This is a genomic window from Pseudidiomarina tainanensis (assembly GCF_004214835.1).
Lineage (GTDB): Bacteria > Pseudomonadota > Gammaproteobacteria > Enterobacterales > Alteromonadaceae > Pseudidiomarina > Pseudidiomarina tainanensis.
Window position 1 is genome coordinate 1 of sequence record NZ_PIQJ01000004.1, and the last position, 51821, is coordinate 51821.

The 51821-nt window shown below is 45.9% G+C and carries 64 protein-coding genes, 1 tRNA gene and 2 rRNA genes; 53 read left to right on the top strand and 14 right to left on the bottom strand.

The genetic code is table 11. From position 1 onward, the window contains the following. Positions 1 to 85 (top strand): 5S ribosomal RNA (gene rrf, locus CWI82_RS11600); the annotation flags it as partial. Positions 86 to 326: 241 nt separating this feature from the next. Here rrf and CWI82_RS11080 read toward each other — a convergent pair. Both CWI82_RS11080 and CWI82_RS11085 read right to left on the bottom strand, forming a co-directional pair. Beyond that, positions 327 to 3761 (bottom strand): translocation/assembly module TamB domain-containing protein, encoded by a 3435-nt coding sequence (locus CWI82_RS11080; protein WP_130203590.1) that lies wholly within the window; start codon positions 3759 to 3761, stop codon positions 327 to 329. Beyond that, complete coding sequence (locus CWI82_RS11085; RefSeq protein WP_130203591.1) at positions 3758 to 5533, bottom strand: autotransporter assembly complex protein TamA; 1776 nt, start codon at positions 5531 to 5533, stop codon at positions 3758 to 3760. The genes CWI82_RS11080 and CWI82_RS11085 overlap by 4 nt, the downstream gene beginning before the upstream one ends. Before the next feature lie 152 nt (positions 5534 to 5685). On the opposite strand from CWI82_RS11085, the gene CWI82_RS11090 reads away from it, so the two are divergent. The 3 genes from CWI82_RS11090 (at position 5686) to rimI (ending at position 6635) form a co-directional block, all read left to right on the top strand. Next, a tRNA-Trp gene (locus tag CWI82_RS11090) sits at positions 5686 to 5762 on the top strand. 55 nt (positions 5763 to 5817) lie between these two features. Then, positions 5818 to 6174, top strand: a complete 357-nt coding sequence (locus CWI82_RS11095) for a hypothetical protein (RefSeq protein ID WP_092858766.1) — start codon at positions 5818 to 5820, stop codon at positions 6172 to 6174. Further along, on the top strand, positions 6171 to 6635 hold the full coding sequence (rimI, locus tag CWI82_RS11100; protein ID WP_130203592.1) for a ribosomal protein S18-alanine N-acetyltransferase: 465 nt from the start codon (positions 6171 to 6173) through the stop codon (positions 6633 to 6635). The genes CWI82_RS11095 and rimI overlap by 4 nt, the downstream gene beginning before the upstream one ends. Here the strand turns inward: rimI and CWI82_RS11105 are convergent. Both CWI82_RS11105 and CWI82_RS11110 read right to left on the bottom strand, forming a co-directional pair. Beyond that, positions 6632 to 6949, bottom strand: coding sequence for an ArsR/SmtB family transcription factor (locus tag CWI82_RS11105; RefSeq protein WP_092858762.1), 318 nt, complete (start codon positions 6947 to 6949; stop codon positions 6632 to 6634). The two genes, rimI and CWI82_RS11105, sit on opposite strands and share 4 nt — an antisense overlap. A 10-nt stretch (positions 6950 to 6959) precedes the next feature. After that, on the bottom strand, positions 6960 to 7178 hold the full coding sequence (locus CWI82_RS11110) for a YgaP family membrane protein (protein WP_130203593.1): 219 nt from the start codon (positions 7176 to 7178) through the stop codon (positions 6960 to 6962). Between the two features lie 172 nt (positions 7179 to 7350). Between CWI82_RS11110 and CWI82_RS11115 the strand changes: the two genes are divergently transcribed. From CWI82_RS11115 to CWI82_RS11165, 11 genes are all read left to right on the top strand, one after another. Continuing rightward, complete coding sequence (locus CWI82_RS11115; protein WP_092858758.1) at positions 7351 to 7779, top strand: cytidine deaminase; 429 nt, start codon at positions 7351 to 7353, stop codon at positions 7777 to 7779. After that, the gene (deoC, locus tag CWI82_RS11120) at positions 7773 to 8543 is read left to right on the top strand and encodes a deoxyribose-phosphate aldolase (RefSeq protein WP_199286273.1); all 771 of its coding nucleotides are present in this window, start codon (positions 7773 to 7775) and stop codon (positions 8541 to 8543) included. The genes CWI82_RS11115 and deoC overlap by 7 nt, the downstream gene beginning before the upstream one ends. Further along, positions 8543 to 9865 (top strand): thymidine phosphorylase, encoded by a 1323-nt coding sequence (gene deoA / locus CWI82_RS11125; protein ID WP_130203595.1) that lies wholly within the window; start codon positions 8543 to 8545, stop codon positions 9863 to 9865. Before deoC ends, deoA begins: the two co-directional genes overlap by 1 nt. A gap of 23 nt (positions 9866 to 9888) precedes the next feature. Beyond that, a complete protein-coding gene (locus CWI82_RS11130) occupies positions 9889 to 11112 on the top strand; it encodes a phosphopentomutase (RefSeq protein WP_092858752.1) in 1224 nt (407 codons plus the stop codon). Between the two features lie 8 nt (positions 11113 to 11120). Beyond that, positions 11121 to 11825, top strand: coding sequence for a purine-nucleoside phosphorylase (deoD, locus tag CWI82_RS11135; protein ID WP_092858750.1), 705 nt, complete (start codon positions 11121 to 11123; stop codon positions 11823 to 11825). A gap of 182 nt (positions 11826 to 12007) precedes the next feature. Further along, on the top strand, positions 12008 to 12400 hold the full coding sequence (locus CWI82_RS11140; RefSeq protein ID WP_130203596.1) for a c-type cytochrome: 393 nt from the start codon (positions 12008 to 12010) through the stop codon (positions 12398 to 12400). A gap of 32 nt (positions 12401 to 12432) precedes the next feature. Beyond that, entirely contained in the window at positions 12433 to 13581 is a 1149-nt protein-coding gene (locus CWI82_RS11145) for a multicopper oxidase domain-containing protein (RefSeq protein WP_130203597.1), read from the top strand. 17 nt (positions 13582 to 13598) lie between these two features. Next, positions 13599 to 14342 carry a formylglycine-generating enzyme family protein gene (locus CWI82_RS11150; RefSeq protein ID WP_130203598.1) on the top strand — a complete coding sequence of 248 codons (744 nt, stop codon included), beginning with the start codon at positions 13599 to 13601 and terminating at the stop codon, positions 14340 to 14342. Between the two features lie 2 nt (positions 14343 to 14344). Further along, positions 14345 to 14986: an SCO family protein gene (locus CWI82_RS11155; protein ID WP_165383929.1), complete on the top strand. Its 642-nt coding sequence runs from the start codon at positions 14345 to 14347 to the stop codon at positions 14984 to 14986. A gap of 120 nt (positions 14987 to 15106) precedes the next feature. Further along, entirely contained in the window at positions 15107 to 16702 is a 1596-nt protein-coding gene (prfC, locus tag CWI82_RS11160; RefSeq protein WP_130203599.1) for a peptide chain release factor 3, read from the top strand. Positions 16703 to 16725: 23 nt separating this feature from the next. Then, the gene (locus CWI82_RS11165) at positions 16726 to 17514 is read left to right on the top strand and encodes a TatD family hydrolase (RefSeq protein WP_165383930.1); all 789 of its coding nucleotides are present in this window, start codon (positions 16726 to 16728) and stop codon (positions 17512 to 17514) included. Here the strand turns inward: CWI82_RS11165 and CWI82_RS11170 are convergent. After that, complete coding sequence (locus CWI82_RS11170) at positions 17495 to 17962, bottom strand: hypothetical protein (protein WP_092858736.1); 468 nt, start codon at positions 17960 to 17962, stop codon at positions 17495 to 17497. The genes CWI82_RS11165 and CWI82_RS11170 overlap by 20 nt on opposite strands. A gap of 178 nt (positions 17963 to 18140) precedes the next feature. Here CWI82_RS11170 and serB point away from each other — a divergent pair, with 178 nt between their 5' ends. From serB to CWI82_RS11195, 5 genes are read left to right on the top strand one after another with little or no spacing between them, the layout of a single operon-like run. Then, a complete protein-coding gene (gene serB, locus CWI82_RS11175) occupies positions 18141 to 18797 on the top strand; it encodes a phosphoserine phosphatase SerB (RefSeq protein WP_092858734.1) in 657 nt (218 codons plus the stop codon). 35 nt (positions 18798 to 18832) lie between these two features. Further along, a complete protein-coding gene (gene radA / locus CWI82_RS11180; RefSeq protein ID WP_092858732.1) occupies positions 18833 to 20194 on the top strand; it encodes a DNA repair protein RadA in 1362 nt (453 codons plus the stop codon). Between the two features lie 2 nt (positions 20195 to 20196). Continuing rightward, positions 20197 to 20952, top strand: coding sequence for a substrate-binding domain-containing protein (locus tag CWI82_RS11185; protein WP_130203601.1), 756 nt, complete (start codon positions 20197 to 20199; stop codon positions 20950 to 20952). Further along, positions 20949 to 21902 (top strand): FecCD family ABC transporter permease, encoded by a 954-nt coding sequence (locus CWI82_RS11190; protein ID WP_130203602.1) that lies wholly within the window; start codon positions 20949 to 20951, stop codon positions 21900 to 21902. The genes CWI82_RS11185 and CWI82_RS11190 overlap by 4 nt, the downstream gene beginning before the upstream one ends. Next, positions 21902 to 22642: an ABC transporter ATP-binding protein gene (locus CWI82_RS11195; RefSeq protein WP_092858726.1), complete on the top strand. Its 741-nt coding sequence runs from the start codon at positions 21902 to 21904 to the stop codon at positions 22640 to 22642. The genes CWI82_RS11190 and CWI82_RS11195 overlap by 1 nt, the downstream gene beginning before the upstream one ends. On the opposite strand, the gene CWI82_RS11200 is transcribed toward CWI82_RS11195, so the two are convergent. After that, positions 22639 to 23970, bottom strand: coding sequence for a S41 family peptidase (locus CWI82_RS11200; protein WP_165383931.1), 1332 nt, complete (start codon positions 23968 to 23970; stop codon positions 22639 to 22641). The two genes, CWI82_RS11195 and CWI82_RS11200, sit on opposite strands and share 4 nt — an antisense overlap. A gap of 136 nt (positions 23971 to 24106) precedes the next feature. Between CWI82_RS11200 and nagZ the strand changes: the two genes are divergently transcribed. Beyond that, positions 24107 to 25144 carry a beta-N-acetylhexosaminidase gene (nagZ, locus tag CWI82_RS11205; protein ID WP_130203604.1) on the top strand — a complete coding sequence of 346 codons (1038 nt, stop codon included), beginning with the start codon at positions 24107 to 24109 and terminating at the stop codon, positions 25142 to 25144. A 1-nt stretch (position 25145) separates the two neighbouring features. On the opposite strand, the gene queC is transcribed toward nagZ, so the two are convergent. Next, complete coding sequence (gene queC / locus CWI82_RS11210) at positions 25146 to 25802, bottom strand: 7-cyano-7-deazaguanine synthase QueC (protein WP_130203605.1); 657 nt, start codon at positions 25800 to 25802, stop codon at positions 25146 to 25148. Positions 25803 to 25871: 69 nt separating this feature from the next. On the opposite strand from queC, the gene queE reads away from it, so the two are divergent. The 14 genes from queE (at position 25872) to CWI82_RS11275 (ending at position 35653) form a co-directional block, all read left to right on the top strand. Beyond that, positions 25872 to 26564, top strand: coding sequence for a 7-carboxy-7-deazaguanine synthase QueE (queE, locus tag CWI82_RS11215; RefSeq protein ID WP_092858718.1), 693 nt, complete (start codon positions 25872 to 25874; stop codon positions 26562 to 26564). Positions 26565 to 26644: 80 nt separating this feature from the next. Continuing rightward, a complete protein-coding gene (locus tag CWI82_RS11220; RefSeq protein ID WP_092858716.1) occupies positions 26645 to 26941 on the top strand; it encodes a Flp family type IVb pilin in 297 nt (98 codons plus the stop codon). 1 nt (position 26942) lies between these two features. Next, complete coding sequence (locus CWI82_RS11225; RefSeq protein ID WP_130203606.1) at positions 26943 to 28130, top strand: flp pilus-assembly TadE/G-like family protein; 1188 nt, start codon at positions 26943 to 26945, stop codon at positions 28128 to 28130. Continuing rightward, positions 28127 to 28675: a hypothetical protein gene (locus CWI82_RS11230; protein WP_130203607.1), complete on the top strand. Its 549-nt coding sequence runs from the start codon at positions 28127 to 28129 to the stop codon at positions 28673 to 28675. The genes CWI82_RS11225 and CWI82_RS11230 overlap by 4 nt, the downstream gene beginning before the upstream one ends. Further along, complete coding sequence (locus CWI82_RS11235; protein ID WP_130203608.1) at positions 28666 to 29178, top strand: hypothetical protein; 513 nt, start codon at positions 28666 to 28668, stop codon at positions 29176 to 29178. Before CWI82_RS11230 ends, CWI82_RS11235 begins: the two co-directional genes overlap by 10 nt. A gap of 13 nt (positions 29179 to 29191) precedes the next feature. Further along, entirely contained in the window at positions 29192 to 29338 is a 147-nt protein-coding gene (locus CWI82_RS11440; RefSeq protein WP_165383932.1) for a hypothetical protein, read from the top strand. 6 nt (positions 29339 to 29344) lie between these two features. Further along, positions 29345 to 30100, top strand: a complete 756-nt coding sequence (gene cpaB / locus CWI82_RS11240; RefSeq protein WP_092858708.1) for a Flp pilus assembly protein CpaB — start codon at positions 29345 to 29347, stop codon at positions 30098 to 30100. After that, on the top strand, positions 30087 to 31283 hold the full coding sequence (locus CWI82_RS11245; protein WP_165383933.1) for a type II and III secretion system protein family protein: 1197 nt from the start codon (positions 30087 to 30089) through the stop codon (positions 31281 to 31283). The genes cpaB and CWI82_RS11245 overlap by 14 nt, the downstream gene beginning before the upstream one ends. Beyond that, positions 31273 to 32445, top strand: coding sequence for a CpaF family protein (locus CWI82_RS11250; protein ID WP_233340263.1), 1173 nt, complete (start codon positions 31273 to 31275; stop codon positions 32443 to 32445). Before CWI82_RS11245 ends, CWI82_RS11250 begins: the two co-directional genes overlap by 11 nt. Beyond that, positions 32436 to 33311, top strand: a complete 876-nt coding sequence (locus CWI82_RS11255; protein ID WP_130203609.1) for a type II secretion system F family protein — start codon at positions 32436 to 32438, stop codon at positions 33309 to 33311. The genes CWI82_RS11250 and CWI82_RS11255 overlap by 10 nt, the downstream gene beginning before the upstream one ends. Further along, positions 33301 to 34101, top strand: coding sequence for a type II secretion system F family protein (locus tag CWI82_RS11260; protein ID WP_165383934.1), 801 nt, complete (start codon positions 33301 to 33303; stop codon positions 34099 to 34101). The genes CWI82_RS11255 and CWI82_RS11260 overlap by 11 nt, the downstream gene beginning before the upstream one ends. Then, positions 34098 to 34466: a DUF192 domain-containing protein gene (locus tag CWI82_RS11265; RefSeq protein WP_092858700.1), complete on the top strand. Its 369-nt coding sequence runs from the start codon at positions 34098 to 34100 to the stop codon at positions 34464 to 34466. The genes CWI82_RS11260 and CWI82_RS11265 overlap by 4 nt, the downstream gene beginning before the upstream one ends. Continuing rightward, positions 34459 to 34944: a tetratricopeptide repeat protein gene (locus CWI82_RS11270; RefSeq protein ID WP_092858698.1), complete on the top strand. Its 486-nt coding sequence runs from the start codon at positions 34459 to 34461 to the stop codon at positions 34942 to 34944. The genes CWI82_RS11265 and CWI82_RS11270 overlap by 8 nt, the downstream gene beginning before the upstream one ends. After that, complete coding sequence (locus CWI82_RS11275) at positions 34934 to 35653, top strand: hypothetical protein (protein ID WP_130203611.1); 720 nt, start codon at positions 34934 to 34936, stop codon at positions 35651 to 35653. Before CWI82_RS11270 ends, CWI82_RS11275 begins: the two co-directional genes overlap by 11 nt. On the opposite strand, the gene CWI82_RS11280 is transcribed toward CWI82_RS11275, so the two are convergent. The 6 genes from CWI82_RS11280 to CWI82_RS11305 are packed head-to-tail and all read right to left on the bottom strand — an operon-like array spanning position 35650 to position 41421. Further along, positions 35650 to 36015, bottom strand: a complete 366-nt coding sequence (locus tag CWI82_RS11280; protein WP_092858694.1) for a Na+/H+ antiporter subunit G — start codon at positions 36013 to 36015, stop codon at positions 35650 to 35652. The genes CWI82_RS11275 and CWI82_RS11280 overlap by 4 nt on opposite strands. An 11-nt stretch (positions 36016 to 36026) precedes the next feature. Further along, on the bottom strand, positions 36027 to 36296 hold the full coding sequence (locus tag CWI82_RS11285) for a K+/H+ antiporter subunit F (RefSeq protein WP_092858692.1): 270 nt from the start codon (positions 36294 to 36296) through the stop codon (positions 36027 to 36029). Continuing rightward, the gene (locus CWI82_RS11290) at positions 36290 to 36778 is read right to left on the bottom strand and encodes a Na+/H+ antiporter subunit E (RefSeq protein ID WP_130203612.1); all 489 of its coding nucleotides are present in this window, start codon (positions 36776 to 36778) and stop codon (positions 36290 to 36292) included. The genes CWI82_RS11285 and CWI82_RS11290 overlap by 7 nt, the downstream gene beginning before the upstream one ends. Beyond that, on the bottom strand, positions 36771 to 38288 hold the full coding sequence (locus tag CWI82_RS11295; protein WP_130203613.1) for a monovalent cation/H+ antiporter subunit D: 1518 nt from the start codon (positions 38286 to 38288) through the stop codon (positions 36771 to 36773). Before CWI82_RS11295 ends, CWI82_RS11290 begins: the two co-directional genes overlap by 8 nt. After that, complete coding sequence (locus tag CWI82_RS11300; RefSeq protein ID WP_092858686.1) at positions 38288 to 38632, bottom strand: Na+/H+ antiporter subunit C; 345 nt, start codon at positions 38630 to 38632, stop codon at positions 38288 to 38290. The genes CWI82_RS11295 and CWI82_RS11300 overlap by 1 nt, the downstream gene beginning before the upstream one ends. Further along, entirely contained in the window at positions 38632 to 41421 is a 2790-nt protein-coding gene (locus CWI82_RS11305; RefSeq protein WP_130203614.1) for a monovalent cation/H+ antiporter subunit A, read from the bottom strand. Before CWI82_RS11305 ends, CWI82_RS11300 begins: the two co-directional genes overlap by 1 nt. A gap of 453 nt (positions 41422 to 41874) precedes the next feature. On the opposite strand from CWI82_RS11305, the gene rplN reads away from it, so the two are divergent. From rplN to rplQ, 17 genes are all read left to right on the top strand, one after another. Then, complete coding sequence (rplN, locus tag CWI82_RS11310) at positions 41875 to 42243, top strand: 50S ribosomal protein L14 (protein ID WP_092593899.1); 369 nt, start codon at positions 41875 to 41877, stop codon at positions 42241 to 42243. Positions 42244 to 42254: 11 nt separating this feature from the next. Next, positions 42255 to 42569, top strand: coding sequence for a 50S ribosomal protein L24 (gene rplX / locus CWI82_RS11315; protein ID WP_092858682.1), 315 nt, complete (start codon positions 42255 to 42257; stop codon positions 42567 to 42569). A 21-nt stretch (positions 42570 to 42590) separates the two neighbouring features. Continuing rightward, on the top strand, positions 42591 to 43130 hold the full coding sequence (gene rplE, locus CWI82_RS11320; RefSeq protein WP_092858680.1) for a 50S ribosomal protein L5: 540 nt from the start codon (positions 42591 to 42593) through the stop codon (positions 43128 to 43130). 11 nt (positions 43131 to 43141) lie between these two features. Continuing rightward, a complete protein-coding gene (rpsN, locus tag CWI82_RS11325) occupies positions 43142 to 43447 on the top strand; it encodes a 30S ribosomal protein S14 (RefSeq protein ID WP_092858678.1) in 306 nt (101 codons plus the stop codon). Positions 43448 to 43473: 26 nt separating this feature from the next. After that, the gene (gene rpsH / locus CWI82_RS11330; RefSeq protein ID WP_092858676.1) at positions 43474 to 43866 is read left to right on the top strand and encodes a 30S ribosomal protein S8; all 393 of its coding nucleotides are present in this window, start codon (positions 43474 to 43476) and stop codon (positions 43864 to 43866) included. Positions 43867 to 43880: 14 nt separating this feature from the next. Beyond that, entirely contained in the window at positions 43881 to 44414 is a 534-nt protein-coding gene (rplF, locus tag CWI82_RS11335) for a 50S ribosomal protein L6 (protein WP_092858674.1), read from the top strand. A 9-nt stretch (positions 44415 to 44423) separates the two neighbouring features. After that, positions 44424 to 44777, top strand: a complete 354-nt coding sequence (rplR, locus tag CWI82_RS11340; protein WP_092858672.1) for a 50S ribosomal protein L18 — start codon at positions 44424 to 44426, stop codon at positions 44775 to 44777. A 9-nt stretch (positions 44778 to 44786) separates the two neighbouring features. After that, a complete protein-coding gene (gene rpsE / locus CWI82_RS11345) occupies positions 44787 to 45293 on the top strand; it encodes a 30S ribosomal protein S5 (RefSeq protein ID WP_055439826.1) in 507 nt (168 codons plus the stop codon). Between the two features lie 6 nt (positions 45294 to 45299). Further along, a complete protein-coding gene (gene rpmD / locus CWI82_RS11350; RefSeq protein WP_055439827.1) occupies positions 45300 to 45482 on the top strand; it encodes a 50S ribosomal protein L30 in 183 nt (60 codons plus the stop codon). Positions 45483 to 45485: 3 nt separating this feature from the next. Next, entirely contained in the window at positions 45486 to 45920 is a 435-nt protein-coding gene (rplO, locus tag CWI82_RS11355; RefSeq protein WP_092858670.1) for a 50S ribosomal protein L15, read from the top strand. 5 nt (positions 45921 to 45925) lie between these two features. Continuing rightward, positions 45926 to 47254: a preprotein translocase subunit SecY gene (gene secY / locus CWI82_RS11360; protein WP_092858668.1), complete on the top strand. Its 1329-nt coding sequence runs from the start codon at positions 45926 to 45928 to the stop codon at positions 47252 to 47254. A gap of 25 nt (positions 47255 to 47279) precedes the next feature. Beyond that, complete coding sequence (gene rpmJ, locus CWI82_RS11365; protein WP_055439830.1) at positions 47280 to 47393, top strand: 50S ribosomal protein L36; 114 nt, start codon at positions 47280 to 47282, stop codon at positions 47391 to 47393. A gap of 131 nt (positions 47394 to 47524) precedes the next feature. Then, positions 47525 to 47881, top strand: a complete 357-nt coding sequence (gene rpsM, locus CWI82_RS11370) for a 30S ribosomal protein S13 (protein WP_055439831.1) — start codon at positions 47525 to 47527, stop codon at positions 47879 to 47881. Between the two features lie 11 nt (positions 47882 to 47892). Then, on the top strand, positions 47893 to 48282 hold the full coding sequence (rpsK, locus tag CWI82_RS11375; protein WP_034734070.1) for a 30S ribosomal protein S11: 390 nt from the start codon (positions 47893 to 47895) through the stop codon (positions 48280 to 48282). A 30-nt stretch (positions 48283 to 48312) separates the two neighbouring features. Continuing rightward, positions 48313 to 48933, top strand: coding sequence for a 30S ribosomal protein S4 (gene rpsD, locus CWI82_RS11380; RefSeq protein WP_092858666.1), 621 nt, complete (start codon positions 48313 to 48315; stop codon positions 48931 to 48933). A gap of 25 nt (positions 48934 to 48958) precedes the next feature. Further along, a complete protein-coding gene (locus CWI82_RS11385) occupies positions 48959 to 49948 on the top strand; it encodes a DNA-directed RNA polymerase subunit alpha (protein ID WP_092858664.1) in 990 nt (329 codons plus the stop codon). A gap of 38 nt (positions 49949 to 49986) precedes the next feature. After that, positions 49987 to 50388 carry a 50S ribosomal protein L17 gene (gene rplQ, locus CWI82_RS11390; protein WP_092858662.1) on the top strand — a complete coding sequence of 134 codons (402 nt, stop codon included), beginning with the start codon at positions 49987 to 49989 and terminating at the stop codon, positions 50386 to 50388. A 71-nt stretch (positions 50389 to 50459) separates the two neighbouring features. Here the strand turns inward: rplQ and CWI82_RS11395 are convergent, their stop codons facing one another. Beyond that, the gene (locus CWI82_RS11395; protein WP_092858660.1) at positions 50460 to 51257 is read right to left on the bottom strand and encodes a hypothetical protein; all 798 of its coding nucleotides are present in this window, start codon (positions 51255 to 51257) and stop codon (positions 50460 to 50462) included. Positions 51258 to 51734: 477 nt separating this feature from the next. Between CWI82_RS11395 and CWI82_RS11400 the strand changes: the two genes are divergently transcribed. After that, positions 51735 to 51821, top strand: a 16S ribosomal RNA gene (locus tag CWI82_RS11400); the annotation flags it as partial.

Genomic DNA, 51821 nt, shown 5'->3' on the forward strand with positions numbered 1-51821 from the left:
GATCCATTCCGAACTCAGTAGTGAAACGCTTCAGCGCCGATGGTAGTGTGGGGCTTCCCCATGTGAGAGTAGGACACCGCCAGGCTTCAAATACGACGAGACCCCGAGCTAACGCTCGGGGTTTTTTCGTTTACGGACCCAACAGCGTGATTCGTGATTCGTCCGCTGCGCTGTTCGTCCGTTCGGCTTCGCCTCTCTGTTCGGTTACGAATAGTGCGTAGCACGGACGAACAGTGAACGCACGAACAGCGTAGCGCACAAACAACGCCTTTCGTCTCTGCCTTCCACTAATATCTAATATCCAATAGCTAATATCGCTCTAGCTCTTATTTCTCGATTGTGTAGAAGATATCGCCACCTTGCGCCTCACTACTTGCCGTCGTTTCAATAATCAATTTATCTGAAAGCAAATAACGAACTAAAAACGTATTCGTATCCTCAAAAAGGCCGACGCCATACTTCACATAAAGTTTAGGCGAAAGATATTTACCGATGTAGAACGAGGTATCATTTGGGTTCATGGTTGAATCAATACCAAACTCATCGAAGCCAAATGTATCCTGTAGCGACTCTCCAAGCAGATCAGTACCTTTAGAGCCAAGTAGGATCAGAGCCTGTAATTGAAGGTTTTCATTGCCGGCTGTTGTTGTACCCGAACCGCGTCCTAGAATTAAATAGGAAAGAACTTCGCTATCAGGCATTGCAGGTGTTGAGTAAAGTCTAAAATCAGGCTCTTGTAAGGTACCACTTACTTGTGCACCGACTCGTACATCTTCCGTAGCGGTAATGTTTTCAGATGCCCGTTCCACTCGTAAGTTTAATCCTGGATTATCAATTGGCCCGCCGCTGTATATAAGTGAACCACGTTCGATTTCTAAGCGCTGACCATAAATTTCATAGTAACCGTCTTTGACTGAAATATTGCCAGTTGCTGTTAATGCACGGGTTGGCGCTTCGGTAAGACGCAGACTGCCGGCAAGTTCACCTTCAAAACCAAAACCTGAAACTTTAATATCATCGCCAAGGGTAACGCGTACGTCAGCATAAACCGGGTATAGTGAAGAACCGTTGCTGCGAACAGGTTCGCCATTATTATATATTTCAACATCATTGGATGCGGTAACACCAGTTTCAGCAAGTTCAGGCTGGTCAATATGAGCAAGCGGGACTCTCAGCTCGCCAGTAACGTCTATCCGTTTATTAAGTAATGTAATTTTTAAATCTGGGCTGATATCGACCGTCGCCGTTGGTACCTGAATTGCTCTAAACTGCTCGCCTTTGATAGTTAGCTCGAGTTCTGGTTTGAGCGGTTGCAATAAGCCGGCTATGCTAATCCAACCTTGTCCTGATTGGGCCTGTCCGTCTAGCGTTATGCCATCATCAACGTTAGGCGCATCAAAGGCCGCAATTTTGACATCGGTGAGTAATAGTCCGCTTTGAGCAAAACCAATTTCTTGTGCTGCTAGCTCTACCGAACCCGATATTTCAGGCGCTGCCGTTGTACCTTCAATATTGATTTGTGCCAATGCATGGGCTTGCTCGTAACGAAGGTCGGGGAGCACCCACTGCATAACGGTGAGATCACGTAACTCCATAAGCACCTCGCCGTCGAGTTTAGCTTCCTTATTTACGCTATCTATCACTAAGTCGCCAATGATCAAGCCTTTATCTTCCTCTAATTCTGCAGTAATAGAGGTGTTAATCGTTTCTAGATTACCTTGCCATTCGACCTGCCAATACTTGAATCTGGTCGAAACTTCTTCGTCTAAAGCAAATAAAATCGTACGCTCGCTGCGTAGTTCGCCGGTCAACTCAATAAGTGACCAAGTACTCGTGTCGTAATTAATCGTTGTACTTAAATTAGCAAGGCCCCAGATTCGCTCAGCCACATCAGATTCACGAAAGCGATTGAGCAATGAGAGAGGAAGGTTTCGCCCCTTAATTTGAGTGGTTTGGAGAGATTCGTTGGCTTGTGTATCAAGACATAGTTCGGCTGGTGTGCGTCTCGAGTTTGCAATTAAACACAAACCCTCAACTGATGACGCTAACGGTTGCGCCATAGGTGTCGAAATTTTGGCGGAATCCACATTAGCCCAGTTACCAAAATCTGGATGATTTAACGCAAATTGTTCAACGCTAATGTTCAATCTATCTGACAAACTTCCATAAATAGTCCCAACCAGATTAGCATCGCCCACCACATAGTCACTAGCGTATAAGTTAGATAAATCTGGAAGCTTCACTTCAACACGTAGAGGCTTAGTATCGGTCATAGCGCCGTTCAATGAGAGATGGTTGTCGCCAAACTCAATTGCGAAGTTATCTGCACTAATCTTATCGTTACTGTAGGTGAGGCCACCTTGTGCCAAGATTTCTAAATTTGTGATGAAGTTAACTTGTTTTGCGAGTTCTTCTGGCAATTGATTCGGCTCGGCTCGTAATGCGTTAATCTGCGCTTGAATTGTAAATTCCGGAGACCAAATAATAGTTGATGCGAAATCAGCCTGTAAAAAACGGGAATCAATTGATGCCTGCGCTAGATTGATATGAGTTGTACTCCCTTCACCCGTAATATCCATTGTCGCCGAAGTATTTTCTGCATAGGTTGCGGCGATTGTGAGGTTGTGCTGAAACGAATCGAGATTCCCCTCAATATTACCGGCAATACTATCAATGGCGAGCTCGATGCCCAAAACTTCAGCGGGTAGTACAATAGTCGAGGCAGACAGCAATCCGCGCACACGAACCTGCTCTGGTGTGTCATTAAAGGACAAATAATTGCTCAGCAATCCATCAAATTTTAATGCTCCATTTTTCTTACCAATCTGAGCTATATCCAAAGTTTGAATTGCGGCCTGTTGGTTATCTACGGTGGCGACAAGCGTTATTCTGGAATCGGCTAACCACTCATTCCAGGGAGACTCAGCGGGCACTAATAATGGTAATAGCGGTTGTGTTGGTAGATTCGTAATGGCGACGTCGGCTAACCAATATGGTTCTCTTTGCAGTAAACCTTTGAGTTGAACGTTAATACGATGCATTTCAGGACTCGCTGCAATACCAAACTCACTAACAGCACTAAGTTGGCTTAAGTCCCCTTGTAATATTGTCGTTCCCGTTATGGCATCAATCGCCAACTTTTCAAGAGGACTATTTACTTGCCAGCTCACATCCAAATTAATCGCGTAGTCATTTGCTGTGGTGATGTTGCCAGACATTGTGCTTGTGACTTGCTGGTATTCGACTTCAAGTCGTTTAATGGCAACCGTTGAGTCGTGCCATTCGAATCGACCGCGAACATCTGGTAATTTTTGCTTGGCACTATCGACAACGACATGATTTGTGATGGCGCTTAGATTTTCAATAACCAATTCAAAAGGCAGTTGAAGTTGTGGAAGCTTTATATTTTCAGATGCTTCTGCGGTTGGCGTCGTCGATAAGGTCTCGAACTCGAATGATTCACTTTTAATCTGCTTAAATACAAGTCGTTTATCAAGCAGATCGGTTGGTTGCCAAGCTATGGATAAATATTTTGCGCTGGCTTGCCAGTTCGTTTGCGCAACGCGCAAATTTTTTAAAGTCAGTTCGCTAACTAAATTACCTTCGAGTTGTTCGAATGTCAGCTCAATACCCGCGTATTCAGATGTCCGTTCAATTAAGAACTGGGAGCCAGTAGATGTCATGATAAGCGCGAGAAAGATACTCGGCACCAACACAAATAAACAAATAATTGTCCACGCGAGATACTTTATAAACTTCATAGATCTGGCCCCAGAGTGAGGTGGAGGCGCCAAGGTTTGCTTGGTTCGTCTAGCGCCATGGCCAAATCTAACCGCACTGGGCCAATCGGTGACACCCAGCGAAAGCCAAAGCCAACTGTTTGCTTGATTCGCTCATCCCAATTCATCATGCTGTTACCGATATCTGTGAAAAGCGCAACGCGCCAATTGGGTTTGAAAGCATAATCGATTTCAACAGAGCTGGCGGTCATATACTTGCCGCCAACCACCACGCCTTCACTATTTTCTGGCCCTAACTGTTGGTACGCGTAACCGCGAACACTATGATCACCGCCGGCGAAAAAACGCAAAGTCGGACCAAGCACTTCAAAGTCATCGGCACGTAATGCACCAACTTCACTTCTTAACAAAATACGCCACTGATCATTCAGGCGATGAATCCACTTGGCGCCAACCTTTATCGATGCAAAGGTGGTATCAGAGAGAGCGCCATCATGGCCACCTTGCAACATGATCGATAACCGGTACCCATCATCAATAATGTTACGATTTTCAGGTAAGTTTGAGCTTTCAATCAAACTCCATTCAACCGATGGAATTAAGAAATTAGAGGTTTCTGTCGGCTCCTCACCAAATGCGAAATCTTCTCGCTGGTAGGCTAGCTGGTAGGTGCGGTGCCAACGGTCGTAGTGACGTAAATCCTTAAACGATGTTTTATAAAGGGTTGACCGTTGCTCCTCAAATGATCTGTCGGTTATTTCCCCATTAAAGCTGTAGGAGTCACGAGCAGGATTGTTACCTGGAATAATGTAGCTTACGAAGCCTGTGTTCTGTACTTCAGAGAGTCGAATGACACTGCTGAGTCGATGCCCGCGATCATTTACCCAGCGCCGGTCGAAGCCCAGAGTGATACGGGCGCCGGTGTCAGTTCCGTAACCCAAGCCCACTTGATAACGGTCACGCTCATTGGGTGACAGTGTCACATCAATTGGAACACGATTTTCCGTGGTGTTTTGCCAAAGTGGCGCTACCTCGACGCGATTAAAGTAATCACTTCCTGCCAGATCAACCTGTAAATCCAGTAGTGCGCGGGTGGTAAATGGTTCACCGGGTTGATATTGAATGAAACGCTCCAATAAGCTGTTATTGAGAAATGCGCAACAAAAGCTTGTTTCACCGAACAGATAACGTTCACCAGAGTCGAACACTAATTCAACGTTAGCGACTTGTGTCGATGTCTCAACTTTAACGGATTGTTTAAGGAAAGCAGCGTCATAATAGCCGCGTTCAGCCGCAAGGTTTCGTAACGTTGCTTTGAATCGTTCATATGCTTGGTGATTGAAAACTTGACCTGAAACGGGGCGTAGTGAACGGATTACTTTTTGAAAAGCTTCGTCATTCTTTGCACCACCAGTTAGTTCAAAGTTAACCTGATCGTAAGTTGTTACCGGGCCCACGTCGACTTGATATCGAATCGTCCAAAGCTCATCGGTTTCAATGATTTCACTGGTCACTGTCACGTTATAAAAGCCAAAAGGCTCTAACGCCGAGCGAATTTCTTGTTCACCTTGTCGGGCTAAATAGCGTACGCGAAAAATTGACGGAACAGTTTCACCTTCGAGCGCGGTGATTCTGAGGTAGATGCGTGAATTAGCTAATAATTCGCCTTTTACGCCGTCTATCTCTATTGCCAACTTGGCATCAGGTGGTTGCCACGAAGTCTGACCAACAGCCGGTAGACTCATGATGACTAGAATTAAAAACAGCAGTCCTTGCAACCAGCGCACACTCATAAATTCGAAATACCTTTCAGTAAGTGTAGAGAAAAATTAAGTATAACACCGCGTTTTGCTATAAGTGGTGAAAAATCCCGCAATTGATAAAGGCGAGCGCATAAATCGCTTGCCAGTGTGAGTTTGGGCAGTATAATTCAGACCTTGATTGCAGGGGTGTAGTTCCAATTGGTAGAACAGCGGTCTCCAAAACCGACGGTTGGGGGTTCGAATCCCTCCACCCCTGCCATTTCCATTTCTTTTCAAAGCTTCCTAAAAGAAGGCGTTTGGGCTAGGCTAAGCGCATGACTAACCAAAACTTCAATACATCACAAAAAAATGCGCTTGCAGCATTGGGTTTACCTTTGTGGCAGCGACGTCAATCGCCGTCTACTAATGAAACTGTGACGAGTGTCGCGTATTGCTATCGTTTAGGCCAATGGCTGTTGCAGCTATCAGAACGATTGCCAGTCAAGCATCCGCAATGGCTTGTCGATTTATCCTTAACGCTAGGTCAACCATCGTCAGCGCTTGCCGAAATTCCTCAATCGAATCAGCAACAATGGGATCCTGCATTTACGCTTAATCTCGGCGTTGTGACCAACGTTGACGCAGCAACCAAAGCGAGGATTTGGCAGCAGATTCAGAATCATCTGTCATGAAGCCGATATCCATTTCTGAGTTACTTACTTGGGATCCTCAACTGATTGAGATTGAAAAAAGCGCCAATCAATTACCTTGGTCTGTCGAAAATTTGCGTTCATGTTTTGCTGAGGGTTACCAAAACTTTGTAGCGTATGATGAAGTAAATCATGAATTACTAGGTTTTATTCTGATACATCAACCCATCGCAGACGAGTGGACCATCATGAATGTGGTGGTTGCCGCCCAGTCACAACGACAGGGAGTAGGTCAGCAACTTGTGCAACATGTTTGTCATTTGGCACAACTTAACAACGCAGATTTATTTCTTGAAGTGCGTGCGTCGAATCAGCCGGCTATTGCGCTCTATGTAAAGTTGGGATTTAACACGCTCGGTAAACGAAAGGGATATTACCCGACCGCCTCAGGTGACCGAGAAGATGCGATTATTATGAAAAAGTCGCAAATCAAAACTGGCTAATCGATAAAGGTTGGACAGAATTTACGACGCAACAATTGCATGAATTGCATCGTATCTGGGTCGTTAATTGAGTAAAAAATCGTTTGCGCTTGCTTGCGGAACTTAACAAGGCCTTGCTCACGCAATACTGCTAAATGCTGAGAGAATGCCGATGGACTTAGCGGAAAATGCTTATTTAGCTCACCAACGCTTTTCTCACCGCCAGCAAGGTGACATAAAATTTGAAGGCGATGTTCATTCGCAATTGAACGTAAAAAAGCGGCAGCATCTTGTGCTTCGCCAGTTTGCATTTCAGCATCCATCAGCATGCTCATAGCTATCTCTCTATAATTTTTGCAGCGCAAGCTCGCGCTCAGTTTTTAGTTTAAATATTTTTTTCAAAAATATACTTGCAGGGCAAAATCCAGTATATGATTGCTGGAATAAATTAGCACCAACAAACACCGTTAACCAGACCCAATTGGGATGAACCCAAACAGTTAAGGCGACAGATAATAACACCATAAAGCCAGCAAAGGCAGTTAAAGCTTTTTCAACACTCATGAGAATCCCCTAATTTAGAAGTTACTAAACTAATATAGCTTTAAAAGTAAAATTCGCAAAGTGATCGTGATCATTAATTTAGTAAAACCTAAATTATCTCTCCCTTTTGGTGTACTTGGATTCCCAATCATATCGGGGTAAGCTTTACTGCCATACACAACAGTCATATTTTATGAGTATTGAACCATCAGAGCTTAATCCCATAAAGGCGCTAGCCAAAGCGGCTGCAAACCAGGCATATGCCCCGTATAGCCAGTTTAAAGTTGGCGCTGTGTTGCTGACTAAAAGCGGCGAAATCATCAGTGGATGTAATGTCGAAAATGTCTCATACGGGCTCTCTAATTGCGCTGAGCGCACCGCGATTTTTACTGCAATTGCGCAAGGTGTCGATCCGCAAAGCATTTCCAAAGTCGTCATTTATACACCGAGCGATCAAGTATACTCACCTTGCGGAGCCTGTCGGCAGGTATTAGCTGAGTTTTTAGCTCCCGATACTGACATCATTTCTACTTGTGAAACTGGTTTCGAAAGTTGGACGGTCGCATCGTTATTACCCCATGCCTTCCATTTCGACATTAACGAATATAGAAACAAATCATGATGATTAAACAAGCCGCCCTGCGCGCAATTCAATTAATGGATCTGACATCATTGAATAACAATGATTCGCCCGAGACGATTTCCGCTTTATGTGAAGCTGCCAATACCAAATACGGGACCCCTGCTGCCATTTGTGTGTTTCCTGAAATGGTAGTTTGGAGCAAGTTAGAGCTTGGGCGCTTAGGCTTAGGAGCAGTGAAAGTTGCGACTGTGACGAATTTCCCTGAGGGCAGCATCAATATTCAACGAGCTGAGGCCGAAACGGCAAGAGCCGTTGCAGCTGGTGCGGATGAAATAGATGTCGTGTTTCCATACCGCGCATTAATTGAGGGCGACGTTAGAGTGGGTCTGCAATTAGTCAAAGCGTGCAAGGTAGCATGTGCTGATAAGGCGTTGCTCAAAGTCATTATTGAAAGTGGTGAACTGCAAACGCCAGAGCTGATTCGTCAAGCTAGTGATATCGCTATTGCCGGCGGAGCCGACTTCATCAAGACATCTACCGGCAAAGTACCAGTAAATGCAACGTTAGAAGCGACAAGAATTATGTTGGAAGCAATTAAAGCAAGCGGTGCTAAGTGCGGGTTTAAAGCAGCTGGTGGCGTTCGCACAGCAGAAGATGCGTTGCAGTATATAGAGCTTGCGGAGTCCATGATGGGTGCTGATTGGGTTCATGCAGAAAACTTTCGTTTCGGGGCTAGCAGTCTGCTCGGTAACTTGCTCAATACCCTTAACGACGCTGACGTAGTAGAAAAGGACGACTATTAATGTATTTACCGCAAGAAATCATTCGTATAAAGCGCGATGGTGGGATTTTATCGGAGGAACAAATTCGTTTCTTTGTAAATGGATTAACGACTGGTGCAATTTCTGAAAGCCAAATTTCAGCCTTAGCGATGGCTATTTTCTTTCAAGGCATGAATGCTGACGAACGCGTAGCATTGACCTTGGCTATGCGCGATTCAGGAACAGTTTTAGACTGGCAATCAATGTCGCTTGACGGACCGGTATTGGATAAACACTCGACCGGTGGCGTGGGTGATGTGGTCAGCTTGATGCTCGGTCCGATTGTTGCTGCCTGTGGTGGATATGTGCCAATGATTTCAGGGCGAGGCCTTGGTCATACAGGTGGTACATTGGATAAAATGGATTCAATACCTGGTTATCAAACGGTACCGTCGTTGGATGAATTTCGTCGCGTGGTAAAATCAACCGGTGTCGCCATTATCGGGCAAACGGGAGACTTAGCGCCTGCGGATAAGCGCTTTTATGCAACGCGAGATATTACTGCGACAGTTGAGTCAGTTCCGCTCATTACAGCTTCGATTTTGTCGAAAAAACTAGCTGCCGGTCTCGAAGGTTTAGTGCTCGACGTTAAAGTTGGTAATGGCGCGGTCATGCAAGATATTGAGAAAGCGACCGAGCTTGCCAATAGTTTAGTTACGGTAGCGAATGGCGCTGGCTTACCAACGTCTGCTATTTTGACTGACATGAACGAAGTACTGGCGAAATCAGCAGGGAATGCCATCGAGGTGATTGAAGCGATTCGCTATTTAACGGGTGATTATCGCGCGCCACGGTTGCATGAAGTTACGATTGCACTGTGTGCTGAAATGTTGGTTTTAGGTGGTCTTGCGGAAACAGAAAAAGTTGCGCGCGAAAAGGTTCTCGGAGCTCTCGAGAGTGGTGCTGCAGCTGAGGTTTTTGCAAAAATGATCAAAGAACTCGGTGGTCCTAGCGACTTACTCACGAATTATTCAACGCATTTACCGTTGGCTCCAGTGGCGAAACCAGTCTTCGCACTGCAATCTGGTATCGTCACGCATATTGATACGCGCGCCGTTGGTATGGCTGTTGTCGCGCTTGGCGGTGGGCGTCAACGGAGCTCCGATAAACTCGATTTTGGTGTTGGTTTGGATGCGATTGTTGGTTTAGGTGACTCGGTTGACTCGCAATCTCCGCTCGCCATGGTGTATGCGCGCGATGAAGCTGCGTGGGAAACTGCTGCCGACCGATTGCAGCGCGCATTTACGGTTGGCCAACAGGTATCGACCAGTAATCCAATAATTCATCAATATATTCGTCCCTGAGCAACTCAATAGAGGGTGAGAAGATGTCTCGAGCCATTATCGTTGTACTTGATTCTTTCGGCATCGGTGCCGCTGCAGATGCCGATAAGTTTGGTGATGATGGCGCAGATACCTTCGGCCATATTGCCGCCGAAGCCGCTGCTGGAAGAGCAAATGACGGTCGTTCAGGCCCGTTAAAAATCCCTAACCTCCTGCGTTTGGGATTGGCCGAAGCCTATTACGGAGCAACTGGCGAACAGCCAGCAGGGCTTGAGCCGGCGCAAGAGATTATTGGACGATTTGGCTGGGCGCAAGAGCTTTCATCTGGCAAAGATACGCCGTCAGGGCACTGGGAAATGGCCGGTGTACCGGTGTTATTTGATTGGGGTTACTTCCTTGAACCGCAGGATTCATTTCCGCAAGAATTGCTAGATCAGATTGTCGCTGAAACCCAAATACCCGGCCACCTCGGTAACTGTCATGCTTCGGGCACGCAAATTATTGCTGAGCTCGGTGAAGAGCACATGCGTACCGGTAAACCGATTTTTTATACGTCCGCTGACTCGGTATTTCAAATTGCCTGTCATGAGCAAAGCTTTGGGTTAGAAAGGTTGTATGCGCTGTGTGAGTGTGTACGGCGACTCCTCGAGCCGTATAACGTTGGGCGGGTGATTGCGCGTCCATTTGTGGGTGATAATAGTGCAACCTTTAAACGCACAGGCAATCGTCGCGACTACGCTGTACCACCACCCGAACCAACTGTACTCGATAAGCTTGTCGCACAGGGCGGCGAGGTGATTAGTATTGGTAAAATTGCGGATATTTTTGCGCATCAAGGCATAACCCAAAAATATAAAGCGACAGGTATTCCAGATCTTGTTGCGACAACTATTGAGCAAATGCACAAGGCGCTATCACAGACTATAATTTTTACCAATTTAGTTGATTTTGATAGTGATTACGGGCATCGACGGGATGTCAGCGGTTACGCCGGCGCACTGGAACAATTTGATATGTTGTTACCTGGTATTCTTGCCGCCATGCAACCTGACGATATACTTATTTTGACAGCGGATCATGGCTGCGACCCAACTTGGCCTGGTACTGATCATACGCGTGAATATGTCCCCGTTCTTGCTGTGGGGGAAGGCATAGAGCCGGGTTCGATGGGGCGCCGTGAGAGCTTTGCTGATATCGGTCAAACCGTTGCGTCGTGGTTAGGCTTACCATCGACATCTTTTGGTCAATCCTTTATTGATGAGCGGTAACATAAACTATGACAACACCTCACATAAATGCCCCAGCAGATACCTTTGCTGAACTCTGTTTATTACCTGGTGATCCACTTCGTGCGAAATTTATCGCTGAAAGGTTTTTAGATAATGCGCAGTGTGTCACTGATGTACGGAACATGCTTGGGTATACAGGTACCTATAAAGGGCAACCGGTATCTGTTATGGGCACCGGAATGGGTATTCCATCGTGCTCCATTTATGCCACCGAACTGATTCGTCATTATGGGGTTTCTAAACTCGTTCGCCTCGGTAGTTGCGGTGCCGTATTACCTCATATTAATTTGCACGACATTATCTTAGCGCAAGGAGCCTGCACGGATTCTGGCGTGAATCGTCAACGCTTTAACAATTTTGACTTTGCGGCAATAGCAGATTTTCAACTGCTTCGAAAAGTTGCAGAGCACGCTGAGCGAAGCGCAGTAAATGTGCGTGTAGGTAATGTTTTCTCTGCCGATTTATTTTATCAGTCAGACCCCGCATTACGCTCCCGCCTTGCCCAAATGGGAATTTTGGGCGTGGAAATGGAGGCCGCTGGTTTATATGGCGTGGCTGCAGAACATGGAGTATCAGCATTGACGGTTCTCACTGTGTCAGACCACATCGAGCGTGGTGAAGCCATGAGCTCGCAAGAACGTCAACTCGGATTTTCTGCGATGGTTGAGCTGACCCTAGATGCCCTTATTTAATTGTTAAAAATTCATCTATTCCATAAGTATATCTAATCAATACTTCTCTTTCATACTAACAGTAATAGAGGGTTTAACCTAAAAGTGGTAGCCCTCGTTTACTCCTTCATTTCACTCGTAAAAGCCCGGTATTTCGCTAACCTATAGTCATCTGATAAAGACTTCGAACAAGGGGCATTACGATGACTAACGTTAATAAATTTAAATCAGGCATTTTCGCTGCGGTTTCCATTTTCGCGCTGTTTTCTGCTGGAGCACAAGCCGACGCCGGTGAGGCTGTTTACAAGAAAAATTGTATGGCATGCCACCAAGCCAATGGTCAGGGTATGGCAGCAGTTTTCCCGCCGTTGGTAGGCAACTCCAATATTACTGATAAACCAGCTTACATCGCTGAAACTATCGTCAAAGGCAAATCCGGTAAGGTCACTGTGAATGGTGCCGAATTCAACGGCATGATGCCGCCTATGGCGTACTTAAATGATGCTGATATTGCAGCCGTAGTGAGCTACGTCAATAAAAAATTTGCAAACGGAAGCAAAGAGATTTCAGCGGCTGAAGTAAAAGCAGTTCGCTAAGAATTTTAAATTAAACACATTGGAGAAGTACCATGAAAACCTTCATTAAAAGTGCAGTTGCAAGTGCCTTACTCGTTTCTTTTGCCGGCTTACCTGTTATTGCAGAAGCAAACGTACCGTTAAAACACGATAGCGAATATGTTATCGATGGTAAAATTTACGGTATGCCTAAAGCAAAAATTTATCGTGATGATTACAACGGCCCAGCGGTCGTCGGTGATTATGTGACCATGGTTCCGCACTTAGCTAAGCTCGACTACAAAGGTAACAAAGAACACGAAGTTCGGATGGATGTGTTTTCACAGAAAGTTGAAGTAGCGCCAGGTGTAAGCTACAACGCGTGGACTTTTGGTGGTAGCGTACCTGGTCCGGTACTTCACGTTCGTGAAGGTGACCGCGTAGTGTTCAAAATGAAGAATCGTTCAACTGAAGAAGTTGTGATTACCAAGCCTTTCAAAGGTGCTTCACCTTACTTTGATCAAATTGCTGCCAACCAATTGCAGAAGCATCAACCGGTTGTTGCGCCAATGCCACATTCGATGGATTTCCATAGCGGTACTGTCGCGGCGAATGATAAGTGGGCGACTATTGCCCCGGGCGAAACTATCGAATTTGAATGGATTGCGAATTATGCCGGTACTTATATGTATCACTGCGGTACTTCAAGCGTACTGATGCACACTGCAATGGGCCAATATGGTGCTGTTGTTGTGTCGCCAAAAGAAGGCTACCCAACTGATAAAGAAGTTGACCAAGAGTACGTGATTGTTCAATCAGAAATGTACCTTGAGCAAATGGGCGAAGACTATATTTACGATCATTCTGCAGCATTAGCGCGTGACCCAAGCCACGTTGTATTCAACGGTCATGTTTCAGCGCTTAGCGAAAACCCATTGAAATCAAATGCCGGTGATCGCGTGCGCATTCACTTCTTGAATGCTGGCCCGTCAGGAACTTCAAGCTTCCACGTTATCGGTGCAATTTTCGATAAGGTCTGGGCTGAAGGTGACCCTCGTAACACTTGGTACGGTATGCAAACTGTATTGCTTGGCGCAAGTAGCAGCGCAACTGTTGAGTTCATTGTACCAGAAGAAGGTGTCTACAAACTGGTCGATCATGAGTTTGCAGATGCTGAGCGCGGTGCTGCTGGTGCGTTATACGCAGGCCCTCGTAAGAAATAAGTCAACAGGAGTTGATCATGTATAAGTGGCTGAGTGTTTTGAGTATGGTGGTGGCTGTGCAAGCAGCCGCCGAGCCGGTCATCATTCCCGCTGGTGAATATAAACCTGCGGTGCTACTTGATGAAACCGTTGAGGTTGTGGTGATGCCGGCGTTTAAGTTAGACGCAGCACCAGTCACTTATGCGCAGTATCTGGATTTTGTGTTGGAAAACTCGAAATGGCGTCGCGATAACATTGCCGCTATTTTTCATGACGGTAATTATTTAAAGAGCTGGTCAGTAAATGATCAAGTGCCTGCTGGCTATGAGTCTAAGCCAGTCACAGAAGTGTCTTGGTTTGCAGCTCGCGCTTATTGTGATGCGCAAGGTGGAAGATTACCAACACTCGATGAATGGGAATATGCATCCAATTACTATCTTCAGCAACACGGTTTGAGTGATAAAGCGTACGCACAAATGTTGTTTGCGCGACACAGCAACCCAACTGCTTACAGTAAGCAGGAAGTCGATACAACTATTGGACAACTGGATTACATGCACAACCGCGTGAATGAATGGGTTGAAGATTATCAATTGTTGCTAACCAATGGCGACAATAATGATTTGCTTGCTGGATCTTGTGGCGATAGCGCGAGATTTATGGCTGATTTTGGTGATGCGAGCTACGCGACTTTCTTTCGTTATCAGTCTCGTAGCAATTATCGCCCACAAAGCACAACTAGCACTTTAGGCTTTCGTTGTGCTTACGATTTGGAGAAATGAGAATGAAAAATTTAATGTTAGCTTTATCGGTCGTACTGTTCAGCTCTGGTGTCGCCATAGCACAAGATCACAGCCAACATAATCATCATGATCATATGAATCACACAACGTTCAAGGCTGAGCCAGTAAATAAAGAACACTCGATTTATCATTTAGATGGGGAGTGGCAAGCCCATACTGGTGAATCATTGACGCTTGCGAACTTCCAAGGGCAGCCGATTGTTATTTCAATGATTTATGGTAGCTGTACCACTGCATGCCCAGTGTTAGTTAATGATGCGCGTCGTATCTTTGAAGCACTACCAGATGCGTACAAAGGTGAAGTGAAATTGGTCATGGTAAGTTTTGACCAAGACCGCGACACCCCAGCCGCGTTGGCTGAATATGCAGCAAAATACAATTTGGGTGACGACGTTTGGACATTCCTTCATGGCGATGACAATAACATTCGAGCTTTAGCAACATTGCTTGGCGTGCGCTACCGTAAGCGTGCTGACGGCGACTTTGATCATAGTAACCTAGTCACTGTGCTTGATGTCCATGGTCGTGTCGTTGAGCGTGTTGAGGGTTTGAATCGGCCAGTTGAAGAGGCCGTAAACGCATTAGTGAAGATTATCGACGAGAATCATTTATTGCACCGCTAAAGCGGCAAGCTGTCTTATTGAGTTAATCGTACAAAAGTGCCGCGAATTCGGTTAGAATTCGCGGCACTTTCGTATTTATTGTCTTTAAATTGACTTATCCATTAGGAAAAAGAGTTCAGCATGTCAGATCTGGCCAAAGCTATCGCCAAAGAAGTCGCCAAGCGGCGTACGTTCGCTATCATCTCGCACCCTGATGCGGGTAAAACGACCATTACTGAAAAAGTATTGTTACACGGTCAAAAGCTACAAAAAGCCGGAACTGTAAAGGGCAAGAAATCGGGTCAGCATGCGAAATCTGATTGGATGGAAATGGAAAAAGAACGGGGTATCTCGGTGACTACCTCGGTCATGCAGTTTCCGTATCGTAATGCTTTGGTTAACTTGCTGGATACGCCAGGACACGAAGATTTCTCGGAAGATACGTACCGTACCTTAACCGCAGTAGACTCTTGCCTTATGGTGATTGATGGTGCAAAGGGTGTTGAGGATCGCACCATCAAACTAATGGAAGTAACGCGTCTGCGTGATACCCCGATTATCACTTTCATGAACAAACTCGACCGCGATATTCGCGATCCGTTGGAATTGTTGGATGAAGTTGAGAGCGTTCTCAATATTATGTGTGCACCCATTACATGGCCAATAGGGTCAGGTAAAAATTTTAAAGGTGTTTATCATCTGCTCAATGATGAAGTGATTTTCTATAAAACCGGTCAAGGTCACCGTATTCAAGAGTTAGATGTCATTAAAGGTTTGGATAACCCAGAGTTGGATGCACGCATTGGCGATTACGCAGATGATCTGCGTGTACAAATTGAGCTGGTGAAAGGAGCATCAAATAGCTTTGACCTAGAGATGTTTCTCGCTGGTGAACTAACACCGGTCTACTTCGGTACTGCTTTAGGTAACTTTGGCGTTGACCACATGTTAGATGGTCTTGTTGATTGGGCACCGACCCCACTTTCTCGTGAAATTGATGATGGCACAGCTATTGCGGCGACGCACCCAGATTTCTCTGGATTCGTATTTAAGATTCAAGCAAACATGGATCCAAAACATCGCGACCGCGTTGCGTTCATGCGTATCGTTTCAGGTAAGTATGAGAAGGGCATGAAAATGCACCAAGTGCGAATTGGTAAAGACGTTCGAATTGCCGACGCGTTAACCTTTTTGGCAGGGGACCGTGAGCAAGTGGAAGAGGCTTATCCGGGAGATATTATCGGCTTGCACAACCACGGTACGATTCAAATCGGTGATACGTTTACCGGTGGCGAACAATTCAAGTTTAGCGGTATCCCGAACTTTGCGCCGGAGTTGTTCCGTCGTATTCGTTTAAAAGATCCGTTGAAACAAAAGCAATTACTTAAAGGCTTGGTGCAGTTGTCTGAGGAAGGTGCGGTGCAGGTATTCCGTCCGCTAAGCAACAATGATTTGATTGTAGGTGCAGTCGGTGTGCTACAGTTTGACGTTGTTGTGCACCGTTTAAAATCTGAATATAACGTCGATGCAGTATACGAGAGCATCAACGTTGCCACAGCGCGCTGGGTGAGCTGTGAAGATGCGAAGAAACTTGATGAGTTTCGCCGTAAAGCAGAATCAAATCTAGCTCTAGATGGCGGTGACAATTTAACGTATATCGCGCCAACTATGGTGAATCTGAGCTTGGCGACCGAGCGTTACCCCGATATCGTATTTAGTCACACTCGGGAGCACTAATAGCAAATCCAAAAGGAGGCGTCGTGAAATTGTTTGATAGTCACTGTCACATTAATTTTGACGCCTTTGATCAGGACCGAAAAGCCGTATTACAACGCGCGGCAAAGCAAGGTGTTAAGCGGCTTTTTGTTCCTGGTGTCGCGCGGCAATTGAGCTCTGATAAACATTGGCGAAACGATTGCGGGTCAATTAAAGTAATTGAAGGATTTGGTTTACACCCATATTTTATTGCACAACACCAAGTATCAGATCTTGAATGGCTGGCGCATCAACTGGAGCAATTTCCGCACGCTGTTGTGGGTGAAATTGGCTTGGACGCCGAAGTGAGTGATTACAAAAAGCAATACGAGCTTTTTACTGCCCAAGTTGACCTGGCTGTAGCATTCAACCGCAGCCTCGTATTACATCATCGAAAAACACAGCCTAAGCTGCTAAGAATTCTAAAGCCGCTACGAAGCAAGCTACCTGAGGTTGCTGGCGTGATTCATGCATTTTCGGGCAGTCCCGAGCAAGCAAATGAGTGGACTAAGCTAGGATTTATGTTAGGCGTCGGTGGTGTTATGACGTATTCAAGAGCCAATAAGACACGCCAAGCCATTCAACAAGCAGACATCCAACATTTAGTGATTGAGACGGATGCGCCTGATATGCCATTAAGTGGCTTTCAAGGCCAACGTAACGAACCCGCTCAATGCATCAAAGTATTGGAAGAACTGAGTCACCTTAGAGATGAACCGATCGAGCATCTGGCCAACATTATTTGGCATAATACGTGTCGACTATTTGGTGGAACTATTCAGTTGGATGATTAATTGCGACCCGCTTATAGCGCCAACGATTAAACGTTATCGCCATGAAAATACCTGCTAAAACAGCAAAGCCCAATAAAAATTGACCATAAAAGGTCAAGTACTCGTGAGTTCTAACGGGGGCTTCAAGCAACAATGACTCGTCAACCGTCAGCGTTAAGTAGCCAACCACTTTGCCGTCATCGATGACCTCCTCAACAAGAACTAAAGCTTGTTGGACTTGATCACTTTCGGTTTGTTGAAGCGAAGTAGCGATTGATTGTCCGTAGCGATTTTGAATTTGCGCTGCCGCAATAAACGGTTGTTGTTGTAATTGTGCCACTAATTGCTCGAGGTTATCTGTATCATCAGCCATGATCCAGTGGCGAGCTTCTGTTGCGGCTTGTTCTGCTGTTAAACTCATTAATTGGTGGCTGTGCGTTTGAAACTCCTGCAGACTCGTGGTGTGCATAGCACTCCAAAATTGCTCAATGAGTAAGATCAAAAGTATTGCAAGCCCAAACCGGCGTCCTCGCCGATAGACAAGTTTGAATAGACTGTTAACATGAGCAGGTATTTTTATCATGCGGCAAATATACGTTGAATTGCTTGTGCTTAGCAACCTACTTAACATTTAAGGCGAACCATTCATGCCCGATTTTTCAAAGCCTGGCCTGGTTATTTTTGATATGGATTCGACTCTAATCACTATCGAATGCATAGATGAAATTGCAGCGCTTGCTGGCTGTAAAGACAAAGTTAGCGCAATTACCGAACGAGCGATGCGAGGTGAGTTGGATTTTGCCGAAAGCTTGCGTGCGCGAGTTGCGGCTTTAGCTGGCGTGACAGCACAACAAATGAATGCGATATTTGAGCCTATTCCATTAACCCCAGGTGCTGAAAGACTGATAACTTGGCTGCAACAACATCAGTGGTATGTTGGTTTAGTCTCCGGCGGGTTTACGTGGTTCACCGAAAAAGTGCAACAGCGGTTAGGCTTGAATTTCTGTCACGCAAATACGCTAATATGGAACGCGGAGAAGTTAACCGGCACTGTCGCTGAACCGATTGTGGACGCACAAACGAAAGCTGATTGCTTGGTTCGCTGGGCGGCAGAACTTGGCATAGAGAGTGGACAAACCATTGCCATAGGCGATGGAGCTAATGATATTCCAATGCTAGAAGCTGCCAGTTTCGGTATCGCATTTTGCGCGAAGCCAGCGTTACGAAATGTCGCAACACTGTGTGTTGATGTTCCCGATCTATCTGCAGTTATCGACTATTTTGAGAAGCAAGAGCCGGTCTAAATTATAGATTAAGTACGCAAGGAAAGTTTCAAGCTATGGCAAAAACAAAAACGGCCTACGTCTGCAATGATTGCGGCGCTGACTTTGCTCGATGGTTAGGGCAATGCCCAGAATGTAAAGCGTGGAATACCATCACTGAAGTTCGCCTCGGTAGCGTCAAATCAAGTGGCGCAGAACGTCGTGGTTATGCTGGAGCCACGCGGGCGAAAGTACAAACACTAAACGAAGTGGATTTAGAGGAATTACCTCGCTTTAGTAGTAGCTTTACTGAATTTGACCGAGTTCTTGGCGGAGGCATTGTGCCTGGCTCAGCCATTCTCATTGGGGGGTCACCCGGCGCCGGTAAAAGTACACTACTGCTACAAACAATGTGTCGCTTGGCAGAACAAATGAATGTTTTGTATATAACCGGTGAAGAATCGTTACAGCAGGTTGCTCTGCGTGCTCAGCGGTTGTCATTACCGACCAATAAATTGCGAATGCTGGCTGAAACATCGGTAGAAACCATTTGCGATTTAGCGGATCAGGAACAACCTCGTGTGATGGTTATTGATTCCATTCAGGTGATGCACTTGGCTGATATTCAGTCGGCTCCAGGAAGTGTCTCGCAGGTGCGTGAATGTGCGGCATACCTGACGCGCTATGCCAAGCAAAAGGGTGTTGCAATCATCATGGTTGGCCATGTCACTAAAGATGGCTCGTTAGCGGGGCCAAAAGTATTAGAGCACTGTATTGATTGCTCAATATTGTTGGAGGGTGATGCCGATTCGCGTTTTCGGACTCTTCGAGGTCATAAAAATCGCTTCGGTCCAGCCAATGAACTGGGCGTTTTTGCAATGACCGGGCAAGGTCTCAAAGAGGTGACCAATCCATCGGCAATATTTCTACAGCGCGGCGAACAGCATGGCAGTGGTTCGGTGGTCATCGTGATTTGGGAAGGTACACGTCCGTTGTTGGTTGAACTTCAAGCCTTGGTGGATGTGAGCCAATTGGCCAATCCGAGACGTGTCGCTGTAGGAATGGAAACCACGCGGCTGGCGATGTTATTGGCGGTGTTGCATCGGCATGGTGGTTTACACATGTCCGATCAAGATGTATTCGTAAACGTTGTTGGCGGCGTTCGCGTGATGGAAACTGGAGCCGACCTCGCCTTATTACTTGCGATTGTATCCAGTTTTCGAGAAACCGAGCTGCCGCGTGATCTGATTGTGTTTGGCGAGGTGGGTCTATCTGGTGAAATTCGCCCAGTACCTAACGGTCAAGCTCGACTTCATGAAGCCGCGAAACACGGTTTTACCAAAGCGATTGTCCCAGTCGGCAACAAGCCGAAAGAGAAAATTGAAGGGATGGAAGTTATCGCTGTGAAAAGCTTGCAAGAAGCGCTTGAGGCGACTTAATTGTGAAAAGAAAGCTTGCCCGACTCAAAGTATTTGGCTGCGCAAGCTTGTTTTTGCTCGGCTTAACCACAGGCTCTTCTGCGGTTGCTCAACGTTTGGTATCGCTTAATCCTTGTTTCGATGAATGGGCGCCGCAGTGGTTGCCAGAAACTTGGGAATTTATACCGAGCACCGCGCACGGCAATCGATTAGAGCGCGTGCTTCGCACTAATCCTGATATCGTGCTGTATGGAACCTACACGAATCCACGTTTGGTATCACAATTATCTGCGGCGACGCGAACTGTATTAGTTAAAGAGCCAAATACTTGGGTGCAATGGCAGGAAACACTAACGCACGTTGGGGGCGAGCTCCAACTTGAGCAGTCTTTGCAAAGCTGGAAGCGTCAGCAACAACGCCAATTAGCTCAGTTACCCAAGTTAACTGAGTCTGTTTTGGTCATTATGCCTAATCAATACAGTTGGGGTGGTGGGAGTTTTATTGTAAATATGCTCAGAGCCAATGACATACCAGTACTTGTGGCTGATGAATCACAGCAACTTGTACAGATAAGCTTGGAGCAACTGATTCAATTAAAGCCCCTACGCGTGGTACTGGATGGCTTCTCAAGTGACTATGCGCGAGCAAATGAATGGCTTTGGCATAGTGCCCTAAAGCCATGGTTGACGGCGCGTCGGGTGGTGCAAATTAAACCGACGGTGAGTGGCTGTCCCGCTCAACGCGCAGTTGAATATATGCAGCAGGTAGTTAAGCAATGATCCTTCGTAGTTTGGTTATTTTGGCCTTCGCGCTCGTGCTAACACTGTGGCATCTCGGCAGTGGCGGTGACAGCTGGTCATTACTGCCGCAAAATGAATTAGATACCTTTATTTTTACTGAGATACGACTGCCGCGTGTCATTTTGGCGTTTTGCAACGGCGTTGCGTTGGGTCTAGCTGGAAGTGTATTACAACTATTACTGCGAAATCCGCTGGCCGAGCCGGGCATCACCGGCATTGCTGGCGGTGCTGCGCTTGCTACCGTCGCCACATTGTATCTGGGAGCAGTGGGCCCGGTTTCTTGGTGGTTGCCAGCGGTTGGATTGTTAGGCGGTATAGTTACGCTTGGCTTATTGTGGCTATTATCTGGCCGACAACCGCAGGGTATCCGAATCATTTTAGTTGGCGTTGCGCTTTCCGCTATCTCAGGCGCCCTCATTGCAGTGGTACTTAACTTGGCACCAAATCCGTTTGCATTCCAAGAGTGGGCGCTTTGGCTAATGGGCTCAGTGTCGAATCGCGGTTGGGCTTATGTGTGGTTAATCTTGCCATTGCTCATTGTAAGTCTCGTATTATTAATGACGCAACGTCACTACATTCAAGCCCAAATTTTCGATGAGCCAACCGTGCAAACGCTTGGCTTCAATGAAGCGTGGTCTAAATTTTTATTGTTACTGGTTACTGCGCTGTTAGTTTCGGCATCAGTCGTTACAGCTGGTATTATCGGATTTATCGGATTGGTAGCGCCTCATTTAGTGCGCTTGTTGGGGCTTCGACGGCCAAACCAGCTTATCTATTACAGTGGGGCGGTTGGTGGAATTTTATTGGTTGGAGTTGATGCTCTTGTGCAAACCATTGACACTCGGGTAGAACTTCAACTGGGTGTCGTCATCGCCTTAATAGGCGCACCTTGGCTACTGCTGTTACTTCATCGTTCCGGACGTACCTGATGCTTGAGCTCACCAATCTTTCTTATCCCAAAAGACTAAATAACGTCAATTACTGTGCGTCTGCAGGGCGTTTGGTGGGTGTTATCGGTGCCAATGGTTCCGGTAAATCGACACTCTTGTCGATAATAGCTGGCGCCTTGAAAAAGGCGAATGGCGAAGTGAAATGGCACAGTGACGATCTGCTGCATTGTTCGCCCTCGGAGCAGCGGCAACAACTTGCATATCTTGCGCAAAAAAATGAATTTCGCGAACCGGTTCGGGTGAGTGATTTGCTGCTAACCAGCCAAGTCAATATCAAAGAATCTTCTGCAACTTTATCTGCTTGGCGTGAACGAAGTATTGATGAGTTTCATCTGGGAAACTTGCTGAGCCGAGCAATCACAGAGCTATCCGGTGGTGAGCAACGACGCGTCATGCTTGCCTGTATTTATGCCATGAACCGATCACTTCTTTTAGCCGACGAACCAACGGCGAGTTTAGATCTGCACTATCAGTTGCTAGTTATGGATTGGCTTAAGGCCATGAGTAAAGAGGGGAAGTTAGTGTTAGTTGCATTACATGACCTTGCGCTTGCCGCACAATATTGTGATGAATTGTTACTTTTAAACGAGGGGCAATTAATTGCCAGCGGGGAACCTAATCAGGTGTTAACCGACACTAACCTTGCAGCGGCGTACAAAGTTAGTGTCGATTGGTTATGCAATAGCAACGGCGTCGCAATGCTTGCGCGTCGCCTTTAATGCTCTTGGCGCCACAAATCTGGTAGCTTGGTTGGGCGCTGTTTTGCATCTAACTGACGCTCGTTCAACGCCTTAACCGAGCCCTTATTCGATAAGCTGGTTGCAGTTGGCTGACATTGACCATAAGTCATGTGGTACGCGGCAGCTTGCAACATTGGGTCATTTTCGTCGCCCCAGTCGCCAACCAGAATATCTTCAGCGCTACAATTAGGTGCTAAACCGTCATAATAGCGACCTTCGTCAATCGCATTCACGGTCTCGAAGTTCACGACAAAAGCTCGTTTATCACATAGTAGTTCAGGTATTTGCCCAACAGGTTTACCGCAAGTTGGCTGACCAACAACGATGACATCGACAAACGGGTCTAACGAGTTAATGATGAGTTCTGAGGACGAGCAACTAGCTCCGGTTGTAAGAACATAAACACGATTTAAGTTGAGCTGCTCAATCCCATCGTACAATTGGAATTGCTCAATAAAGTTCGAATCCGAATTATTAGCATTAAATAAGTATTTGGTGAATACCTCACCAATGACTGTATCACCTGCAGCTTGAGTTGATGCTTGGTTGGCATAGCGAGTTAGACCGCCGCCGTTGTAGCGCAAATCAATCACCAACTCATCGACGCCAACGAGTTGATCATACGCACTGTTCAAGTCATCACCGGTGCGGTTAATAAAGCTGTTTAACACGTAATAACCAACTTCTTTGCCATCAATGAGAAAGCGCTCAGTAGCCAATACGGTATTCGTTTCAACGATTTCTTTGGTCAGAACATCTGTAAAACTTACGCCATCAACATCTTGCCAAGTTAATTCGACACTGACACCTGTTTCCGCACCACCCAATGCATCTTGGTAGCGACCCTGCTGAATCAGGGTTTGCACTGATTCGCCGTTGATGTGAGTCAATTCATCTGAACGCTTCATACCGGCAATTTCAGCCGGAGAATTAGCATAGACATAGTTGATAAACACGCGATCGTCGAGAGTTAACCTTGAACTGAAACCAAAGCCGGCGTATTCAGCGTCGACAAAACGACTTTGATATTCATCTTCGGTAAGAATGAAACTATAGCGATCTTCAGGAACGACAAGTGCTTCTAATAAATCATAAATGTTGTTGTAATTACCAGGATTCACATTGGTCGGCATATCCTCGTTCCACAAGTAATTCTCCTGCATGTACGCGTAGAAATTCTCGACCTGTCCGCGTGCACTGCATTGGTCAACAATCGGAGCTATCGTTTCGTCGCTGTCGCTTCCGCAACCAGCCAGTGCCAAGCAACTGATAAGACTCGATAAGACGAGTTTGGCAGATGTTTTCATAAGAATAATCTCTCTGTTGATGATCGACGTATTCATAAGATGACAGATTTTTAACTAAATCTCCAAGATTTGACTAGTGACGGATGATTTTTATTTTGGCACACTGCCTGCCGGCTCTAAGATAAGAGATATCGATATGACTGCAGTAATGATCGACCTTGAAGGCACCGAATTAACTAACGCGGACCGTGAGCTATTGGCTCATCCTGCAGTTGGTGGAGTGATCTTTTTTAGTCGGAATTATGAGAATCAAACACAATTATTAGAACTTGTTCGCCAAACACGTGCTGCGGCTCGCAATCCATTAATCTTGGCGGTCGATCATGAAGGTGGACGAGTCCAGCGCTTTCGTGATGGATTCAGTGCGATTCCAGCAATGGCGCAGATTGGCCGTTATGCCGAATCTGATGCGCAAGCACAGAACTGGGCGCAAGAACTCGGCTGGTTGATGGCTGCAGAAGTACTGGCAATGGATATTGATATCAGCTTTGCGCCGGTGCTTGACGTGAATGGGATTAGTGAAGTGATTGGTGACCGTGCATTTGCCGAAACAAGCGAGAAGCTGATTCCTATCGCGCGAGCGTTTATTCGCGGTTTACATCAGGCGGGCATGAAAGCAACGGGTAAGCATTTCCCAGGTCACGGCTCGGTACGTGCCGACTCTCATATTGAAATACCGGTAGATGAGCGTAGCTGGGAAGAAATTCTAGCCACTGATTTGCCACCATTTATAGAGCTCGCCAGTTGTCTTGATGCGGTGATGCCGGCGCATGTAATTTATCCTGCCGTGGATGATAAGCCGGCAGGTTTTTCGAGCTATTGGCTGCAAGATATTTTGCGCGCGCAGTTACAATTTAACGGTATCATTTTTAGTGATGATCTGGGTATGGCAGGTGCTACTGTGGCTGGTTCCATGAGTGAACGTGCGCATGCAGCGCTCGATGCTGGGTGCGACATGGTATTAGTCTGTAACGATCGAGCTGGCGCAATGGAAGTTATTCAGGCAGTCGAGCCGCGTCTTGAACAGTTGAAAAAGAATGCCGCTCGGTGTTACCAGCAGTTGAGCAAACCAGCGGGCATGACCATGAACGTGTTACAGAATCATCCTCGCTGGCACGGTGCGCAAGCAGTTTTAACTGAAATCGAGAACGCTGCGACCGCTAAACCGAACTAATTTAACTTTCATATGGCAGCGGGTCGGTCACCTGATTCGCTGCAAAGGCTTCTAATCTTTCCACACAAGCCCCGCATTTGCCGCAAGCCTTGTCACGACCGTTATAACAGGTCCAGGTTTGGCTGTAATCGAGGTTCATGCGCAACCCGTCTGCTAAAATTTCCGCTTTGTCGTTGCGCAAATATGGTACCTCAATTCGAATCGGCTCATAGTTGGCAATTAGACTCACAGCATTCATTTTTTCCACAAATTCAGGTCGGCAGTCTGGGTAAATCGCGTGATCACCAGAATGAGCACCGTAGTAAACAGCTTCAGCACCGATACTTACGGCATAGCCGATTGCTAATGAAAGCAAGATCATATTACGATTTGGCACGACCGTTGATTGCATTGACGCTTCAGCATAGTGTCCCTCGGGGATATCAATATCCGAGGTCAATGAGCTACCAGCAAGAAGACTATTAATTGCTGTAATATCGACAACTTTATGAGGAATATCGAGTTGAAGACAAACCGCAGCGGCGACATCGAGTTCACGCACATGGCGTTGACCGTAATTGAAACTAAGTGCATAAACTTCGTGTCCTTGCTGTACTGCATGATGCAACACAGTGAATGAATCCATGCCACCTGAATAGATAACGACAACTTTTGCCATGTTACGATCCTAATTTGCCTAAATTTACGCTAAAATTCGCCTCATATTGTAACCCATATTATTTTGCAGATGTTGGAGAATCCTATTAATACGCTCTATCCAATTAATGAAGTGTTCCAAACCATTCAAGGAGAGGGGATTTATACTGGAGTTCCAGCAATTTTTGTCCGATTGCAGGGTTGCCCAGTTGGATGCCCATGGTGCGATACCCAACATACATGGGAGCAACACGCAAAAGATGAGGTCGCTCTTTCTGAGATTACCGAAAAAACAGCGCCAACAGCGCAGTGGGCGAATGCCTCGGCGAACGAGTTAGTTATGCTTCTGAAGCGTAAAGGGTATACCGCAACACACATCGTCATCACGGGCGGTGAACCGGCGATGTATGATTTAACTGAGCTGGGTATAGCACTGGAACAGGCGGGCTTTAAACTGCAAATAGAGACCAGCGGGACGTTTCCATTAAGAGTGACTGATGGTACTTGGGTAACTGTTTCACCTAAATTGGATATGCCAGGTGGATACTTAGTGCGCCCAGATTGTATGAAAAGAGCCGACGAGATCAAGTACCCAGTCGCGATGCAAAAGCACATAGATCAGCTCGACAAGTTGCTAGCAAGTTGTCCGCCGCGAGATGGTGTCAGTATTGGGCTACAACCGATTAGCCAGCGTCCTCGTGCGACGGAATTAGCAATGAAAGTCTGCATTGAGCGAAACTGGCGTCTTTCCGTTCAACTACATAAGTACCTTAATATTGAGTAGGTTATCAACCACTCCTTACATTCTCCTCTAGCATCGACATTACACTGAGTTTCCTGACCAATCTTGATAAGGAAACTCAGATGCAAGTGACAATTAAGCTTTCCTATTCTCCTGGCTCAAAACGCCATGCCCTAGGGCAGGGCATGACTGAGTATATTATTATTGTTGCGTTAATTGCTGTTGCAGCCATCGGTGTGTATTCCCTGTTAGGGAAAACCGTTCGTGGTCAGGTGGCGGGTATCGCTAGCGAAATAACCGGTCAAAGTGCCACTAATCAACTGAATAGTGCTCGCAGTGCAGCGCGTCGCGCCAATACGTTGGGTCGCCAAGACGTCAGTTTAGGTAACTATGATGAAGTTACAGAATCTGGAAATTAACATGAGAAGTGAGCGTGGTTATGTCAGTGTGCTCGTATTGCCTGCCGTTGCTGGTTTGCTCGCCATGCTGCTTGTTGTGGTCTCGCAACAACAGCGATTACAGCAACGGTGGCACTTGCAAAGTGCTGCCGATAACATGGCGTTAAGTGCAGCCACGATTATCGCGCGCGAATTTAATTTAATTGCAGTTATTAATCGCGCGTTGATTGCTAACCAAGTGACGCAGGGGCAATTATTAGGTTTAGCTAGTTGGTTTAGTAGTATTCGTTCCGCTACTGAACGTCTAGCGTTGGTTACTAGTATTGTTCCATACCTGAATGTGGTGACAGGCCATCTTGCTAAGGCAGTCAAATATGCTGAAAGGCCACTCCATATCATCGTGAACAGTGCCTTAGTGTTGCAGCGCATATTGCTTTCAACACTGCAAACCGCTCAGTGGATGATTCGCGCTTCATTCGCAATGATGATCCCCAAAAGTCTTGCTGAAATCGCCAAGGTTCAAAACATATCGCAACATTCATGGACGCTGTTTCATAGTCCGGGTCTGATTGAGTTTCCGTGGTTGTGGTGGCGATATATGCCACTTCAACATGGGGCTCGAGATAATGATTTACTGCGGGAAATGACTCAAAGTAGTCGCGATGATTTTTCTTCCAAGCGCAGCTACAAGTGGTTCGATGCTGGCTTTGTGAAAGCTAGAAAAGCAGGTGGCAGTGACCTCGTTATGGTCAATCAGGGGCGTTGGGCATGGCAATCAATGGATACAGTTGCCTTGCATATCCGTTGGTTGTTTAAGCGCGAGGAAATTCCTTGGGGCGAAGGCGTAACTTATCAGAGTCGCAACATTACTAGCGTGACTGAGAATCAGTTTGGCGAAAGCCGTCAAATCAACCCACGAGCAACCCAGTTGGCATTGATTGATCAACAAAATATGGGCACCACAACAACACCTTATTACTTCAATAAAGAACAGCTTGAAGTAGATGACTGGCCGTCGGTGATCATTAAGTTTGATGATGTTTTTGCAAAAGCAGGCGTGCGATTTTCACGTCCTCAATCAGTACTTCCTAGAGCTACTAAAACAACCGAGCAGGCGAATTTATTTAATGCACTTTGGGAGTCTGAGCTGCAGTCACTCAATGCTCCAGAAAAGCTTATTTTAAGCCGCTTTGCACAAGGTGAACTATGAATAATTACTCGGCTTTTCGTCAACATGGGCAAGGTATGGTTGAACTCATTGTATTGTTGAGTCTGTTGTCAGTGACCTTGTCTATGAGTTTCACTAAATTAAATGATGCTTTGACTTCCCAGCATAACGAGCTGAATAAGTTGCGCGCTGAAATCTTGCAGCCAATACCGACCGGCTCCTGGCAACGCAAGCAAACAGATGAATTTAGTTCACAAGTGAAACCAATCTTAGCACCACTGAATGATTACACAGAGTTAAAAGTTAAGCTCGATAACCTGCATTTTGTCACCTCGGAAAACTCGCGCTACATATTAGCTCGACTCACGGATGATTGGCAGTTGGATAACAATATGGAGCTGATTTCATCTCCGCGTTCGCTGACGCTGAGTCACTATTTACATCAATCTGGTTTAAGCACCGTGCTTGATGTGATTGGTGGGTTACCGATAAGCCGCGAATTAAAACGTGAATCACTAGTACTCGGCAAGGTGGATAGTGACATTACGCCTTATGAATTGCGTTGTAAGGATCCGGCGTGTCGTTGATAAGTGCGTGGATGTTAGCTCATGCGCAGGTCGTGGCCGAAAACGATCAGGGTGTGTTATGGCAAATGAACGAACCTAATGCTGTGATTCAATTGGTTGAACGTTTTGGTTGCTCACCTATTGAGCCAGTTAATCAACAGTACTATTGCCGAGATGCGGCTAAACAAATTTGGCACATACAATCACTCAATGGGCGCGTTTATGCGCAATCATTTGCCCTAAACCAGCAGCAGGTTGTGGCTAAGCGAACCTGGCTTGGCAAACATCTCCTGACGCAAGTAGTTGAACATTATCAGATTGAAATTTTTGAGTCACAGCAGCGGGCACAAACTCTAGTCGACGGATTTAACTTTCGATATGGCGCGCGTCTTGCGTCATCAAGGGAAATAGAACATGGACGTTATCACATTACATTGGACAAGCCACAAACCTCTTTGTTGTTGGTTCAGCAGCCAACAAGTACCCACATCGTACAAATTACAACAAGGACAAAGTCTCATTGAGAGCCTAATTATTATGTTGTTTGCTAGCGCAATGTGGCTGATTCCAATAACTGCCGATGGGTATAACATTATTGAGATGACAAAGCACATTGTGCAATCGACAGCAGCGCACTTCGATTGGGTTTGGCAGTATTTCACACTTAATCCGTTGGTTTGGTAACGAGTTATGCTCAAGCCCAATCACAAAAGCAAACTTACGGCATTGGTCGTGCTGAGTTTAATTTTAAGCTTCGCCAGTTATCAGTTAGTTACGAGTTATGTTGCTGAGAAGGCTTCGCAAGAAGTTGCTGAACAACGGGAAATTGAACTGGGGATTTTAGTCAGTCAACGCGATATTTTGGTTGGCGAAATCATCAATTCTGACACTTTGGTTGTCCGTAACTTCCCGCAAAGTCTTGTGCAAGATAATTGGCTTCGCCCCGAGGATGCGCCGAGCATAATCGGCCTAGCTTCAAGTCGGTTTATTGACCGCGGTGAACCTTTAACAGCAAATGCGATAGAGCCATATAGAACGCCTCGCTTTTCCAGCAATTTAAAACCCGGCTTTTATGGCGTCACGAGTCTTGTCTCTGTTCAGCAGTTGCACAATGGCTTGGTGAAAATTGGAGACCATGTGACGTTGCGAGGAAGCGACTTTCAAGACAGCAGTAAGCCATTGGTTCTGGTTAATATTCCGGTTATTGCAATGGACAATTTCGACAATGAAGCGCAGCTTGATATTAGCCCATCGCATTACCTACCAAGCACGATGACCTTTGAGTTTACGCCGGTGCAGGCGGAGATTTTTGAGGTGATGAAACTACAAAATTTCGGGGTGTGGCTGCAACGTCCAGGTAGTGAGTACGTTGTATCAACACCACCAGTTCCCGTCAAAATCCACCGATTTTTCGCCAATGAGGTCAGTACTGATGCGATTTATTAATTTCGTTGTTGTTGCAGTTGTGGCGATGGTTGCTTTTCCCGTTGCAGCATCCAACGTTGTGAACCTGAACGTCGGAGAAACTCAGCTAGTATCGCTAAAAGGTGTTTCTGATGTTGTGGTGGGCAATGAAAGTATTATAAAGGTCGAGTTATTGCAGCCTAATGACCTTGTTATCAAAGCAATTACTGCAGGACACACCGAATTGCTTGTTCGATATCAAAATGGTGAAAACAATAAAATCAAAGTAGCAGTTAGTGAACTTGAAGATGCGAAGCAGCAGATTCATTTAAATTGGATAAAGCGCAAATATTCGCAATTGCAGTTTACCGAAATCGCAGGCGCTATGGTGATATCTGGCGAGCTCAATCAAGCCGATTTGAAACAATTAAATCAAGACACAAAAGATTATCCAACATGGCTGATACAGGTGGACCAAGCGCCAATTGCTATTGACCAAATGATTGAGCTTCAAGTGACCATTCTGGAGGTTAAACGTCAAAGCGCTAAACATTTAGGTGTTAATTGGCAAAATTCGATATCTGGGCCAACACTTAGCGATGTTAACTCTCAATGGGTGACATTTCCGATAACTTTACTCTCGACCGTTAATTTATTGATTCAAAATGGTCAGGCACGAATTCTCGCTGAGCCAAAATTAATCGCAGCAAGTGGCGGGAAAGCGGACTTTTTGGTGGGTGGAGAGTTTCCGATTCCACAAGTACTGGCTCAAGGCATGCAGGATGTCGAGTTTCGAGACTACGGTATTTCATTATCGATGTCGCCGCATGACTTGGGTCATGGCCAAATATCAACCGAAATCAAAGCTCAAATCAGTACGATTGATCCTGCCACGGCTATTCAGGGCATCCCAGGCATGCTAACGCGACGCGTGAGCAGTCTTATTACGGCAAAAAGTGGTGAAGCAATCATATTGTCAGGATTACTGAGTCAAGAGCAGTCATTACAAACCGATGCATTTCCGGTACTCAATAAAATGCCGATTTTAGGTGAACTCTTTTCATCGAAAGAGTTTCGCGACGCTGAAACGGAGCTGATTGTTGTCGTCACGCCAATGCTGCAAGCGCAACAACGTCAGACTCAGAAAGCGCATAAGAATGCTCAATTACTGATTAACCTGTTTCGCGATGCAGCCGATTGCGTGGGGTTATCCGATGCCATTTAATCAGGACTTAGCTCGGCAACATCTGCGCCAATCTTTGCAGCGTAGTGAGAAAAATATTGAGCAGATGACAACTACTGAACTTCATCAGCAAGCAATCATCATTTTAGAAAATTATAAAACGACTTTATCGGTAGCGGATGCCAACGAACTCGCGCTAACGATTGAAAACATCGTCAATGATTGTATTGGTTTTGGACCAATAACTAGCTTGCTACACGATCAGTCGGTATCAGAAATCATGGTTAATGACTTTCAAACTATTTTTGTCGAAAAGGAAGGCAAGCTATCGCGATGCTCGATTGCGTTTTCAAGTGAAGAAGAATTGCTACGTGTTATCGATCGTATCATAACGCCACTGGGTAGGCGCTTAGATAGTGCTCAACCAATGGTTGATGCGCGTATGCCCGACGGCTCTCGAATAAATGCTGTGATATCGCCATTGGCGCTACGTGGGAGTTGCTTAACGATACGTAAATTTTTAGCGAAGCAGTTGCAGTTTGCTGATTTAGTGCAACAAGGGTCGCTGTCAGATCAAGCCGCAGAATATTTACAACAATGTGTGGTTGAGCGGCGCAACATATTAATTGCGGGTGGTACCGGTACCGGAAAAACTACGCTTTTAAACACCTTGGCGGGAATAATTCCCCCGCATCAACGGGTAATCACTATTGAAGATGCTGCTGAATTACAGCTGAACCATCAAAACTTAATTGCATTAGAGGCGCGTCCGCCGAACGCTGAAGGCCAAGGTCGAGTATCAATCCGAGAATTGCTAATCAATGCCTTGAGGATGCGACCGGATCGAATCATTGTCGGTGAATGCCGAGGCATAGAGGCCATTGATATGTTGCAGGCCATGAACACCGGACATGAAGGTTCATTAACAACGCTACATGCGAATACGGCAAGAGACGCAATTCAGCGGCTTGAGGTAATGGTCCTTATGGCAGGTTTAGAAATTCCTTTAGCAGCTATTCGACAACAGATTGCTTCAGCAATCGATGTGATAGTTCAAATTCAGCGAGATAGTGATGGAGCTAGGGTCATTCGAGAGATATCCGAAGTTTCTGGAATTGATACTGACGTGATTCAAATGAATCAAGTATTTAAGCGAGAAGATAAGCAGTTCATGGCAACTGGAGTGCTCTCGGTATGGCAATAGAAAATCTGGGAGCGACGACTGAAATTATCGTAATGCTGACCTTTGTGAGTTTATATGTCACAGCATTTATTCTATTCATTCACTTCGTTGATAGATGGAAAAATCCAGCACAAAAATGGCTCATGGATAGCACAGAACAATCTCTCGCCGATTTTCTAATCTACCTACCCGCGAAGATTTTTTGGGAACGCTTAACGTTGTTCGTGTTGCCTCTTCTATTGATATTGACTGTTTTGACATCGCTATTTATTAGTTTTGTCGTTGGAAGCGCGATGGCGTTAGGAGCCGTGTTTGCAAAAAAACTGTTATTAGCGCGGCGTCATCGGTTGATTAACTTCCAGCTGCCGGATGCAATTGACCTTCTGGTGACAGCAATGCAGGCGGGTTTGAGTTTCAATGCTGCATTTGAGCGCAGTGCTATGCAAGTTGCCGCTCCCCTCCGATACGAATGGCTACTTGTGATTCGGCGCATGCGAACCGGCGAAACACCAATCGTCGCACTCGCCAGCTTTTATCAACGAGTGAACACTGAGGCCGTTTTGCAGATGTTACTAACCATGCAGCTTGGCATTCAGCATGGCTCACAACAAGCAGATATTCTGCAGCGATTGGCAGTTACGTTAAGACAGCAACAGTACGCTGTTGAGCGGGTTAAGAGTTTATCCGCACAAGCTCGATTGCAAGGTAAAGTCATGTTGCTGCTACCCATTGGCTTGTTTGCAGCACTGCATTTTCTGCATCCAGAAAACACCGTCATTTTGACTCAGACTGAGTTTGGACATTATTTGCTAGGCGTCAGTTTGGGTTTGATGTTAGCCGGTCATTTCTTAATTCGAAGAATATTAGGAGATGCCTATGCACATTGATATTTTGATTTGGGTAGCCCTGTCTATCACGTGTGTTTGTATTGCTGCTCTTTGGTTAAAAATTGTAGCCGTATGCGGCAGTAGTGTTCGATTAAAAGCTACCCTTGATAAACTCATTTATAAGTTACCCAAAACCCTTTCTAGCAAAGTTATAACGACCGCCCAACAGGCTGTACCTGAACAGACGCCTGCTGCATGGCTCTTGCATCAGCTCATTGTTGCAATGAGTGTTTTCATCATTCTTAGCTTGCCGATTAGCGCGGTGGTTAAATTAACTATCGGGGTATCTTTACTACTCATGGTTTTAGCGAGACGTAATCGACTTAAAGCTTATCAGCGCAAGGTAATCAGACAATGGCCAAGCGCACTTGATCTGGTTGCCATGTTGATGCAATCGGGATTGTCATTACGAGCCGCGCTCCATGCGTTACAGAGTATTCCCAACAATCTATCTGCAGTAGCTGAGATAGCGCGGTTGCATCGCTTACAGCAAAGCGGTTACTCACTCAGTCAAGCCATAGACGCATTATCTTTACGGATCACACATCCGTGGATAAGTCTTTTTGCTGGCGCAGTGCTCCAAGCACAAGAGACTGGCGGCGCACTAGCGAACACATTAAAGAGCCAAGCCAATCAGTTTCGACAGCAGCAGTTGCTCGAAGCTGAGAAACGAGCACAAGAAGTTTCCGTCAAGTTAATGTTGCCGCTAATTTTCTGTTTTTTCCCAGTAACAATGTTACTGATTTTAGGTCCAGTGTTTATCGGTTTTACCCAAGGAGGAATGCTATGAAACAGGGACGTTTCTATCTTCATTCAAATGGTCGCTGCATTTGGCGCGATGTTAAGGTTATGGAGTATTTCCCACAACGACTTGTCGGCATGCTTTATCTACGTGTCGCATCCCCGCAACGGGCGTTTTGGTTTCCCAAATGTAGTGCTATTCATACTTGGGGAATGCGCTTTGCCATTGATGTTGTCGGCCTCGATAAGCAACTGAACATTGTAACGGTGTTGCGAAATGTCCAGCCAGCTAAAGTTGTCCGTTTAACCGGTGTCGATTCTCTTATTGAGTGCGAAGCTGGTTGTCCACTGCCATTAGAATCTTGGCAGGGTCAAAAATTGGATTTTTGCTTAAGGGAAGCGGTTTATGAATAAAGCAACGATAATGCTGATAATGATTAGCCTCGTATTGACTACCACAGGTTGTAACAGCACGACACGAGTTAACTTTTCTACGGTAGAGCAGCATTACGCCATTGCTAAGGTAGTCTATGAGCGTGGCGACTTGCACACTGCGGAGGGGAGTTTACAGCAAGTGCTCAAGGCGCAACCGAGACACCTCGAAAGTTGGTGTTTACTGGGACACGTCTACTATCGCTTGAATCGCTATGAGGCGGCAGACAATGCCTATCAAAAATGTTTAGCTCTTCGAGCAGATCAACCCGCCATCTGGCATAACTTAGCGGCAGTCAAATTGAGACAAGCAACTGAGTTATTAATTACTGGGCTACCTTATCTCGAGTTCGGCGAGAGCGATTCCGAATTTGGCACTAATTATCGATTGTTGTTACAGGAACTGGCTCAATTACATGGCGTATCCGGCTTAAGTATGGAGACTCGTGTTGAAAACTAGGCAAGCAGGTATGTTTACGCCGCTCCTCATTGGGATAGTGCTTATTGTCACGGCAGCTATGATGCCGTTGCCACCAGACACCAGAATCTCAGAGCTAGAACGCTTACGCTACCAACACGCAACGTGGTGGTTTTGGCAACGAGCTGTGGTTCATTATCAAAGAAAATTTGATATTTGGCCGCCATCACTTGAAGAACTCGCGACGACTTTTACGCTGCCTCCTGCACCCGAGTTTTTAATCGGTACTGCAGAAGGTAATCGATTCAAATTGAGTTGGTTGAATCTAACAGCAGCAGATATCCAAATACTTAGCAGCGGACTACAACACCCGCACGTTAATATTCATGACGATCGCATTGAAGCGGTGATGGGGAATGGATCTGCATCGCATGAAATTGAAGGTGTGCATCGCTACGAGAGTTCTCCGTTGGCCGCAAACCTTTCTCTCGGTAATCACCATTTGCTGAGCACCAGAGATATCTACGTAAACGAAGCCAGCGTCGCTTTACCAAGTACCGTTGACAGAATTCGATCGATAACCGCTAATATGACAACACTGGTTATGAATGGTCCGGTGGTGGCAGACAAGATTGCCCCTGATCGACTGCGGGTTGATCAACTGAGTAATTTACTCACCGATATCAACCGGCAGTACAATAAGTTGCTGGCACATATGCAGTCCGCTCCCGATGAGCCCAGTCCGTATTAATCTTCATCCGAATATTGATTGGGTTGCGCTCGTAAATCACGGGTATTTGCGACGCGCTTAAGCTCAAGGTGAAGACCTGCTTTGGCGAGAAGGTGAGCACTAATAGGCGCGGTCAAAAATAAGAAAATAGTAATGAGTAATTCATGCCAAGAAAACGCTGTGGTCACTGAAAAATAGATAATAGAGCCAAGAATGACACCGCCAACACCTAGAGTTGTACTCTTAGTTGGGGCATGCAGTCGTGCCATGAAATCAGGCAAGCGAGCTAGGCCTACTGAGCCTATCAAGGCAAATAGTGCACCGATAATAATCAAGCTTGAAACTAGCCAATCTGCCCAAGCAGGGAGTTCAGTCATATTCATTTAGTGATGCCTTATTCAATAATATCACCGCGAAGTAAAAACTTCGCTGCTGCAACGGTGCCAATAAAGCCTAACATGGCGATAAGCAAAGCGGCTTCAAAATAAAATGCGGTGCCGTGCCAAATTCCAAATAGTACCAGTAGCGCTAGTGAATTAATGTAAATCGTGTCTAGCGCTAGAATGCGATCAGGTAGGTCGGGCCCTCTAAATAGGCGCCATAAGTTTAGTAACAGCGCCACACTAAACGCGACAAACGCAAATTGAACAGCGAAAATTAACATTTGAAAATCTCCTTTAGGCGCATCTCATAGCGTTGTTTAATTGAAGCGATTAGCTTTTCATGGTCTTCAACATTAAGCGCATGAATCATGAGAGCGCGGCCATCACGACGAATTTCAGCAGTAATTGTGCCAGGCGTAAGACTGATAGTACTTGCTAGTACGGTGATAGGTACTTCACCAACAATATCCAGTGGATATTCAATAAGCGCAGGCTTGATGCGCCGCGAAGGCATCAAGATGATTGCTGCGATATTTAGGTTGGAAATTAAGATATCAACAAGCAGTAGAAAAAAGTATTCAATGGCCTTCAATGGCTTATGAATCTTGGCTGGAAAGTCTCGACCGCGATTTGTATAAAGTGGAATTGCCACTGCTAATATGCAGCCAAGCACAACTAATCCTGGCGTAATGGTATTTTGTAATAGTAGCCAGAAAATAAGTAAAAACAGGCTTAAATAAGGAGCCGGTAAAATCTTACTCATGGGAATACCCCTCTCCTAGTACAGCTTCAATGTACGAAGCAGGGTGCATGACATCATAGGCGATACCATTAATAAAATTGCTAATACTTCCAGCAAAAATGGTTAAGCCCACAATTGCGCAGAGTAATAAACCAATTGTAATAAGTTGACCTTTAGGATGGCTGATATCACCGGGTTTGCCGTCGAATGTATGCCAGAACATGCGGCTACCTGCTCGTGACAGTGACACCATGACCAAGAAGGTGCTACCGAGCACGAGTGGCCATAATAAGGCAACCTGAGCACCTGTTCTCGCCGCCTCTAGGATAAATAGCTTTCCAATAAAGCCTGAGAACGGGGGCATACCAATAATTGCAATCGCTGCAGCGAAAAACATCATCCCTAGCACAGCATGCTGAGCCATCTTACGCCCTTTAACAATACGCGATGCGGTTTTACCGCGTTGCTTTGCGACCACATCGGCAATTAGAAATAGAGCGGCCGTTATGAAGGTTGAGTGCAACATGTAATACATCACAGCGGTAATAGAACGCTCTGAGTTCATGCTAAAAGTTGTCAACATTGTTCCTACGGAGATGACAACAAGATAGGCTATAACGAGGCGTAAATCACGACTACCAATGACACCAAGTGCGCCAATTGCAAGCGTGCCTAAACCAAGCCACCAAAGCCATTCATAACCTAATAACGCAGAAGCACCGGAATCTTCACCAAAAATTAAAGTGAACACGCGAATTATTGCGTAAATTCCGACTTTCGTCATAATCGCAAATAATGCTGCAACGGTACCAGTGGTCATGGCATACGCCTGCGGTAACCAAAAATAGAGTGGTAACAAGGCTGCCTTAAGAGCAAACACAATCAGTAACAGTAACCCACCTACACGGGCAATATGAGCGTCGTCGGCTTGAAGACTAGCAATTTTCACGGCTAAATCCGCCAAGTTTAAGGTGCCAGTAATACCGTAAATGACCCCAAGAGCAATCAAAAAAACGGCAGAGCCAGTTAAGTTTAACAATACGTAATGGAGGGTAGCTCGGAGCTTTTGTTTACCACCGCCGTGCATTAAAAGTGCGTAGCTTGAAATCAGTAGAATTTCGAAGAATACGAATAAGTTAAACAAATCGCCGGTTAAAAATGCACCAAGTATTCCTAATAATTGAAATTGGAATAAAGCCTGAAAATGCGAGCCAAGGTTGTCTTCACCGTAGCAGGCATACCATAGAACAGGAAGTGCCAGAATGGCTGTGAGTAGAACCATCAGTGCTGAGAGTTTATCGACAACGAGAACGATGCCAAAAGGAGCTTGCCAGCTGCCTAGCGCATAAACGCTTGGTCCCTGCTGGGATTGTAGCAACAAGATCACAGCAACAATCAGCAAAGCGATACAAGAGACAATACCAATAGCCCGGCGATACCGTTGTGGCTCTTCACCCCACGGTAGCAGTTGCAACAATGCCGCAAGCATAGGAATCAGTAATGGAAGAACGACTAAGTGTTGACTGAACATTAGCGCTGTGCCTCCCCATCATTTTGATTGGGTTCATTAACTTCGTCAGTGCCGAGTTCGCCTCTCACTCTTACAGCCAAAATAATTGAATAGGCGGTCATTGCAAAACCGATAACAATAGCTGTGAGCACCAAAGCTTGTGGAAGAGGGTCGGTATAGTCCGGTTGATTACCAATTATCGGTAACTGATTAAGAACCAATCGACCGGTCGAGAACAGAAACAGGTTTACCGCATACGAAAGCATGGTGATACCGATGACAATCGGAAATGAGCGCCCGCGTAGAATTAAATAAATACTGCATGCCGTTAACACGCCCACAGTAACTGCATATAAAGCTTCCATTAATGCTTCTCCTGTCTTGGACGGTGACGCGTTGTCATTTGACCAAAATTAGCCAATATCATCAGAGTGGCACCGATAACGGTGAGATAGACACCGAGGTCAAAAAGAATTGCCGTGGCGAATTCAAATTCGCCCACAATTGGCCAGTGCACATGGGTGAACCAAGACGTTAAAAAGTTATGGCCGAAGAACCAACTACCTACGCCAGTAAATAATGCGATCATGACGCCGACTGCAGCTAGGGTTTGATAGTTATAATTGAAACGGTGTTTCACCCAATCAACTCCATTGGCCATATATTGCAAAATCATTGCCGAGGCAGTAATCAAGCCTGCAATAAAGCCACCTCCGGGAAGGTTATGACCACGTAGGAATATATAAAACGAAACCATCAGTGCTAGCGGTAAAATCGCTTGAGAAACTGTTTGTACCAATAGCGGGTGTTTCACTCGGTGCCAAGGTCGGCCATCGACATCACTGGATGGCATAAACGGACGCAGGTTATTAAGTAATTTGTGAATACCGGCAGCAGCAATGGCCAGCACGGTAATTTCACCTAGCGTATCAAAGCCCCGGAAATCAACTAGTATCACGTTAACAACATTGGTTCCGCCACCGCCAGAAACTGAGTTTTCCAAAAAGAAGTCAGAAATACTGTTTATTGGACGCGTTAGCAATGCGTAGTTAAGCGTGCCGACAATACCTCCGACGAAGCCGGCGAGCAGAATATCTCGTGCAACTCGGCTTCCACTTGATGCTTTCGGTATACGCTGTGGCATAAAGAATAATGCCAGAATCATGAGAATAATGCTGACAACCTCAACAACCAGCTGAGTCAATGCTAAATCGGGTGCCGAGAAATGGATGAATGTGAGTGACACCATGAGGCCAACCACCGACAACATCATCAGGGAGGTAAGCCGTTGATGATGAAATGCTGCAGTACCAATTGCTGCCAATATAATAATTAAAGCACCGGCTAAACTAACCGCATTTACAGGGAGTTGCTCGCGAGAGCCTGTGAGTTGATTTATTTGATACAACTCAGGTATCACAAACACGACAGTTAGAATGAGCAAGGCAGCAATGTAGCGCTGTAATGAGCCGGTCTCGATTCGACTCATCAAGCCATCGCAAAAGTTGGTGACTGATTTAACAATCTTAGCGAATACTTCTTTGGCATCGTGATGATCAAATTGCCGATTAAATGACAGTAAATCTTCTCGATATACATAAATTCCGATGCCGCCGATGATTGCTAAGACGCTCATTAATAAAGCCAAGTTAAAACCATGCCAAATTGAAATGGCTACTTCAACAGGGTTAGGGCTCACTACCGCGACAGCTGTTTGGAGTAGGTTTGAAGCGACAAACATTGGAATAACGCCCACAACAACACACAGTGCGGCAAGGATGATAACTGGGGCGCGCATCATGAGTGGTGGTTCATGTGGTTGTTTCGGCAAGTTTTCGGCAACTTTATCAAAGAACACACCGTGTACAAAGCGTATGGAATAAGCAACGGAAAGCATAGCGCCTGCGGTCACTAGCACTGGAACTAGCCAAGATAAACCACCAAAGAGATGTTGTTGATATGACTCCACAAACAGCATCTCTTTCGATAAAAATCCGTTGAATAGCGGAATTCCTGCCATTGAGGCTGATGTAATAACGGCGAGTACCATGGTAAATGGCATGAATTTGCGCAACCCACTGAGTTTACGCAAATCTCGGCTACCTGTCTCATGGTCGACAATTCCGGCAATCATGAATAAACCGGCCTTAAATGTGGCGTGGTTTAAAATATGGAATAGCGCAGCAAGCAGGGCGCCGGCACTGCCGAGGCCAAGTAACATCGTAATTAAACCCAAGTGGCTGATGGTCGAAAACGCGAGTAATCCTTTTAAGTCGGTTTTAAAAAGTGCAAAGTATGCGCCAAACAGCATCGTAGCCAGACCTGTTAGCGTTACTATGGTGAACCACTCGGGTGTGCCACCCAATACTGGGTAGAGACGAGCCATGAGAAATATCCCAGCTTTGACCATTGTTGCTGAGTGTAAGTATGCACTCACTGGCGTTGGTGCGGCCATAGCATGAGGTAGCCAAAACTGGAACGGAAACTGTGCTGATTTAGTAAATGCGCCGAGCAGCACTAATAACAAAGCTGGAACGTAAAGCGAATGAGCGCGAATCGATTCGGCCGCTGCGAAAACTGCGTCTAATTGATAACTACCGGCAATATTACCAATCAACAAGATACCGGCTAATAAGGCTAATCCACCAGCACCGGTAATTGCCAATGCCATTCTCGCACCGCGACGTGCGTTACTTTGATGGAACCAATATCCAATAAGCAAAAAGCTTGAAATACTCGTTAGCTCCCAGAACAACCACAGCAGAATGAGGTTATCAGCGGTAACGATTCCGAGCATGGAACCCATAAACAACAATAAACAAGCAAAAAACCGACCACTATTGTCATTTTCACTGAGGTAATAGTGCGCGTAAATAACAATAAGTAATCCAATGCCAAGTATTAAACCGGCAAATAACAGGGACAGTCCATCTAAACGAAAGCTAAAGCTCAAGCCTAACGCGGGTAACCAGTCAACATGAAAACTGGGAACTAAGCCTTGTAGCGACTGTGGTGCAAGGGTTAAGAGAAGAGCCAGACTGATCGCAGTCACTGATGCCGCTGAAAGAGTAATCATCCAGCGCGGACGGGTGCTCACCAATAACGGCAATATTGCACCGATAAACGGCAACATAACGAGTATAGCTAGATTCATTGGAATCCTTATATTGCAAAAAGTTGTTCGTTCTCAAGGTTTGTACGAATGAATTTACCACTTAGCTCAAACGGTTGCCAACAGCTTCGAACGTAACATATCGACCGCTTAACGTGGGAATTCACCGATCTGAACTCATAAATAAGAAGGGTGATTTACCTCGACATTTGGCGAGATTCTGATAGAATTCTCGTCTATTAATCGACTAGAGCATCAACAAACCTGCTCACATTTTTCAATCGCGGAAATTAGTCAGTTCAAACAAGTAAACTTTTCTTAGTTTATTTCCTACATCGCACTACCATCTCGAAATTTTATCTGTTACAATTCGCCGCCCTTTTTATAAGGGGAAGTCTTTTATTCTCAAAATTTAGGCTTATAGCTTAAACGCGAGGGTAACTGGACAACAGCGACTCGAGAGGGTCTGTTTTTTACATAAAGCGGAGCACTGCAATGATCCAAATGCAAACTACTCTGGAAGTGGCCGACAACAGCGGCGCACGCAGCGTACAATGTATTAAGGTTCTGGGTGGCTCGCACCGCCGTTACGCAAACATTGGCGATATCATCAAAGTTTCTGTTAAAGAAGCGATTCCTCGCGGAAAAGTGAAGAAAGGTGATGTTGTGAATGCGGTGGTCGTTCGCACCAAGAAAGGCGTCCGTCGTCAAGACGGGTCAGTCATCCGTTTTGACCGCAACGCGGCTGTTTTGTTGAACAACAACAAACAACCGATTGGCACTCGTATCTTTGGACCAGTGACTCGTGAATTGCGCTCTGAGCAGTTCATGAAGATTATCTCTCTGGCACCAGAAGTACTGTAAGGAGTCCAGATATGGCGGCAAAAATCAAACGTGATGATGAAGTAGTAGTCCTGGCAGGTAAAGACAAGGGTAAGCGCGGTAAAGTGCTTAAAGTCGATACCGCTTCGAATCGTGTATTCGTTGAAGGCGTAAACATCGTTAAGAAACACCAGAAGCCAAACCCTGCATTGGGCGTAGCGGGTGGTATCGTGGAGCAGGAAGCACCAATCCACGTTTCTAACGTAGCAGTTTACAACCCAGAGACTGGTAAAGCAGATCGTGTTGGTTTCAAGATTGAAGACGGCAAAAAAGTTCGTTTCTTCAAATCTAACAACGCAATCATTTAATTTTTAATTTGGAGTTTTACGATGGCGAAACTGCATGATTTTTACAAAGAATCAGTAGTTCCTGAGCTGCTTAAACAGTTCGGCTACAACAGCGTCATGCAAGTCCCTCGGATTGAAAAAATCACCCTTAACATGGGTGTTGGTGAAGCTCTGGCTGACAAAAAGATTCTCGACAACGCAGTATCTGACCTTGAAGCAATTTCTGGTCAACGTCCGGTACGTACTGTTGCTCGTAAATCTGTCGCTGGCTTCAAAATCCGTGAAGGCTACCCAATTGGCTGTAAAGTGACTCTGCGTGGCGAGCGTATGTGGGACTTTTTGCAACGTTTAATTATGATTGCAATTCCACGTATTCGCGATTTCCGTGGTTTGAACCCGAAATCTTTCGATGGTCGGGGAAATTACAGTATGGGCGTACGTGAGCAGATCATCTTCCCTGAAATCGACTTTGATAAAGTTGATAAGGTTCGTGGTCTTGACATCACTATCACCACTACTGCAGGCACTGATGACGAAGCTCGCGCTTTGCTCGCTGCCTTTAACTTCCCGTTCAAGAAGTAAGGTGTAGAGTTATGGCAAAAGAGTCAATGAAAATGCGTGAGCTGAAGCGTCAAAAGCTAGCAGCTAAATACGCAGAAAAACGCATCGCACTGAAAAATGTGATCAGCGATCCGAATACTTCGGACGAAGAGCGTTGGGAAGCCGTGCTTAAATTGCAAAGTCTTCCTCGTGATTCGAGCCCAAGCCGTCAGCGTAACCGCTGCCGCGTAACGGGCCGCCCACACGGTTTCCTACGTAAGTTCGGCATGAGCCGTATCAAAGTACGTGAGAAAGCGATGCGCGGTGAAATTCCTGGCTTGAAAAAAGCTAGCTGGTAAGCCACGAGTCACGGGAGAAAGCAAATATGAGCATGCAAGATCCAATTGCGGATATGTTCACTCGCATCCGCAACGCTCAGGGTGCTAACAAAGTTGCCGTGCGCATGCCTGCTTCTAAGCAGAAAGTGGCTATTGCCCAAGTTCTGAAAGAAGAAGGTTATATCGCGGACTTCAGCGTAACTAGTGATGTGAAAGCAGAACTAGAAGTTACTTTGAAGTACTTTGAAGGTAAGCCTGTTATTGAATCAATTGAGCGCGTAAGTCGCCCTGGTCTGCGTATCTACAAGAAACGCAACGAACTACCTAAAGTTATGGGTGGTCTAGGTGTCGCAGTTGTCTCTACTTCGAAAGGCCTGATGACTGACCGTGCCGCTCGCAAAGCGGGTCTTGGCGGTGAAGTTATTGGTTACGTAGCTTAACGAGGAGTTAGGAAATGTCACGAGTTGCTAAAGCACCGATTGCCATTCCTGCTGGCGTTGAAGTTACGCTAAATGGCCAGGAAGTAACAATCAAAGGTGCCAAAGGCTCATTGAGCCGTGTAGTAAATGATGCAGTAGAAGTTGTAAAAGAAGACAACGTTCTACGCACCATCGCACGTGAAGGCGTTGCAAACGCTACTGCGCAAGCAGGTACAGCACGTGCGTTACTGCAAAACATGGTGGTTGGTGTTGCGCAGGGTTATGAGAAAAAACTACAGCTAATCGGTGTTGGTTATCGTGCTAACACTGCAGGTTCTAAATTGAACCTGACGCTGGGCTATTCTCACCCGATTGAGTTCGATATCCCTCAGGGAATCACTATCGAAGTCCCAGCACAAACTGAAGTAGTCGTGAAAGGTGTCGACAAGCAGTTAGTAGGCCAAGTTGCCGCTAACATTCGCGCATTCCGTAAGCCTGAGCCTTATAAAGGTAAAGGTGTGCGTTATGCCGATGAGCAAGTGCGCCGTAAAGAAGCCAAGAAAAAGTAAGGTAAGACGATGGACAAGAAATCAGCTCGCTTACGCCGCGCAACTCGCGCTCGTAAGAAAATGCAAGAGTTGGGTGCTAACCGCCTGGTCGTTCACCGTACACCACGGCATATTTACGCACAGCTTATTGCACCGAACGGTTCTGAAGTACTAGCTTCAGCATCAACTGTTGAGAAAACTATGCGTGAGCAGTTCAAATCTGCTGGTAACGTAGAAGCAGCAAAAGCAGTTGGTAAGCTGATCGCTGAACGGGCGATTGAGAAAGGCGTGAAAAACGTTGCATTCGATCGCAGTGGTTTCCGTTATCACGGTCGTGTCGCCGCTTTGGCTGACGCAGCTCGTGAAGCTGGACTTCAGTTCTAGGAGACGAACATGGCAAATGCAAATGTAGAAGCTCAACAAAGTGATCTGCAAGAAAAGCTAATCACAGTAAACCGTGTAGCGAAGGTTGTTAAAGGTGGTCGCATCTTTAGCTTCACTGCACTGACTGTGGTTGGTGATGGTCAAGGTAAAGTGGGTTTCGGTTATGGTAAAGCTCGCGAAGTTCCAGCTGCTATTCAAAAAGCAATGGAAAAAGCGCGTCGCAACATGGTAACCGTGCAGCTGAAAGGTGATACCTTACAGCACCCTGTTAAAGGCCGTCATTCAGGTTCACAGGTATTTATGCAGCCAGCTTCTGAAGGTACAGGTATCATCGCCGGTGGTGCGATGCGTGCAGTACTGGAAGTTGCCGGTGTACACAACGTGCTGTCAAAAGCATATGGTTCAACCAACCCAATCAACGTTGTTCGTGCCACTATTAAGGCACTTCACGGTATGAAGTCGCCTGAGCAAGTAGCGGCTAAACGTGGATTGAGCGTTGATGAAATTTTGGGGTAGTGAGCAATGGCGAAAAAGACAATCAAAGTAACCCAGACGCGTAGCTCAATCGGTCGTTTGCCGAAACATAAAGCTACACTTCGTGGTCTTGGTCTGCGCCGCATTGGTCACACGGTCGAGCTGGAAGATACTCCAGCCGTCCGCGGCATGGTGAACCAAGTCACTTACATGGTAAAGGTGGAGGATTAAGACATGTACTTGAATACTATCTCCCCTGCACCTGGTGCGAAAACTAGCAAAAAGCGTCTCGGCCGTGGTATCGGCTCAGGCCTTGGTAAAACTGGTGGACGTGGTCATAAAGGTCAAACTTCACGCTCTGGTGGCTCTATCAAGCCAGGTTTTGAAGGCGGCCAAATGCCAATCCAACGCCGTTTGCCAAAGTTTGGCTTTACTTCACGCAAGGCTATGACTACTGCTGAAGTTAACTTGGCAGAGATTGCGAAAGTTGCTGGTGATACTGTTACTCTAGCTTCATTAAAAGAAGCTGGTTTGATTCGTCACGACGTGTTGACTGTTAAAGTTATCAAGTCAGGCGAAATCAGCCGTAAAGTAACGGTTCAAGGCATCAAGGTCACCAAAGGCGCCCGCGAAGCTATTGAAGCTGCTGGCGGCAAAATCGAAGGATAGAGCACATGGCTAAACCAGGATTGGAATCTAACAGAGCTCAAGGTGGCACGTCGGAGCTTAAACGTCGACTGCTGTTTGTACTCGGCGCGTTAATCGTGTTCCGTGCGGGCTCCTTTGTGCCGATTCCTGGTATAGATGCCGCTGTATTGGCGCAATTATTCGATCAGCAAAAAGACACCATCGTGGCCATGTTTAACATGTTCAGCGGTGGTGCTCTTGAGCGTGCGTCGGTATTTGCTCTAGGCATTATGCCGTACATTTCAGCCTCGATTATTATGCAATTGGCAAGCGTGATTCATCCACGTCTTGCTGAGCTTAAGAAAGAAGGTGAGAGTGGCCGTCGTAAGATCAGCCAATACACGCGTTGGGGTACTTTAATACTCGCAACTTTCCAATCAATTGGTATAGCTACAGGCTTACCAAATCTAATGCCAGGATTAGTTATTGACCCTGGTTTTGGATTTTACTTCACGGCTATCGTGAGTTTGGTTACTGGTACCATGTTCTTAATGTGGTTAGGTGAGCAAATTACCGAGCGTGGGATTGGAAACGGTATCTCTATTCTAATTTTCACCGGTATTGTAGCAGGGCTCCCGTCGGCCATTGGTCAAACGGCAGAGCAAGCTCGTCAGGGTGATTTACATTTATTATTGTTATTGCTAATTGGTGTTATCGTTCTCGCAGTAACATACTTCGTTGTGTTCGTAGAACGTGGTCAACGTCGTATTGTTGTGAACTATGCGAAGCGTCAACAAGGCCGTAAGGTTTTCGCAGCGCAAAGCACGCACTTGCCATTGAAAGTCAACATGGCTGGTGTGATTCCACCAATTTTTGCATCGAGCATTATTTTGTTCCCAGGCACCATCGCTACCTGGTTTGGCCAAGGTGAAGGTGCGGTAGCAAACTTCCTACAAGAGTTGTCGTTGACACTGTCACCGGGTCAGCCTTTGTATGTGATGCTTTATGCAGCAGCAATTATTTTCTTCTGTTTCTTCTACACTGCGTTGGTATTCAACCCACGTGAGACAGCAGACAACTTGAAGAAATCGGGAGCGTTTATCCCTGGGATTCGTCCTGGTGAGCAAACCTCACGTTACATTGATAAAGTAATGACTCGATTGACGCTTGCTGGCGCTTTGTACATTACCTTTGTCTGTTTGGTTCCTGAGTTCATGATGATTGCGTGGAACGTACAATTCTATTTTGGTGGTACGTCGCTTTTAATTATCGTAGTTGTTATCATGGACTTTATGGCGCAGGTCCAAACTCATCTGATGTCGCATCAGTATGATTCGGTCCTGAAAAAAGCTAACCTTAAAGGCTTCGGCCGTTAAGGTTGGATAATTACGGAGTGTAGCAATGAAAGTTCGTGCTTCCGTGAAGAAAATCTGCCGTAACTGTAAAGTTATCAAGCGCAACGGTGTTGTGCGCGTAATTTGCAGTGACCCTAAGCACAAGCAACGGCAAGGTTAATTCGAAGAAGAAGTCCGCAGTCAAAAAATATTTTTGGCTGCGGCTTTGATATGTTTGCAAATTGGCGACCGGTTGAGTATCCTAACGGGCTTTTCAAATCCGGTCACCCATAAACTATAGGAGACGTGTTAGTGGCCCGTATCGCTGGCATTAACGTTCCTGACAATAAGCATGCAGTCATTGCCTTGACTGCGATTTACGGTATCGGCCGTACTCGTTCAAAAGCTATCTTAGCTTCGATCGATCTGCCTGAAGATACTAAAATCGGCTCTTTGTCAGAAGAAAAACTGGATGTACTTCGTGATGCAGTAGCTAAGTTTACTGTTGAAGGCGATCTTCGCCGTGAAGTATCTATGAACATCAAACGCTTGATGGATCTCGGATGTTACCGTGGTCTTCGTCATCGTCGTGGCTTGCCTCTACGTGGACAGCGCACTAAAACTAATGCGCGCACTCGTAAAGGTCCGCGTAAACCAATTAAGAAGTAGGGAGTTGAGAAATGGCTAAACAACCAACTCGTACTCGTAAGCGCGTTAAAAAGCAAGTCGCAGATGGCATGGCTCACATCCATGCATCTTTCAATAACACCATTGTGACCATCACTGACCGTCAAGGTAACGCGTTAGCATGGGCAACTGCAGGTGGTTCTGGTTTCCGTGGTTCACGTAAATCAACTCCGTTTGCTGCACAGGTTGCTGCTGAGCGCGCAGGTGAAATGGCGAAGGAATATGGTTTGAAAAACCTAGAAGTGTTCGTTAAGGGCCCAGGTCCTGGTCGTGAATCATCGATTCGCGCATTGAACGCTGTAGGTTATCGCATCACGAATATTACTGATGTGACTCCTATTCCTCACAACGGTTGTCGTCCGCCTAAGAAACGTCGCGTTTAATAGGCGCTATACGATAGTTGGAGAAAGAACATGGCTAGATATTTGGGTCCAAAACTCAAACTGAGTCGTCGCGAAGGAACAGACTTGTTCCTCAAAAGCGGCGTACGCGCAATCGATTCGAAATGTAAACTCGAAAGCGCACCGGGTCAGCACGGCGCTCGTCGCGGCCGTTTGTCTGATTACGGTTTGCAGTTACGTGAAAAGCAAAAAGTTCGTCGTATCTACGGCGTACTAGAAAAGCAATTCCGTAACTACTACAAAGAAGCTGCCCGTATTAAGGGCAATACTGGTGAGAACCTGCTGCAATTGCTTGAGCAACGCCTTGATAACGTGGTGTACCGCATGGGCTTCGCGTCAACTCGTGCTGAAGCGCGCCAGTTGGTAAGCCACAAAGCAGTAGTAGTGAACGGTCAGGTAGTCAACATTCCGTCGTTTAAAGTACGTCCGGAAGACGTTGTGTCCGTTCGCGAAAAAGCGAAAAAGCAGGCGCGCATCGCAGCCGCACTGGAACTCGCTGAACAGCGTGAAAAGCCAGTATGGTTGGAAGTAGACAGCACTAAGATGGAAGGTCAGTTTAAACGTCTTCCTGAGCGTGCAGATTTGTCTGCTGAAATTAACGAACAGTTGATCGTAGAGCTTTACTCTAAGTAAAGCTTAAGCATAAAGAGAGGACACAATGCAGGGTTCTGTTACCGAATTCCTAAAGCCAAGGCTAGTCGATATCGAACAAATTAGCCCGACTCACGCTAAAGTGACGTTGGAGCCTCTTGAGCGTGGCTTTGGTCACACGCTGGGCAACGCGTTGCGCCGTATTTTACTTTCGTCTATGCCAGGTGTGGCAGTAACCGAAGTAAAAATCGACGGTGTTCAACACGAATACAGCAGCAAAGAGGGTGTTCAGGAAGACATCATCGAGATTCTGTTAAACCTTAAAGGTTTATCAGTAGTCATGGAAGGCAAAGATGAAGCGATTCTGACCTTGAAAAAATCCGGAGCGGGCCCTGTCAAGGCTGGCGATATTACCCATGATGGTGATATCCAGATCATTAACCCTGATCACCTCATCTGTACTCTTACAGGTGATACTGAGATTGATATGTCAATCAAAGTAGAGCGTGGTCGTGGTTATGTTCCAGCCTCGGCACGTCAGTCTGCTGACGATGAAGAGCGTCCGCTCGGTCTACTATTAGTCGACGCTTCTTTCAGTCCAGTTGAGCGTATTGCTTACAGTGTAGATTCTGCACGTGTTGAGCAACGTACCGACTTAGACAAACTGGTTATCGATATGGAAACCAATGGTACATTGGATCCAGAAGAGGCGATTCGTCGCGCAGCAACAATTCTTGCTCAACAGCTTGAAGCGTTTGTTGAATTACGTGATATGAGCGAGCCAGAAGAGAAAGAAGAGAAACCGGAATTCGATCCGATTCTTTTGCGTCCAGTAGACGATTTGGAATTAACTGTGCGTTCTGCGAACTGTTTGAAAGCAGAAGCTATTCAGTACATTGGTGACTTAGTGCAGCGCACCGAAGTTGAGTTGTTAAAAACTCCGAACTTAGGTAAGAAATCGCTCACCGAAATCAAAGATGTGCTTGCATCGCGTGGTTTGTCTTTAGGCATGCGTCTAGAGAACTGGCCACCAGCAAGTCTCGTTGATCGCGACTAAGTTATCTTTTACAGAGATTTACTGAGAAGGGTATAGGTATGCGCCATCGTAAGAGTGGTCGTCAACTCAACCGCAACAGCAGCCATCGCAAAGCGATGTTCAGCAATATGGCAAGCTCACTGGTTCGTCACGAAGTGATTAAAACCACTTTGCCAAAAGCGAAAGAACTGCGCCGTGTAATTGAGCCGCTAATTACATTAGCGAAGCAAGATAGCGTTTCAAATCGCCGTTTAGCTTTTGCTCGTACACGTGACCAAGAAGTGGTTGGTAAGTTGTTCAATGAATTAGGTCCGCGTTATCAAGAGCGCGCTGGTGGTTACACTCGTATCATGAAGTGTGGCTTCCGTGCTGGCGACAATGCACCTATGGCATATGTTGAACTAGTTGACCGTCCAGAAGTAGACGCTACTGCTGCTGAAGAAGTTGCAGTAGAAGAATAAGCGAAGTTTATTCGCTATGAAAAAAGCCGCTCATCGAGCGGCTTTTTTGTTTGTATATAAAATAAGCGAACTTATTGGTTAGTTATAACCTCTAGTTCCTGCGAGGAAAGTTCGTGTCGAGCAGCAATAGCATGTAGTTGTTCATCGGTTAATCCGCCGGCTTTGTATGCGCTACGCAACAATTTAATTGCACGTTCACGATCTTGATCTTGCAGCAGTTCATTCGTTTCGGTGTTATCTGCCGAACCGATAATATCGCTGATAGTATCTGCTAGATAACCGCCTACGGCTGGAGCTGCGGCCAATACAGCTTGGATGATTGACTCTAATTTGCCAACTTCTGCTTCTTTATTAGCTCTAAGAATACCGTCAGCTGTATGCGGTTCGGTTGTTACAGCAACCCGAATCACTTCATTTAGATGCTCGGGATCGATCTCATCGACGGTTCCAACAATCGCCTCGGCGTAACTCGGTTCGGTTTCAACGCCAATTCGGACGATTTCCGCAGGATCTGCCACACGTAGATTTAGTGCAACAGATATTACCTCGCGAGTGAACGCTGGTTCTGCGTCAATTGCAGCTTTTATGATGTGCCGGTAGTGTCGTGGATATCGCTCAAAAGCGGCATACAAAATAGGCTCAACGTGATGAGGATAATTACTCATCAAAACCCGAACCGATCGAATAGAGGAAAAATTCCGTTGTTCATAATAACGAAGCATCCGTGCGTATGTATCTGCGAGTCGTTGGCTTTCTTCATCTAAAACATAAACGCCAGGTTTCGTCGTTTCGACCACAGCAGATTCTGCTGCGTAACTTGCGTAAGTAATAAATACGCTCGCAGCCAATAAAGTTGGAAAAACTTTCATAGGCGCACCCCGATTTAACAATGTGTCTTTTTAGTAATTATTAGTGACGAATTTGAACAATAGCAGTGTTTATAGACAATCAATAGATAAACTTTGTTCAATTTGAGTAAAAATAAACCAATTAGAAAAAAATGCAAAAAAAGATCTTGCACAGCTGGCGGCGATCCTTATAATTCGCCGCCGTTGTCACCGAGTGATGACGCGGGTTTAGGAAGTGACGCAAGTCAAAAAAAGATCCAAAAGGATCTTGACCTGAACCAAGGATGGCGTAAAATACGCATCCCGCTTCACGAAGAAGCGAATGTTCTTTAACAATATACCAAGCCAAGCAAACTGTGTGGGCACTTACCGGATTCAGGCAGAGAAGCATCTTCGGATGCAAAAAAAAGTATCTTCGGATACACCTGACTGATTGGAAAAGTGCTTAACAAATTAGATTTATTAAGTCATTGATTCAATGGGTCGATTAAACACTTTAAACTGAAGAGTTTGATCATGGCTCAGATTGAACGCTGGCGGCAGGCCTAACACATGCAAGTCGAGCGGCAGCGGGGAGTAGCTTGC

Excerpts from the sequence above, each read along its gene's own strand:
- CWI82_RS11080 (WP_130203590.1), bottom strand. The coding sequence starts at position 3,761 with ATGAAGTTTATAAAGTATCTCGCGTGGACAATTATTTGTTTATTTGTG.
- CWI82_RS11085 (WP_130203591.1), bottom strand. The coding sequence starts at position 5,533 with ATGAGTGTGCGCTGGTTGCAAGGACTGCTGTTTTTAATTCTAGTCATC.
- CWI82_RS11095 (WP_092858766.1), top strand. The coding sequence starts at position 5,818 with ATGACTAACCAAAACTTCAATACATCACAAAAAAATGCGCTTGCAGCA.
- rimI (WP_130203592.1), top strand. The coding sequence starts at position 6,171 with ATGAAGCCGATATCCATTTCTGAGTTACTTACTTGGGATCCTCAACTG.
- CWI82_RS11105 (WP_092858762.1), bottom strand. The coding sequence starts at position 6,949 with ATGAGCATGCTGATGGATGCTGAAATGCAAACTGGCGAAGCACAAGAT.
- CWI82_RS11110 (WP_130203593.1), bottom strand. The coding sequence starts at position 7,178 with ATGAGTGTTGAAAAAGCTTTAACTGCCTTTGCTGGCTTTATGGTGTTA.
- CWI82_RS11115 (WP_092858758.1), top strand. The coding sequence starts at position 7,351 with ATGAGTATTGAACCATCAGAGCTTAATCCCATAAAGGCGCTAGCCAAA.
- deoA (WP_130203595.1), top strand. The coding sequence starts at position 8,543 with ATGTATTTACCGCAAGAAATCATTCGTATAAAGCGCGATGGTGGGATT.
- CWI82_RS11130 (WP_092858752.1), top strand. The coding sequence starts at position 9,889 with ATGTCTCGAGCCATTATCGTTGTACTTGATTCTTTCGGCATCGGTGCC.
- deoD (WP_092858750.1), top strand. The coding sequence starts at position 11,121 with ATGACAACACCTCACATAAATGCCCCAGCAGATACCTTTGCTGAACTC.
- CWI82_RS11140 (WP_130203596.1), top strand. The coding sequence starts at position 12,008 with ATGACTAACGTTAATAAATTTAAATCAGGCATTTTCGCTGCGGTTTCC.
- CWI82_RS11145 (WP_130203597.1), top strand. The coding sequence starts at position 12,433 with ATGAAAACCTTCATTAAAAGTGCAGTTGCAAGTGCCTTACTCGTTTCT.
- CWI82_RS11150 (WP_130203598.1), top strand. The coding sequence starts at position 13,599 with ATGTATAAGTGGCTGAGTGTTTTGAGTATGGTGGTGGCTGTGCAAGCA.
- CWI82_RS11155 (WP_165383929.1), top strand. The coding sequence starts at position 14,345 with ATGAAAAATTTAATGTTAGCTTTATCGGTCGTACTGTTCAGCTCTGGT.
- prfC (WP_130203599.1), top strand. The coding sequence starts at position 15,107 with ATGTCAGATCTGGCCAAAGCTATCGCCAAAGAAGTCGCCAAGCGGCGT.
- CWI82_RS11170 (WP_092858736.1), bottom strand. The coding sequence starts at position 17,962 with ATGCACACCACGAGTCTGCAGGAGTTTCAAACGCACAGCCACCAATTA.
- serB (WP_092858734.1), top strand. The coding sequence starts at position 18,141 with ATGCCCGATTTTTCAAAGCCTGGCCTGGTTATTTTTGATATGGATTCG.
- radA (WP_092858732.1), top strand. The coding sequence starts at position 18,833 with ATGGCAAAAACAAAAACGGCCTACGTCTGCAATGATTGCGGCGCTGAC.
- CWI82_RS11190 (WP_130203602.1), top strand. The coding sequence starts at position 20,949 with ATGATCCTTCGTAGTTTGGTTATTTTGGCCTTCGCGCTCGTGCTAACA.
- CWI82_RS11195 (WP_092858726.1), top strand. The coding sequence starts at position 21,902 with ATGCTTGAGCTCACCAATCTTTCTTATCCCAAAAGACTAAATAACGTC.
- CWI82_RS11200 (WP_165383931.1), bottom strand. The coding sequence starts at position 23,970 with ATGAAAACATCTGCCAAACTCGTCTTATCGAGTCTTATCAGTTGCTTG.
- nagZ (WP_130203604.1), top strand. The coding sequence starts at position 24,107 with ATGACTGCAGTAATGATCGACCTTGAAGGCACCGAATTAACTAACGCG.
- queC (WP_130203605.1), bottom strand. The coding sequence starts at position 25,802 with ATGGCAAAAGTTGTCGTTATCTATTCAGGTGGCATGGATTCATTCACT.
- queE (WP_092858718.1), top strand. The coding sequence starts at position 25,872 with ATGTTGGAGAATCCTATTAATACGCTCTATCCAATTAATGAAGTGTTC.
- CWI82_RS11220 (WP_092858716.1), top strand. The coding sequence starts at position 26,645 with ATGCAAGTGACAATTAAGCTTTCCTATTCTCCTGGCTCAAAACGCCAT.
- CWI82_RS11225 (WP_130203606.1), top strand. The coding sequence starts at position 26,943 with ATGAGAAGTGAGCGTGGTTATGTCAGTGTGCTCGTATTGCCTGCCGTT.
- CWI82_RS11230 (WP_130203607.1), top strand. The coding sequence starts at position 28,127 with ATGAATAATTACTCGGCTTTTCGTCAACATGGGCAAGGTATGGTTGAA.
- CWI82_RS11440 (WP_165383932.1), top strand. The coding sequence starts at position 29,192 with ATGTTGTTTGCTAGCGCAATGTGGCTGATTCCAATAACTGCCGATGGG.
- cpaB (WP_092858708.1), top strand. The coding sequence starts at position 29,345 with ATGCTCAAGCCCAATCACAAAAGCAAACTTACGGCATTGGTCGTGCTG.
- CWI82_RS11245 (WP_165383933.1), top strand. The coding sequence starts at position 30,087 with ATGCGATTTATTAATTTCGTTGTTGTTGCAGTTGTGGCGATGGTTGCT.
- CWI82_RS11250 (WP_233340263.1), top strand. The coding sequence starts at position 31,273 with ATGCCATTTAATCAGGACTTAGCTCGGCAACATCTGCGCCAATCTTTG.
- CWI82_RS11255 (WP_130203609.1), top strand. The coding sequence starts at position 32,436 with ATGGCAATAGAAAATCTGGGAGCGACGACTGAAATTATCGTAATGCTG.
- CWI82_RS11260 (WP_165383934.1), top strand. The coding sequence starts at position 33,301 with ATGCACATTGATATTTTGATTTGGGTAGCCCTGTCTATCACGTGTGTT.
- CWI82_RS11265 (WP_092858700.1), top strand. The coding sequence starts at position 34,098 with ATGAAACAGGGACGTTTCTATCTTCATTCAAATGGTCGCTGCATTTGG.
- CWI82_RS11270 (WP_092858698.1), top strand. The coding sequence starts at position 34,459 with ATGAATAAAGCAACGATAATGCTGATAATGATTAGCCTCGTATTGACT.
- CWI82_RS11280 (WP_092858694.1), bottom strand. The coding sequence starts at position 36,015 with ATGAATATGACTGAACTCCCTGCTTGGGCAGATTGGCTAGTTTCAAGC.
- CWI82_RS11285 (WP_092858692.1), bottom strand. The coding sequence starts at position 36,296 with ATGTTAATTTTCGCTGTTCAATTTGCGTTTGTCGCGTTTAGTGTGGCG.
- CWI82_RS11290 (WP_130203612.1), bottom strand. The coding sequence starts at position 36,778 with ATGAGTAAGATTTTACCGGCTCCTTATTTAAGCCTGTTTTTACTTATT.
- CWI82_RS11295 (WP_130203613.1), bottom strand. The coding sequence starts at position 38,288 with ATGTTCAGTCAACACTTAGTCGTTCTTCCATTACTGATTCCTATGCTT.
- CWI82_RS11300 (WP_092858686.1), bottom strand. The coding sequence starts at position 38,632 with ATGGAAGCTTTATATGCAGTTACTGTGGGCGTGTTAACGGCATGCAGT.
- CWI82_RS11305 (WP_130203614.1), bottom strand. The coding sequence starts at position 41,421 with ATGAATCTAGCTATACTCGTTATGTTGCCGTTTATCGGTGCAATATTG.
- rplN (WP_092593899.1), top strand. The coding sequence starts at position 41,875 with ATGATCCAAATGCAAACTACTCTGGAAGTGGCCGACAACAGCGGCGCA.
- rplX (WP_092858682.1), top strand. The coding sequence starts at position 42,255 with ATGGCGGCAAAAATCAAACGTGATGATGAAGTAGTAGTCCTGGCAGGT.
- rplE (WP_092858680.1), top strand. The coding sequence starts at position 42,591 with ATGGCGAAACTGCATGATTTTTACAAAGAATCAGTAGTTCCTGAGCTG.
- rpsN (WP_092858678.1), top strand. The coding sequence starts at position 43,142 with ATGGCAAAAGAGTCAATGAAAATGCGTGAGCTGAAGCGTCAAAAGCTA.
- rpsH (WP_092858676.1), top strand. The coding sequence starts at position 43,474 with ATGAGCATGCAAGATCCAATTGCGGATATGTTCACTCGCATCCGCAAC.
- rplF (WP_092858674.1), top strand. The coding sequence starts at position 43,881 with ATGTCACGAGTTGCTAAAGCACCGATTGCCATTCCTGCTGGCGTTGAA.
- rplR (WP_092858672.1), top strand. The coding sequence starts at position 44,424 with ATGGACAAGAAATCAGCTCGCTTACGCCGCGCAACTCGCGCTCGTAAG.
- rpsE (WP_055439826.1), top strand. The coding sequence starts at position 44,787 with ATGGCAAATGCAAATGTAGAAGCTCAACAAAGTGATCTGCAAGAAAAG.
- rpmD (WP_055439827.1), top strand. The coding sequence starts at position 45,300 with ATGGCGAAAAAGACAATCAAAGTAACCCAGACGCGTAGCTCAATCGGT.
- rplO (WP_092858670.1), top strand. The coding sequence starts at position 45,486 with ATGTACTTGAATACTATCTCCCCTGCACCTGGTGCGAAAACTAGCAAA.
- secY (WP_092858668.1), top strand. The coding sequence starts at position 45,926 with ATGGCTAAACCAGGATTGGAATCTAACAGAGCTCAAGGTGGCACGTCG.
- rpmJ (WP_055439830.1), top strand. The coding sequence starts at position 47,280 with ATGAAAGTTCGTGCTTCCGTGAAGAAAATCTGCCGTAACTGTAAAGTT.
- rpsK (WP_034734070.1), top strand. The coding sequence starts at position 47,893 with ATGGCTAAACAACCAACTCGTACTCGTAAGCGCGTTAAAAAGCAAGTC.
- rpsD (WP_092858666.1), top strand. The coding sequence starts at position 48,313 with ATGGCTAGATATTTGGGTCCAAAACTCAAACTGAGTCGTCGCGAAGGA.
- CWI82_RS11385 (WP_092858664.1), top strand. The coding sequence starts at position 48,959 with ATGCAGGGTTCTGTTACCGAATTCCTAAAGCCAAGGCTAGTCGATATC.
- rplQ (WP_092858662.1), top strand. The coding sequence starts at position 49,987 with ATGCGCCATCGTAAGAGTGGTCGTCAACTCAACCGCAACAGCAGCCAT.
- CWI82_RS11395 (WP_092858660.1), bottom strand. The coding sequence starts at position 51,257 with ATGAAAGTTTTTCCAACTTTATTGGCTGCGAGCGTATTTATTACTTAC.